This window comes from Pseudonocardia oroxyli, from assembly GCF_900102195.1.
In the GTDB taxonomy this organism is placed as follows: Bacteria; Actinomycetota; Actinomycetes; order Mycobacteriales; family Pseudonocardiaceae; genus Pseudonocardia; species Pseudonocardia oroxyli.
On record NZ_FNBE01000011.1, the window covers coordinates 1 to 57,671 of the forward strand.

Below are 57,671 nucleotides of genomic sequence, written 5' to 3' on the forward strand. Positions count from 1 at the left end.
TGTCAAGTCCCGGGTTTGGTAGAGGCTCGGTTCTCACGCTCCGGCGGTCTGCCGGGCGAGGTCGGTGTCGGCGTGTAGAGCCTCGTGCTCGACGGGCGGGATCAGGCCGAGCTCGCCGTGTAGGCGGCGGTGGTTGTACCAGTCGATGTACTCCGCGACGGCCAGTTCGAGGTCGTCGATCCCGCGCCACGGCCCTCTGTTCCGCACGAGTTCGGCCTTGAACAACGAGTTGAACGCCTCCGCCATCGCATTATCGTAGGAATCGCCGACTGATCCGACCGAGGCGACCGCCTCGACTTCCGCGAGCCGTTCTCCGTAGCGCACAGCGACATATTGCACGCCACGGTCCGAATGATGTATCAATTCGGAGAGATTCGCGCCGGCTCGCTGCCGGGTCCAGATCCCCATGTTCAACGCGTCCAGGGCGAGATCGGTGTAGAGGTTCTTAGACAACTGCCAGCCCACGATCCGGCGGGAGAACACGTCCATGACGAACGCGGCGTACACCCAGCCGGAGAACGTGCGGATATACGTTATGTCGGCCACCCACAGCCGGTTCGGCGCGTCCGCGGTGAAGTCGCGGTCGACGAGGTCAGGCCGCTGGTCCTGGCCCTTGGATCGGACCGTGGTGAGCGGCACCCGCAGCCGCGACACCCCGCGCAGCCCGTTGCGGCGCATCAGCCGTTCCACGGTGCAGCGGGCGATCTGGCGGCCGTTCACCCCTCCTTCGCGGCGCAGCGCCGCCCAGATCTTCCGGCTGCCGTAGACGCCGAAGTTGGCGCGGTGCACTCGTTCGATCTCTCTCATGGTTTCGGCATCGGTGAGCGCCCGCTTCGAGAGCGGCCGCTTCTTTGACGCATGAAAAGTACTCGGAGCGATCTTCACGCCTGCGTCCTCCAACACCGCGCAGATCGGCTCGACCCCGAAATCGTTCTTGTTCGCCTCGATGTAGTCGAGGACTACCTGCTGGGGCGGTCGAGCTCCGCCGCGAAGAAAGCCGACGCAGACTTGAGAATGGCGTTCGCCCGCCGAAGCTCCCGAACCTCACGCTCCAACTCGGCCAGCCGCGTCGCGTCGTCAGTCGTGGTGCCCGGCCTCGTGCCGTTGTCGATCTCGACCTGCTTCACCCAGCCACGCAACGTCTCCGGGTTGATCCCCATCTGCTCGCCGATGCGCTTGAAGACGTTCCCGCCCCCGCCGTCCGGAGCCGCCTTCGCGTCCAACACGAGCCGGATCGCTCGCTCCCGCAGCTCATCGGGGTACTTCCTCGGGGCGGCCATCGGTCGATCATCCTCCAGGCTTGATGGTCTCCATCAAACCCGGGACGGGACAGTTTATCCTCAGCTGATACTCGCGGACTCCGGTACGCTCGTTCGTCGCCACCTGCCGCACCCCCCATCAGCAGAACATGTATCGCCAGTCGCCGCCGAGGCTTCTTTGTTCATTTGCCTTGAATGTGAAGCCTGTCCCGACCAGGTGAAACCGCATGGGCACCTAGCGCCTGGCCGACGGCGTCGAGGTGGCGCGGGACGGCGGATCCTCGTCGTCGCACAGGCCAACTCCCCGGCAAGGCCAATCCCGGCATGAGCCGGGCCCGCTGAGGCGAGCGCGCGCAGCCCGTCGAGGGCCTCGCGCTCCCGGGCGGCCCACTCCCCCGCCGGGTAGAGCGCCTCCCCGGCCGCCACCGCGGCTCGGCACGAGCTCCCGCGGGCGCGCACCGCCGACAGCCACGGAGCGCTCTGACCTGCGGTTTCCCTAGGGATCGGACACGGCGCACTCGGCAGAACTCCTCCTATCACGGCTGGTGAGAGTGCCGAAGTCGAAACGGCGGTCATGCATGACGGCCAGCTCGCCGACGAGAACCATGCCGGTGGCAGCTGATCAGCGACGGCCTCGCTGATGTCGGGACAACGCGGTCAGGCTGCGCTCCTGCCGAGACTGCAGATGGACATGTTGATCGCGGAACGCGACGCACCGCCAACCGTCCCACTTCATCTCGTAGATGTGGCGGCCGTCGTCGGGCAGCTCGACACGACCCTTGGTGCGGGCCCATCAGGCGCTGGCATCGAGTTACCTAGCGGACGGACGTGCCCCAGCTCGCCACGCGGTCGGCCAGACCGAGGTCGCCCGACAGACGCAGTGCCCGGGCGTACTCCTCGGCGAAGATCACGTAGATCGGCCGGAGGTGGTGGACCAGCAGTTCACGGGCCGCTGCAGGGTCGGGCGGCTCTGTGCGCCAGGCCGCCGCGGCGGCGACCAGAGCCCCGTGCGGGTGGCGGGTCGGGTACCAGGTGGCCGCGTCGTCGTTGCGCCCGACTCGGCCGGTGTCCTTCGTGTACAGGAACCGCACCGGGAACAGGACGGCCTTGGTCACCGGGCGGGGGCCGCCATCCAGGAGCGCATCGGGATCACGCAGGCGCGCCAGGTACGCGTCGTCGAACTTGGCGAGAGCGAACTCGGCCGCCTGCCGGACAAGGTCGTCCGTGCGGGGCCGGGCAGCGCCCGCTCTGACGTCGTTGCCGGCGAGTAGCCTGCCGGACTCCAGCAGGTCGAGCCGGTCGACTTCGGGCAGCCGGTCGTGCTCGCCGGCCCCGTCGCGCACACCCGCCGCGTCGGCCCAGAACACCGACAGCTGTTCGGCCAGCTCGACCGGGACCTCCCGGCGGACTCGTTCCCGCACCGAGCAACCCGCGCCGCGGTCGTCGCGTCGACTCGATCCAGCACGAGCATCACGTCCACGTCGCTGACCAGCGGCGCGAACCCGCCATGGGCAAGGCTGCCGAGCGCGTACGCAGAGAGGACACGGCCGAACTCGTCGCCGGCCACAGCAACCGTCCGTTCGACGACCGCCTCCCCCTCCGAACTACTGTCCCCATGTTTCATGCCTCGCCCCTGTTCCCACGACGCCGTCGCCCACCAAACGCCGCCATGTCTCTTGCCGTCGGGGCTTCCCGCTCGTCGTGCTCGCGATCCGCCTGGCAGCGCCGTTCACCACCCGCAGCCCCCGGGCCGGGAACACTTTCCGGGCTGTGGCCGTGACCGCAGCGTGCCACGCGTCGCCCGGGTCGGTGCACTCCGCGCCGAGAATCAATGTGCGCAGACCGGACAGATCCCACGGCCCGGGCGGCATCCGACCGTGGTCCAAGTGATGCAGCGCGTGCCTCGGTGGCTTGAGCGGGGGTGGACCGTCCTTTGGGGAAGTGATGTTCCTCGACACCGACGGCCACGCTCGGCAGCGGCGGTGGCGCGTGGGAACGGCCGCGTGTGGCTGCTCCCGATGCGCTGGCCTCTGTCGGCAGCTCGCTCCCTCCGTCGCCCGAGCACGCGACGCCGGCCTCGGCCGGCCCACCGAATGATCGCCCCGCCGGGCAGACCGCTTCACGAGCCGCCGAAGATCAGCCGCTTCTCCATCGGTGCAGCCTGGTCGAGGTCGCTGACGACCTCGCCACCGAGAAGGATCACCTTGCGCTCGAGGTGCGCAGCGATCCGCTCGTCGGAGAAGAACACCGCAAGACGGCTGCGGACGGTCGGGGCGGCAGGGCTCTCCTCGGAGTCGCTCACGACAGCCACAACGGCCGAGGGTTGAGGACGGTGCGGGGATGCCGCTCACGTCCAGTCGTCCGGCTACCGCTGCAGGTGGGCCGCGGAGGGCTTGGGGGCCGAAATAGCGGACGCAGGTGTCGGTGCCGTGCGAGCCGGTGCCGCGGCGGCCGTGGTCGGGGCCGCCATTGCTGCTGAGGCTGCAGCGGCTGCGCTGTTCGCTGGTGGGTTTCCCAGCGCTCCGGCGACCGCCGCTTCTCGGGCGACCGCGGGGTCGAGAGACTTCACTGCGGCGTCCTCGTCTGCTGTCCCCCACCGGTCCGTCCCGAGGCCGAGGGGCTCCCTGGACACCTGCCACGGGAGCAGGTCCTGACGGGGCGCGGTGCGCATCTGCTCGGCCACGGCTTCGGCGAGCTCTCGGTTCGGGACCTCGGCACCGAGCTGACCGATCCCGGGAGCCTGCCCGAGCGCCGCCCAGGTCGTGCGGCCCAGCGGGGCGAGTGAGACCACGGTGGCAGTGCGGTTCTCACCTCTGGCGGCCAGCTTCTCGGCTTCCTCGTACGTGGCCTGGTCGAGGGGCCGAGGGACCGCCGCACTGACGGCGTCCGGATCGCCGACGAGCTTCGCGAATGCCGCGCGGCCGGCGTGGACGTCTCTAGCTGCCTCACGGCGTCCCTGACGATCGTGGGCGTCGACCGCGCCCTTGTGGCGGTGGAGGCGGTCGGCGATGAACGCCGCGACGTGGGCCATCTGGAACAAGTCCTGGCCGGGGATGGTGAGCAGCGGGTAGTCCGGTCCGGTCATGGCGCCTGCCTTCGGTCGCGGTGCTGTCGTAGTTCGCGCTGGCTAGTCCTCGGTCTGGCGGGAGTCGTGGCGGTTCGGGCGGTGGGTGCCGGTTGCGCCGGTGGCTGCAGGGCGTCGGTGGCCGCTCGGGCGGCGTCGGGGGTTCTGCCGTTGGCTCGTTCTGGCCGGAACACCAGCCTGGCCATCTTCCGGGCTTGGCGGAAGGTCTCCACGCAGCTGACGAGGGCGTGCTGATCGCGTACCTCGTAGATGATCCGGCCCAGCTGTACGCGCAGGAAGGGTTGCCCGCCGCGGTCGTTGACCGAGTTGACCTGACACGTCGGCTTCCCGGAGGCGTGGGTGATCACCGCAGGGTCGGGCATGCCGGCGATCGGTTTGACCGCGTCGCGGGCGGAGTACATCGGCAAGGTCTTCCCCAGCTTGGCCGCCTGCGCCCAGGGCTCGGCGAGATGCTCGGCGGTGCGCAGCTCGTGCAGGTAGAGCAGTGACTTCCCGACCCGGACGACGACGGCGGCGTTGTCGGTGTTCGGGTGACTGGCGTCAACCTGGACGTCCTGCGTCCCGGACATCCTGATCACGGCGATGACCGCCTGAGTGGGCCGCTCACCCATCGCACCCGTCACCTCCTCTCACCGACTGTGATCATCAGCGGGTGCGTGTCGGAGTTCGTGCAGCCTCGTGCTGCACGACCGACGCACGCCTGGCCTGCGGGATCGGCAACGCCGCGATCCGCTCCGCGAGATCAGCGGCCAGCACAGCGCGGTGCGCGAGCTCGGCTCGGGTGCGGGCGCGGCGCTGCTGCAACGCGGCCAGCTCGACGAACAGGTGCGCCATCGCCGCCGCGAACGCCGCCGCCCCGACCTCGTCACGCGAGGCGAACCCGCGATGGCGCATCAGGCTGCGCGCCAACACCCGCAACTGCCGCCCCACCGTCGACGACCCCGAGCCAGCGGGCGGCGCGAGCTGGTGGGCGATGTCCGCCGCCCGCTGCCAACGCTCCCGGTCCCCCGCGGGCGCCGCCACGGAGAGGGCGGTCAGCAGGTCCGCGGCACCGTGCTCGACCGCCCCGGCCTGCTGGTCGGTAACCACGAGCCGGGCTGCCCTGGTGAGCACCCGTGTCCCCGAGGGCCGAGGCCGGGCCCCGCCGGTGGTGGTGGCCCAGCGGCGTTGCAGGCGTGGCAGTGACAGATCGGGCGCGAGTTTGCTGCCGCTGTAGAACACCACCTCCCCCGCGGCGAGCAGGTCGGCGGGCTGACCGACGGAGTATCCGAGGACATCTCCCGAGGGGCCGTGGCGCAGCTTCACCTCCAGCCCCGCCGCCTCCAGCCCCGCCACGAACGACCCCATATCGTCAGCCCCGAGCGCGGCACGGCGCACCGCCGCACGCAGCGCCGCCCGCACCGGGACCCGACCTTCCCGTGCCGCCTTGGCCAGCTCCCCACGCGTCGGCGCCGACGCACCACCCCCAGCGGTCGTGCCGGTCGGGGTCAAACCGAGCCGGGCCTCGATCCGGCGGGCGGACTCGCGGAGCCGGGCGAAGTCGTTGCGCGGCCAGACCCGGGCCCCGTTGTCCTGCCGCACCAGGACGGCGGCGATGTGGATGTGGTCCTCGGCGTGGCGGACCGCGACCCATCGCGGCCCATACGCATCAGCCGGGTCGGCGATACCGGCGTCGCGCAGTAGCTCGCGCGCGATCTCCGCCCACTCCCCGTCCGGTAGTCGAGCGTCCGACGCGGCCAGCCGCACCGAGCAGTGCCACACGTAACCGCGACCGGCGTCCGGGGGTGGGCGTAGCGGCAGTCCTGCGGCCAGCACCGGCTGGTGCAGGGCGTCGACCAGTGGGCCCAGCTCGAGGTCCCACTCCCCCGGCCCCGTCGACGCCGGCTGCCACCCGGCGTCCAGACCGTCCCACGAGGCGATCACCCGCGGGTTGCGGTGCACCTCAGCGATACCCGGCCCCAACAAGTAGGCCAGAAGACCGGCCGGGCGCCAACCGTGTACCACCTTCGTGATCACGCCCGCCTCACCGCGGCCGGCGCAGACCGTCCATGAGCGCGGCTGCGGCCTTGTCGATGCGACGACACGCCGACACCGCCTCGGCAAGCGACACGAGCTCACCACCAGTGGTTCGGCCGGCCAGTTCGACGACCGCCGCCCGCGCGGTCAATAGCTCACGTAGCTCGCCCGTCGCCTCGGGGGTGTCGCCGCGGAGGGTTGCGGTGACGAGCTCGCCGATCCAGGTCGCCGCCGTCACCCCTGCCGCCGCAGCAGCTGCGCGGATGAGATCGCGCTCCGCGGCGGTGAACCGCACCCGCACGGCCACGATCCGACGGGCCGGATCAGGACTACGCCGGCGACGAGGGGCATCCACGCACCGAGACTGGCCACGAGCTGTGCCGAGTTCGTGCTCAGCCGTGCAGCACGACCACCGCGACCGCGAGGAGAGCCGTGGCCACGACAAGTACGACCACCACCACAGCGAGAGGGCGCTCCCACCAGCGTCGTGGACGACGAGGCAGCCAGTGCACGCCGCGGCGGTGTCGAGACCGTCGACGACGACCATGACGAGCCCGCGAACGACGATTCACGCCGGATGGGGGCGTGGGAGGGTGAGCCACAGCCGTCTCCTGTCACTCCGGGGCCGGTCAGGTCCCGGCCGGGTGTGGGCGCACCCCGCCGGGACCGTCACTGACACGAGATCCGATCGCGCCCGGCCTCCCACCCACCACAACAACCCGCTGGCAGCCGCCAGAAGACGCACTCGGCGATCTGTGGATAACCCTGCTCACCCGCGCAGCGCGCGGCGCAGCCGTGGTCGGGAACCCCCTGGTTCACGACAGCCATTCCGTCGACGGTCGTCCGAAGGACACCGTCGACGTATCTTGCTCCGCCCAGTTCAGGGGGTGCACGATCTCCGCCGCGAGGCCCCGACCGCGGGGCCTACGACTCGCCTCTGCGCAGAGTGGCCCGCCAATAGCAGTGATCGATTCGACCGCAGTCGTGGACGATCAGCTCGCGTTGCCCGCCGCCGCATCCGCGATGCACTCCGACCGCGTCATCCCCGTCTGAGCGGTGCACGCACGCAGGGCCGCATCACCCACCGCGTCCCACTCGGACTGGACCGCGGGCGCCTCTGCGGCGCGACGAGCCGCGGCAGCGGAGCGAGCCTCGGCCCGCTCGACCGCCTCGGCGGAGGCTGTCTTGGCGTCGTCGAGGACCTTCAACAGATGAACGGCCACGACCGGAGAAGCCGCCGCCGGAGCCTGCTGGATCACGGTGCCGATCACCATCGGCGACGCGCCGGCAGCGGTCGAGGGGATCGAGAAGCCAACGCCCACGACGCAGGCACCGGCCGCCATCGCAACCAGTGCTCGCGCGGTGGTGCGGCTCCCCCGACGGCTCATCACTTGCTCCCCTTGGCCCACCACGGCCCGCCGTTCGGCGGTCTCTCCTCTCGTCGCCAGCCGCGACCTACTCGTTCCACAAGGGGACGAGACATCCCCATTTCTGTGGAGGCCTGCGAAGCCGGCGACTGACACCGACAGGACTCGAGACCACGCGGAGCCATGACGACCCCTCTGCCTCGGAACACGACAGAGGCGCGAACCCCTGGCCCGGTCGCTTGGGACCAACTTGGGACCAGACGGGGTTCGCGCCTCTGCACGACCTGGGCGAACCTCACGCCCTACACGGTGAGCACAGCCCTTTGACGTGCAGAAACACCTCCGGGGCTCGCTGGGGGTCAAGGGGTCGCAGGTTCAAATCCTGTCGTCCCGACGGTCGGCAGAGGCCGGTGGTTTCTCGACGGAGCCACCGGCCTTCGTCGTTTCACCAGCGCGAACGTCTCGGCTCGGTGTCCTCGCCGAAGTAGTGTGGCCTCTCGCTCATGACGCCCTCCACCGGGCAGTGGTCGCAGTGTGGTCGCAACAGGACATGGCAGCGTCGTCACGCGAGTTGATCAATCGATCCTGGTGACTCGACGGGCTGCTCCGGCCGGGCGAGATGTGGTCGCACGGTGGTCGTGGTCTGTCGCCGGGAGTTCTCGGCGTCCGTCAATGCGGCGTCGATGGATGCGACGGCCTGCTGCGCGACGTGCCGCAGCAGGTGCCCGTAGATCTCGGTCGTCGTGGACAGCGTCGAGTGGCGCATGGTCTTCGACGCCATCGCGAGTGGCACCTGAGAGGCCAACATCGTGGTGGCCGCGAAGTGCCTCAGGTCGTGCACGCGCACACGAGGGACGCCCGCTGCACGGGCGAGCTGCTGGAGATGTCTCAGCACGTACTCCGGGCGGAGGGGCTGTCCGTCGGGTCGGCTGAACACGAGGTCGCCCGGCCTGCCGCGCGTTCGTTCGGCTTGTCTCGTCAGTGCTTCGGCGACTCGATCGGACAGGCCGATCCATGCGTAGCTCGACTTCGTCTTCGGCTTGGTGAACACGGGGACGGAATTGTTGATCATGGAGAGTGTGTAGCGGACGAAGAGCACACGGGCCTCGATGTCGACGTCGGCCCAATGGAGTCCGAGGGCTTCGCCGCGTCGCATCCCGGTCCCGAGCACGATCTCGTAAAGGTCGGTGAGAGGGTCGTCGACGGCGCGGCAGTACCGGAGGAACCTCGCAGCCTCCGCCGGGGACCAGCACACGTAGACGCGCTTGGGCGGGCGGGGGACGGTGGCGTAGCGGGCTGGGTTGTGCATCAGCCGGTGCTGCTTCACGGCGTCGTTGAGCGAGCTCGACAGGGTCGCGACGCATCTGTGGAGCGTGATCAGACCGCGGCCCGCGTCGAGTTGTCGTCGGATGAACTCGGCAACGTGGTGGTGCGAGAGTTCCTCGAGTCGAAGTGCACCGACTGCTGGGATGAGGTCGTTGTGGACGTAGTCGGTGTAGCGGACCATGGTGGTCGGCTTGAGGCCGAACGCTTTGAACTCGAGCCAGGCGGCGAGGTACTCGGCCACGGTCTGACGGTCGTCGGCGTGTACTCCGGCCTGTTCGCAGGCGAGAACCCGGTGTAGCGCCGCTCGGGCAGCCGCCTGGGTGGGGTATCCGCTGCGGCGCAGGGTCTTCCGCCGGTGGTCCGCTGTCGGGAGGTCGACGGCGAAGGCCCACCGGCCATGTCTCCGTGAGTGGAGGAGCGGACAGCGGGCGCCGAGTTGTCTGCCTCGGCTGTCACGACATCCGCAGCGACGGTAGACGCGACCTCGATTCGGGTTTCTGCCCATGATTGGGGCCCTTCTTCCGCTGGGGCTTGAGGGCTGTCCAGCATCGTGAAGGGGGTGTGCGACCACAACGCGACACCCGATCGCCTCCGCCCAGGTCAGGAAGTGGTCATGTACCGCCATGACACGTGCGCTCCGCCGCATCTGGTCGAGCGAGGACCTCTAGATCCACGGCGACGACGGCCATCAACCAGATGCAGTGCAGCCTCGCCTATACAACGTGGCCACATCGAGTACGAGGCCCGCGGCCCTCCGGAGTGCGTGCGCGGCAAGGAGCCGCCGGGGCGATGATGATGCGGGACAGTCTCGGTTACCTGCATGAGGCCGGATCCCGTGCAGCGGCGCGGCCAACGCTCAAGCTCCCTTCCACGACGCGGGCGACATGGTTGAGGAGATCGCGGATTTCCGGGTCGGAAGGCGGGAGTTCGTAGGCATGACGATGGGCACACCGGCTGAGGCCGTTCCACGCGGCCTGCGCAGGCTCCGAGATGGAGCGTGGACCCAGAGTCGCGAGGACGATGAGGCGAGTCCTCACCCTGGTGCCCGCGACCGAGACTCGCAGGCTGGCGCAGATCAGGATTATGGCGACCTCCAGCGCCTGCCGACCGAGGTGCGCGGCCGCACGGGTGCGCTGTGACTGGGGTACGTGCACCCGACCGTCGAGGACGTCGACTGCTCGGGCCAGCAACTCTCGCGCCTCTTCCGCTGCATCGCTCACGACCGTGACCGAAGATCGCCGACGAGCTTGCCGACGCACTCCACCGCGTACTTGGGGTCGGCGGTGAGGGCCCGGTGGTTGCCGCCACCGCACACCTCAACGGCAATCTTCCGATAACTGGGAGAGTCCAGCCACCGCTTCACCGACCGGCCTGAGTCACCGTGGAGTGCAAGCGCAATGCGGGAAGGCTGATTCCTTGCCGACTCCCACGCGGCCTCCACCTGCTGACGGGTGGATCCGGCATCGAACGCCCGGGCGAACCAGGCGTCTCGAGCCGCAGTCTCGACGGCAGATCGACATAGCCTCGGTACGACCCTGCGGAGCAAGTCGTCGGGCACAGCATCGTCCCTGACGAACGCCCGAGCATCCTGCAGATCGCGTTCCGCAGGGTCCGACAGCTCCTGGATCTCGACGACCGAGCCGATGCCCCGGGTCACCTCGACGACCCGGGCATCGGCCACGAGCCGCCTTACAGCCTCGGGCAGACGATCGTCATGTGAGAACACCACGACCTGTCGGGTTTGAGCGAGTTCGGCGAGCACACGGACTAGGCCGTCGATCTTCGAGGGGTCCATGGCCTGAACCGGGTCGTCGAGCACAACGAAGCGAAACGGGCTCTCGGGCCGTGTGGCTCGGGGCAGGAAGAGGGCTAACGCGAGCGCATGGAGTTCGCCCGTGCTCATGACACCAAGTGCACCGGCATCGCTACCGTCCACCTCCGCCTCGATAGACACCTGGCGGGTGTTGCCACGGGGCGCGGGCAATGTGATCGCTTTGAGGTCCACGTTGCTCTCTTGCCGGAGTGCAGCCCAGATCCTGCGTGCGTCATCAGCCAACGGAGCCAGCCGACGGTTGCGGATGATCTCAGCGTGGGCCTTGAGCCACTCGAAGGCCGCCTTCGCCGTGGCAGCCTTCGGTTCGTCAGCTTGAGCGGCTTCAGCGTTGTCCACCCAGGTACCGAGCCGGGTCGCATAGGGCGCCCATGCGTCCTGTCGCGCGGCCCACTCCGCGGCAGCTTCGGCATGAATTGCCGCTACCGACGACTGTAGTCGCCCGTATTCGCGCATGACGTGATCTGCCAGTTGGAGGTCGTCCGCAGGTGCCGCTGTCCAGGCCGACCAAGCCTCCGTCGCGGAACCCACGGAAGTGAGAACGACGTCATCAGGTTCGGTGGGGCACGAGACACCGCCAACCAGAGCGCGAATGGCATCACGTGCTCGCTGCAGGTCTCGGCGCGCGTCACCGAGGATTCGCTCGTCGTCGGCTCGGGCTGCGAGCGCCGCCTCAGCAGAGGAGCGCCATTCCTTATCCAGCTCGCCGATTCCACATACAGGGCACGGTTGATCCCCACCGTGCTGGTCATGCAGCTCGACGGCCTGTCGGAGAACAATGAATTGTTGAGTCGCCCGATCGGACAGATCTCCAGCGAGCTCGGCCAAAGCGCCCACAGCATCTCGCAAGGATTTGGCGGCCGCCTCGACGGCCTCGCGCTCAGGGACCACGATGTCGATCAGTGCCCGGAGCTGAGAGAGGGCGCGGGGTGGGGTGCCCGTAGCCCCGATAGCAAGTGCACGGAGCGCTACCAGATCGTGGGTGTGCTTGCGAAGCAGTCGTGCCGCCTCGGTGGCGCGCTCGTCGTCGCAGTCAGCGAGCGCGCGTTTTAAAGCTGTGGCCTCGGTCCTCGCGGCGTCCGGCCGCGCAGCGGTCTCGGCCCGGAGCCGATCGAGTCGTGTCTGTGCCGCGGCGATCTCCTCTAGACCGAGGATGCTTGTGAGTGCCTCGTAGAGCCGCTTCGGCGGAGCTGCGAGGAGTCCGCCGAGCTCTTCGTGGGACACAATCGGCCGGTAGAGGTGAATGGCGGCGGTCCAGCCGAGTCCGTCGAGACCGCCCTGACGACGCTCGCCGCCTCGCTGCACCCAGGACTGGAGGGCATCGAACCTTGTCGCGTCAGCGGGCCAGTCCACCCCGACGACGGTGGATCCCACAGCCTCCTCTGCCAGCCCGATCCGGATCCGACGCGGGCCGTCCACGTGCAGATTGTCCCAGTTCAGGACCCAGCCCTTCGGACGTTCCTCCCAGCGATAGCTCGTCCGCGTCAGACCGACCTCAAGCGCCTCAGCGAAGCTCGACTTTCCGGACCCGTTCCGGCCCGCGACCACGGTCAGACCTGGCGCCGGATGGAGTTCGAGGGTCCGTTCCGGGCCTACGCCTCGAAATCCGCTGACGGTGACAGACCGGAGATAGGCCCCGGTGGGCTTCGTTGCGGCAGGGGCTTCTGCGGGTCGGGCCTCAGGCGGGATGTACCGCTCGCCGACGGCATCCGCGAGTTCCTCATCCCCCTCCATCGCCGCGATGACCAGATACTTGGTCTCGTCCGGCGTGGCCGAGTCGTCGTCCGCCAGGGCGAGCACGTCATCGAGCAGGGGCATGTTGGTCACAGAGCAGCCTCCAGGCAGCCGGTCGGGGACATGGCGTGTCGCGCAGCGGCCACCTGCTGCCTCGTTAGCCCGGAAGCCGTCGCCACCACCGCAAGCTGTTGTTCCTCCTCTTCGGTGATCACGTGGTCGGCCAGCACGATCTCAAGGAGGTCGAGGTAGTCGTCGAGTCGTGGGTCTCCGCTCGCGCCGCCGGCGAGGGCCTGACGGTCGGGCGCAGGGGCAGTCCGCAGACGCAGACTCGGCCGAGTCGTCGGCGGGTCGACGGACGGGGGAAGCGTCGTGGGGCTCACACCGAGCTCGCTTGCTGTGCTCGTCCCGCCGGCGTCGGCGCGTTTGAGGTAGACCGCGAGCAGTCGGGCGGTGGCGTCGGCGTCGGCGAGGGCGGAGTGGGCTCCCTCGTGGCGCAGTCCCTCTGCCCGGCACAGGTCGGTGAGTCGGCGGCTGGTCGCGCTGGCGAGTTGGTAGGCGAGTCGGCGTGTGCACAGGATCGGCCAGTGCGGGGCCATTCGACCGGCTCGCCCGACTTCGGCGCGCAGGAAGCGGTGGTCGAAGTCAGCGTTGTGAGCGACGACGATCGCTCCGCTCAGGTGGGCAAGTACCTCGTCGGCGACGTCACTGAAGGTCGGGGCGTTGACGAGGTGCTCGGCGGTGAGACCGTGGACGCGGGTGGGGCCGGGCGTCCGCTGAGGGTCGACGAGTGTCGACCAGGAGTCGAGCAGCGAGCCGTCGGGGGCGAGCCGGATGATGGCGATCTCGACGATCCGGTCTCTGCCGTCCGCGTCGAACCCGGTCGTCTCTACGTCGACGACGGCGAACGGCGTCTTGCCGAGTACCGCCTGTTCTGTGGAAACGTGGCTGACGGGCGCGGCGATCCTGGTCGCCGCCGCATTCCCTTCGCCGAGGTCGCGCAGGGTCTGCCACGCACTCGGGACGTCGAGGAACCGCGCGGCATAGGAGTGGACGAGCAACTCACGCGTGAGGTAGCCGTCGTGTTTGTCGAGTTCGAGGCTCGGGCACTCTCCCGCCAGCTCCAGCGGATCGGCCGCGGGCTCCTTCGCCAGGCTGCGCATGAGATCCCGTAGCGGCTCGGCGGTGCCTTTGACTGTGAGGGCGATGCCGTCGTCGGCCACGTCCACCTCGCGTGCGGTCAGGACGGCGGCGAGGGTGTTCATGATCTTATCACCGCGCCAGGGGAAGACGAGCGTCTCGCCGCCGCGCTCAAGGAAGCCGTTGTCCGAGAGCCCGAGACGTGCGAACGCCGCCCGCCCCTGCGCGAGCAACTGCGCGGCCTCGTCGTCCAACCACGGAGGTACCTCGTCGGTGACGTAAAGCCGGCGCATCCGCCGACGCACCGGGTCGGCGACGAGGACTCCACTGGTGCCGTCGAAGTTCGGTGGGCGTGCACCGGACGACGGCTCGACCATGACGATCTTCGCGTCGAGCTCGAGTGCGACGATCCGCCAGCGGCGCCCGCCCAGCAGCAGGAGACCGTCGATGTGCAGGCCCGGGCCTGGGGTGATAGTTCCGAGTGTGCGTGGGCCGTGGAGCACCCGCAGCTCCTCCGCAGCGTGGAACGCCGTGTAGAAGCTGTAGTGGTTGACCATCCGGTCGCCGACTTCACCTGCGAGGAGCAGGCCGTCCGAGCCCTGTTGGAGAAGCGCCGCCGTTCCCATTGCGCGCAGCAGTTCGACGAACATCGACTCGTCGACCTCGCGGAACGGCCCCCGTTTGCACAGGACTGCGTAGAGCGAGCCCGCCGAGGCACCACCGCGCTGCGCGATCACCGACAGCACCTGCTGGACGAGCGTCGACAGATGCGGGTGCCGGGGGTCGGGGGTCTCCAGATATCGCTCGCCCATGAGCTGGATCATCGCGACGGTCTGGACCAGCCGTGGTCGTAGCTCGTCGAGCGTGCTGATCTGGTCCGACATCTCGTCCTCGCTGATGTGGACCATCAGCTTGGGGATGCGGTTGCGCCGACCGGACCGACCCATCCGTTGGCGCAGACTCGCCACGCCCGGCGGGGGCCCGATCTGGGCGACCGCCTCGACCGAGCCGATGTCGACTCCCATCTCCAGGGTGGAGGTGCAGACCGCCGTGGTCGGCTCGCCGCCCTTGAGGCGTTGCTCGACGAACTCTCGATCCTGCTTCGCGAGGTTCCCGTGGTGGGCGAAGAACTCGTTGGGCACGCGCCGCTCGGCCGCGAGACGCGAGAGTCGGTCGGTGTAGGTCTCGACGTTCTTGCGGCTGTTCGCGAACACGAGGTGGTCGTTGCCCCGCATGCCGTTGAAGAGGCGCTCGCTGATCGCGACGAGGTCGGACGGTTCCGTGTCCGAGTCGGTGGTGGACGGGTTGCGTCGTTGGTGACCGAAGACGCGCAGCCGGACGTTGCTCGGCTGCGGCGGGTTGATGTACTCGACCCGCTCCCCCTCCCCCGGGCGGAGGAAGTCTCGCGCAGCGGTCGGGTCCGCCAGCGTGGCCGACAGCGCGATGCGCGGTACTCGCCGACCGAGCGTCTCCTCGGCACGGTGCATCAGGGACTGCAACTGCATACCGCGTTCGGTGCCGAGGAAGGCGTGCATCTCGTCGACGACGATGTAGCGAAGACCGCCGAGGATGCGCGCGACGTCGTGACCGCCGGTCACGAAGAGGGCTTCGAGGGACTCGGGGGTGATGACAACGATGCCGGCGGGTGAGCGGCGGATCTTCGTCTTGGCTGACGCGGGTACATCGCCATGCCAGCGATGCACGGGTATGTCCAGGTCGCGGCAGAGGAGCCCGAGCCGGTCGTACTGGTCGTTGATCAGCGCTTTGAGCGGGCTGACGTAGAGCACCTCGATGCCCGCTGCGGGCGGTCCGCCGTCACGGGCTTCCGCGAGGCGGGAGCAGATGGGCAGGAACGCCGCCTCGGTCTTCCCACCCGCTGTGGGCGCGGAGATGATGACGTCGATGCGTTCAGACAGGACTGGTGCGACCGCGGCGGCCTGGGCCGGCCGGAGCGAGGGCCAGCCCTGAGCGTGCAGCCAGCGCTGAACCCCGTAGTGGAGCCGGTCAGAGGCTGAAGTCGGCGAGCTCATCGTCGTCCGTGTCGGGTGCGGCCAGGGCGGGATCGATGTCCTTCTCGATGACCACCGCGTCGATGAGCTGGGTCCACTCGGTGCCGGGGTTCTGCTCCAGCACGGCGAGGAGGTCGAGGAAGGAGCGGATCGTCGTGCGCGGAGTGCGGAAGTAGGCCTCGCCGATCCGCTCCGAGCAGTGCCGCATGAACGCCACGAGAGCGTCGTCCGGGAGCAAGTACTTGGCGGGGTCGCCGCCCGCCTGAACGTGTCGCAGGTTCTTGAGCAGCTGGAAGAAGTCTTCCTGGGCCAGACTGGCGAGTCGCAGCACCGGCCCGGAGAAGTCCTTGAGTCCGTCGACGGCGAAGGTGTTCTCGGCGAGGCGGCTCTGCAGCGCCTGGTAGGAGTAGAGGCCGCGGCGGGGGTCGAGAAGGAAGTCCGGGGTTCCGCCGAAGAGGAACCCGAGGTGCTCGGCGCTGCCCTGCATGCTGTCGTTGACGATGCGCAGGATCTGCTCGTAGTTAGAGTTGCGGGCCTGGGAGTTCGCCAGTTTGTAGAGGTTGACCATCTCGTCGAGGCAGACGAGGAGCCCGTTGAAGCCCGCGAGCTGCGCGAAGCGTGCCATGAGCTTGAGCTGGTCGTAGACCTGGGAGTCGTCGACGATCGTTCGGACACCGAGGGCTGTTCGGGCGTCGGTGCGGGTGGAGAACTCTCCGCGGAGCCATCGGACCGCCTCCGCTCGGAGCTGCTCGTTGCCGGACTCGTGTCCGCGCCAGTAGGCGGCGATGACGTCGGCGAAGTCGTAGCCGCCGACGAGTTCGCTGAGCTTGCTCAGCTTCGCGCGAATGACGGTCTCGGGGTCGCTGCCGTCGCGACGGGCCTCGGTCATGGCAGTGCCGACGAACTTCTCGACGACGTTGGTCATCGCGCCGCCGTCCTGCTGGCCGCGGGTGGCGATGTTCCGCATGAGCTCGGCGAAGAGGCTGCGGGCCTGCCCACCGGTCGCCTGGAGCCTGCGGTCGGGAGCGAGGTCGGCGTGCACGGTCAGCAGGTTGCGCTGCAGTGCGATGGACCGGACCAGCTGGAGGAAGAAGGTCTTGCCCGACCCGTAGTCGCCGATGACGAAGCGACAGCTGGAGCCGCCGTCGGCGATACGGGCGATATCGGTGATGAGGGAGCTAATCTCGTCCGGTCTGCCCACGGCGACGTGCTGGAGACCGGTCCTAGGAACGACCCCGGCCCGCAGAGACTGAAGGATCGCGTCACGGTCCTTCGGCCGGATGCGGGTCGCGGTGGGCGCGTCGGTCATCGCGGGATCTCCTGAACTGCGTAGTCGTTGAGGACGAGGTCGCCCTCGTCCTCAAGGAGGGGTTCGCCGCAGGTGTCGACGGCGTGGTCGTTGAGGACGTCGAGGGCCCCGTCCGGCAGGAGCCCGTGGCTTTCGGCGAGCTGGGCGAACTCGGCGCGGCCCCACGTCGAGCGTTCCAGCACGGCGAGGTAGAGCCGTCCGTGCGCCGCGTCGAGACCTGGGACCTGACCGGTCTCCTCCTGGGGTGGAGGCAGGACCTCCGTGGGCGGCGCGGGTGCGTCCGTGTCGGCGAAGACCTCGGCGAGAAGTGACGAGACGGCGGCGGTTCCCGCTGCCGACGCGGCCAGCAGGGCGGGATCGAGGTCGACGGTTCCGGGTGGGGCGGGCTCGACGGTCTCTTTGACGGTGACGCCTGCTCGAGAGTGCCGGCGACCGGTCCGCTCGACAGGAGCGGCCACGGTGGTCTGGGAGTGCAGTCGGGAGTAGACGTCGTCAGGGTCGAGCCCGAGGAGCTTGTAGATCTTCCCGAGGGTCTTGACCTCGTCGCCGGAGATCACGCCGTCCGCCGCGGCAACGGCCACGAGCACATCCGCCATGGACCTGCGACGCTCCTCGGGCATCTCCCGCAGCCGTTTGGTGAGCCCGGTCAGCTTGCTCCCGGTCGCGGTGAGCCAGTGCAGGTGAGCGATGAGCCGCTCGACCTCGCCCGGGGTGAGGGCCAGCGCGCTGCCCAGATGATCGAGCAGCACCTGCTGCTCGGAGGAGTCGACGTCGCCGTCGGCGGCACTGACGGCGACGGCCAGTTGCAGCAGGGTCGTCGCGGCGACGTACTCGGTTCCGGCGCTGCGCGGCGGGTCGTAGCTCGCGTCGAACAGCACGACCGGGCCTGCGGAGATCGCGGCGCCGCCGAGTCGGACGTCGGGCTCGATGCCGATGCCGTGTCGTTCCAGCAGCTGCGCGCAGGCCACGACCTCCTTCTTGGACATCTTCGTGTCCTGCGCGGTGGGCCAGAAGCCGATCAGTTCGTCCCCGTCGACCACCACGCTGGCGTCGTCGCCCAGCGACGCGCGAGCCCAGGCCAGGAACGTCTCGGCGGGGCCCGATGTCGCCAGTTCGACGGGGAGCAGCGCAGCAGCGGCGAGGCTGCCCGCCTGGTCCGGGTTGCGCCCGATGAAGCGGCTGTAGGCCTCGAGCTCCTGCGTCACGTCGTCGACCAGCGACTTCAGCGCGCGGGTCGCTCCTGGTTCCTCGAGGAGGTCGGGTACTCCGTGCAGGTCCACGTCGGCGCCCAGTAGCCCGGCGCTGGCGGGCGAATACTGCAGCCGCAGCGAAGGCTGCTCCGAGGTGGCGATCAGCCCCTCGCCGTGGCGCTCCTGGTAGCGAATTCGGAAGAGCTGGGTGAATTCCGCGGGACACCGGGTCTGCGGAGTGCGCGCGTAGATGCTCGGGTGGAACCAACTCCACGACATGGCCCAGTCCGGCGGCACGGGGCGGCCCCCCGCGGCGAATCGGGCGAGGCCGAGGCGGAGGGCGAGCGGCACCTCCCATTGGTCGCCGACCCCGTATTCGGGGGGACGTGCGGTCGGGCCGTTCTGCAGGAGAACGAGGACGTCCAGGAATCGCTCGCAGTACCGCCCGAACGCGTTCTCGTTCCCGTACAGCGCCGCGAGACGGCGAACCTCCGCGTCGATCGCCGGGAGTTCTTCTCGGGCGGGGGCGTCGCCTCCCATGGCATCGACGAGCACTCGGCGTTCGAGGCCGTAGAAGAACAGGAAGACATATCCGAGCGGGACACCGGGATGGCGTCGTCCGTCTGCGAGCCAGGTCAGATAGGCCGCTCGCGAGGCCGGCGTGATCGACTCGTAGCTGGGCCAGTAGAAGAGGTCCTCGCCGTCCCAGTCCGGACGCCGGCGGTCGACGGCGAGGGTGGGGTCGATCAGCGCAGGCTCGGTGATCCCACTCTGGGTCTGTAGCCGCTCACCGAGGTAGAGCATTCCTCCGGAGAGCCGAAACCCGACGATGTCAATGGTCCGGCCCGGTGGAATCCACGCGAATCTCGGGCCCGACGGTCGCGGCGCAGGACGCACGGGTGGGTCCAGTCGGAATCTGTCGAGAAACCCCAGGACGGACACCCCCCATGCCGGTCGGTGGCTCTCTGGACGCGAACGCTACCGATTCTGTGATCGACCGCCGAGTATGTACCACTATCGAGTGACTTCGATCAGGGGGCCCGGCCGATGCCGGTCAGCGGCCCGACCCCGGCACGTGATCATCAGTTGTGGGGATGACCGGTAACGCATGGATCGCTCTCGGGCGATGGCGAGTCAGGCGACCGAAAGGCTGGCGTGTGGTGGACACGACGGAACTCGATGCCCTCTCGGACGAGGAGCGGATCGTCGCGGCGGCGTGGCTCGTACGCGCTCTGGCGCAGACACGCTCGGATTCCAGGGGGACGCGAGCCGCTGCGATCGAGAGCCTTCTGCTCTCCGCCCTCGACTCCGTCGTTGACACGGCGGCGGACGAAACATGGGCGAGGGAGCTCGCCGCAGAGCTGCGTAGGACCGACCCCGAGCTTCGGGTCAGCGTCTTGGCCGATGCCGCGGTGTCCGTCGCCGCCCAGCTCGAAGGTAGCCGTCGGTCACTGGTGGTCCTCGTCCAGCTGACCTCCACACTGTTCACCGCTGGAGTGCGGTCACGGTTGACGGAGGCCATCGCGCGCGAGGCGACCACCGCCCTACCCGGGCTCAGGTCATCGGATGCCGACTATGTCATCCGGACGTTCGGCGACCTGCGACGTCGACTCGCCCGCAAGGAGATCAAGTGGGGTCGTGCTGCTGCGGTCTCCGCGGTGGGCGTCGGGATCGGCGTGGTGACCATGGGCGTCGCGGCGCCCGTGATCGGCGCGTTCGTCGGGGGGTCGCTTCTGGCAGGCGGGCTCACCGGAGCGGCCGCGACTTCGGCCGGTCTGGCCACACTCGGCGGCGGCTCGATCGCCGCAGGCGGGTTCGGTGTCGCGGGCGGTACAGCACTGCTGACGGGGCTCGGCGGCCTCTCCGGCCTCGGGCTGGGAGCGTTGGGGGCGCGCCTGGCCGGCTGGGGTATCGGCCTCGTGCTCGCCGACGCGCTGCGACTCGCCGTCCTGGCGCACGTCCTGCTTCGTGAGGACGAAGCCGACGACCAGTTGGCCCGCCGAGTCGTGATGACGCTGAGGGCGCGTCTGACGCAGCTGAGCGGCGCGATCGACGCGCTGAAGGCGAAGCTCGACGAGGCCACCGCCGAGAATCGGCGACTCACGAAGGAGAACGAGTGGCTCAAGGCCGCACTCGACGACGCTCGACGTGCGGAATCCACCCTGCGCTCCGCGCTGCAGGACGCTGAGGTCGAGGCGGCGGCGTGATCGACCGACAGGTCCTCGAGGAGCTCGCCACCCTCAGCGACGGGATCGATGCGGTGCAGGCCACCGTGTCCGAGCTCCTGGACGGCGCCCCCTCCGTCGCGGTCTCGCCTGTCCCCAGCGGCGACCTCGGGGCCCGCCTCCTGGCCGCGCTCGACGACGACCAACGAGCACGCTTCGAGCAGTGGCAGACTCGCGAGCGCCTCCACTGGGACGGCGCCGACATGGCGGTCGTCGGGCTCGCAGGCATCACCGGCGTCCTGGCGACCTGGTTCGACAGCCCGACGGATCGGGCGGTGCGTCTCGCCCTGCGCAGACTCGGCGCCACCCGGCTCATGCGAGCGTGGGAACGCGACGCCAAGCGCATGGCGATGGATCACATGGGCCCCGGGTTCGGCGGCTCGGCCCACCGCGTCCGGTCCTCGGGTCACGACATCGGACGGCCGCTGGCGGCGCTCTCTCAGATCCTCAACGGACAGTTCGTCGGGTACCGGTGGGACGACGGAGTACGGGAGCAGGTGACCGTCGACGGGTTCGCCGTCCCCGACGACCTCGTCGGCGCCCTGCAGCTCTGGACCAAGCACCTCGCGGCGGACCTGGTCACGACCATGAGCCTGCCGCTCCCCGGCTGGACGATGCTCAATCAGCTACCCGACCGTGACCTCCGCCGGTTCGTCCACGACGTCTACCGAGGAACGGCACCCGGGGAAGGACTCAATCTCCGCTCCGGTGTGATCAGCCCCTCGCTCTCGTCGGCCGTCGTCGAGATCATCGTGCACACCCACGTCCACGCCACAGCTCTCGACAGACGAGGAACCGCCGTTCTCACGGCCGACGAGCGCCGGCTGCGGGATGAGCTGTTGTTGGCGGCTCACGCTGTGACCGCAGCGGCCGCGGTCGGGAAGACCACCACGCGGGCCGCCGTGCTCCCGATCAAGTCGATGTCGATCCGACACCTGAACATGCCCGCGCTCGCACGCGTCGGGCTCCTCGGGGTCGGGCTGCTCATCGACCACCGCCGACGCAGACACACCGCGGCCCCGAGCTGGAGCGACCTCGCACACGCCGATTGAGGCGTGTCACCGTTCGAATGGCCACGGCAGCTGTCCCCGCTCCCCCGGCACGCTCCTGACGAGGACTCATCAGTCTTGACGACCGGCCGTAATAGGATGTTTCCGGCACCCGACACGTCAGTTGTGAGCCCCGAGCAGCAGCACTTCGTCACGCACGAGCCTTCGACCGACCGGTTTCCCACCATCCCGTCTCCGCGCTCACCGCAGCCCGCGACTGAGCCGTCCAAGCCTGCTCGCGGACGTGGCCCGCTGATCGCCGCGGTCGTGGTCCTGCTCGTCCTCGTCGGCGTCCTCGGTGGACTCCTCCTGGTGAACGGGGACGACAGCGGGCAGGGCACCGCGGTCCAGGCTGCGCCGCTGGTCACCGCCGCGCCGACGACGACCGCCTCGGCGTCTGCGGCGGCAAACCGGCGAGTCTGCATCGACTTCGACGCCCGAGGCGGCGCGCTCTATACGCTGTTCGTCGTGCCGATGATGGCCGGCGACGGCGGGCGAGCGAGCGTGAACGTCGATATCGCTCAGATGCGGCGAGCCACTGCAACGGTGGCGCAGCTTCGCTCAGCGGATCTGGGTGCGGCGAGTCCCTCGATCGCTGATGAAGGAGAGCGTCTCATCGCGGCCGCGGACGCGCTCGGCCTCTACCCCAACACGGACGGCACCGCGCTGCTGACCGCCTTCGTCGGACTGGCCGTCGAATGTCAGAAGGCCAACCACAAGCCGTCCTGGTTCGACGCCAATGAACTCGCCTCCACGTGAGCCCAGCGCCGGGCGAGGCGCTCACCCCGCCCGGCGCAGAGCACACCAGTAGCCCTAGGCGCGACGCGGCGACTCCTCGGCGAGGACTCGTCGACCCACCAGCTCCTGGGACCAACGTGGGACCAGCCGTGGTAAGCGCCGGTGCACGACCTGGACGAATCGAACGGCATGCATGGTGGTAGCAGCGCTCTGACGTGCAGAAACGCATTCGGGGCTCGACTGGGGGTCAAGGGGTAGCAGGTTCAAATCCTGTCGTCCCGACGGTCGGCAGAGGCCGGTGGTTTCTCGACGGAGCCACCGGCCTTCGTCGTTTCCACCTGTGGAAACGAGGGACCAAACCCACCAGACCAACCTGAACGCCAGGACATCACCTTCGACAGCTTCTCGGCCACCGCGTCGAGGACCCGGTCGAACTGAGCGTGCACCCGACGCGGCGTCGGGTCGGTCGTAGACCGAGTGCAACAACTCCCGCATCCACGGCCAGGACGACTTCGGGGTCGCCGCCATCAGGCTCGCGGCGTAGTGCGTGCGGCAGCGCCGCCAGGCCGCTCCGGGCAACGTCGCCCGATCGCCGACACCAGCCCCGCGTGAGCGTCGGAGGTGACCAGCCGTAGCCCGCTCAACCCACGGGCGGTGAGATCGCGGGAGACCCCAGCCAGTCGGCGCCGTCCTCGCCGAGGACACCTGCGGGGAGATGGTCTCCCGGTGCCCGTCCCCGTTCACTCCGGTGGCGAGCGGGGCCGCGGACGTTGACCGCCCGCCCTCACACTGAGCACCCGGGCGTCCGCGGCGACGAACGGGTGGGGCCCGGGGTCGAGCGGCCCAGGGACTCGACGACCTCCTCCATCCGACGAGTCGAGACCCCGAGCAGGCAGTAGGTCGTCACGACCGTGCTCAGTTCTCGTTCGGCGCTCCCACTGCCAGATGCTCCTCTGCACTGTCAAGTGCGTGGGATGCGGAGAAGTCGGCGAGGACGGCCGCGTGGACCTCACGGACGAGGAAGCGCTTCAGACACCGCATGATGTCCTTCTTGGACAGACCTTGCGCGGTGCGTCGTGCGACAGAGGTGCGGGTGGGTTCGTGGTAGCGCAGGCGGGTCACCAGCGCCATGTGCAGGGCCGCGTTCGCCGCCCGGTCACCACCGCGGTTGAGACGGTGGCGATCGCGACGTCCGCCTGCCGTCGCCGAGCACGACGGTCGGGCTGGTCGACCTCGACTACCTGCACCCGGTGCTCTGACAGGGCTGTGGCCAGCCCGGCGCCATAGGCGCCAGTTCCTTCCACTCCGACCAGAGCGACGTGCCCGAAGGACTTGAGCCAGCCGACCAGCTGGACGTAGCCGGCTCTGGTGGCCGGGAACTCCCGGTCGCCGAGGAACTCGGCCGAGTCCGTCGACCGTGGCGGCACGGTGGGTCCTGCCGTGGGTGTCGACGCCGCCGTAGATCTCTTCCGTCGTGCTGGCCACGCTCGTCCTGCCGTTCTCTCGTGCGAACCCGGTGCCACGGGCCCGGACGGGAGGCGGACACGACGGTGACGGGGCGCCGGGGTCAAGCTCCTATGAGGTCACGACGCCCGCCCGGGCCCGTGCGAGAGCAGGCAGCGGTCCCGTCGACGGATCTGGCTGACGACACCGCGGTCAGTCAGGGAACGAGTCAGACGCGAGCGGCCTGCTCTCGCTGATCATTCTCACTGTCGGCCACGTCGCCCCACCCACGGCGTCCGCGTCCGCGGACATCAGGGTGTCGATGAATGTCGTGGTCATCTGGAACAGCAGGTCGGGACTCGCCCGGGAAAGCTGCTCGTGCAGGAACTCGGAGGGGTCGATACTGGAAGGTGCGGTCATCGCGTGGAACTCCTGAAGCTCTGTGGAAGGTCTCCGGAAGATCACGCGGTGGCCGGCCCTACCCCTCTACGCCACGGCCCTGACCGTGAGAGAAGGCGAGCCGACATGAGCGACGAAGCCCCCTCGGTATCGCTCGGGCGAGGCGAGGAACTAATCGAGGAGGCGTCCCGCCTCCGGTTAGGGATCGCACGACTCCAGCGCAGAATTCGCATCGACAGCGGGGACTCCCCCCTGCAGCTTGCAGTCCTGTCCACCATCGAGCTCCATGGCGCATTGCGAGTGTCCGAGCTGGCGAAGATCGAAGCCGTCAGTGTCGCAACGATGTCACGCGTGGTAACTGCGCTCTGTGAGAAAGCTCTGGTCGAACGTACTGCCGACCCCTTGGACGGCCGAGGCAAGCTCGTCGCACTGTCCCACGTCGGTCGCGCTCGGCTACAGGAGACTCGATCGCTGCGGACAACGCTGGTCGCTCGCAGATTGAGCCGACTCGACGAAGAACACCGTGCTGCGATCCGTGCGGCGCTGCCCGCCATCGAATCGCTACTCAACGAGTGACGATCCGCCGCCGACCACCCACTCCGACAATTGAGCATCACCAATCTCCTTGTGATCCTCCGACCGGGGCGGACGCTCGACCGAACGTGGCTTGCCGAATTCCTCATAGCAACCAGCCGGCGGCCTGCGTCTCGAACGCGACGATCAGTCGTCATGCACGAACCGGTAGACGGAGCCCTCCACGGTCCACTCGCGACCGATGTCATCGACAGGGAGCGTGAGTGCACGGCGCATCAGCCGCCTGCTCGCCAGTCGCCGAACGTGCGCATCCAGGGTGGGCTCAGTGACCGGGACAGCACGGCCGGTCAGCATGAGGCTCGGCGGTCGGCCAGAAGAGGTGATCTCGCCGAACACGAGAGACAGGGTGCCCCGTCGAGGCGACATCGAGGTTGTGACGCCGATCAGATAGAGCTGCCCGTCCATCAGCACATGTCCGCGAACAGATCCGATGGTGCGACCCCTGCCTCTCGGGTCGACTAAGAGACAACTGTCGGCTGCATCGATTCGACGCCCGATCTGGCCTAGGCGACCGCTATGCCATGCTCCCCCGTGGAATGCGAACCAGCAGGCTGCCTCGGCCACCGTCGTTGGTTCGCCGACGCCGAACCGTCTGCGAGTTGCAAGAGGACTGCCACTCACCGACATATCGTCGAGGCCAATCTGATCGACCGGCAGAGACTTCCTTCCGATTGCCGACCCCGGTCGACTCTCGACCTCCCAGTGCCGCGACCGGCCACCTCGGGCCTGCAGCGCTCCGCGCTATGGGCCTCCCCCCGCGCCGGCCCGTCCACGACCGGCACCGCACTCACCGGTCGCAGCCCATAACAGCGCAGTGATGGGTACATCGGCGTGCTCCGTCCTCGGCGACACTCCACCAGCTCTCGAATATGATAAGCAATCTCGCTATCGCTGTCGAGGTCACCGTCCTGGCGACTCGGCGCCCCAGCGCCGTCCACGCCGCCTGCCACGCGGGCCCCTCACCGCCACAGCTCGGCCGGATCCAGCAGCTGATCACCCAGACCTTGGAGACCGTGCCCGCCGACGCCACGCACTGGTCGACCCGGTCGATGGCCACCCACCTGGGGCTGTCGCAGTCGACGGTGTCGCGGGTGTGGCGGGCGTTCGGGCTCGCCGCACAAGACCGAGACCCTGGACACTGTCCAAGGCTCCCGCCCACGCCGGCTACGACCACGTCCGCAACGGCACCTCGAGCCTCTGCGCCGCGCTCGACATCGCCACCGGCGAAGTCATCAGGGTCACCGCACCCACGCCACCGTGCCGTCGAGTTCGGCAAGTTCCTGCGCACACTGGACCAGCCGGTCCCAGCCGAACTCGACGTGCACCTGGCACTGGACAACGCTGGTTCGCCGAGCCGACCCAAGACGCTGCGGCGCTCCGCACACCGTTCCGCGACCGAGCTCAACGCCGACGTCCGCGCCTGGATCGACAACCCCAAGCCCTACGTCTGGACCACGACCACAGAGGAGATCCTCGGCCAACGTCGCCAACTGCTGTCGGAGAATCAAGGACTCAGGACACCGGTCTAGTCTTCGGTCAACCACACCTCGTCGATGCGGACCAAACCGTCGGCGATCGTCTTGACGCCCTGCACCTTCGACGTGTACATCATCGCGCTCGGCACCCGCCAGAGCGGCAGGAAGGGCATGTCGGCGACCAGTGCGCGCTGGACCGTCGCGTACGCGGCCTTTCGTTCGGCCTCGTCACCCGACGAACGGCCCTTGACCAGGGCCGCGTCCACCTCGGGGTTGGAGTAGCCCATGAAGTTTCGCGGACTCTTGCTGTTGAACCCGTCGTAGAGCACCGGCTCGGGGTCCGCCAGGAAGAATCCGGTGATCCCCATGTCGTAGTCCCCCGCCACGACGGCCGCCTGGGTCGTGGCCTGGGCGTTCACCGAGACTTCCAGCCCTTTCAGCTCACTCAGCAGAGTCTGGACGCCCTCGGCGGTCGACCGCGTGCGCGTCACGGTCAGGATGGAGAACTTGATAGGGCCACCGTTGGCCGCGACTGCCTCGTCGATCAACCGCTGCGCCTCGGCGCGGTTCGCCGGAGGATACTGTGTGGACGCGTCGTAAAAGGTGGTGCCGACCGGGGCCATGGTCGTGGCGAGATCAGCCTTGCCACCTTGCACGAGCTCGTTCAGGAGATTGAGGTCGACGCCCAGTTGGACCGCCTTGCGCACGCGAACGTCGTTGAACGGTGCGCGTTTCTCGTTGAACACGAAACCCTGGGCTCCGCCGACAGCGGTCCTGAGCACCTGGAACCCGGCAGCCTCAGCCGTGGAGGCCAGCTGAAAGTCCACCGAGTCGTGCATGATCTGTCCCTGTCCGGAGACCAGCGCGTTGTACTTCTGCTGTGAGTCCGGGATGGGGCGGATGACGATCTCATCGAGGTATGGGCGCGGAGCGTCGAAGTACTTCGGATTCTTGACCAGTGTCATGTGGTCGTCACGGAGCCATTCCTTGAGGACGAACGGTCCGGCCCCCAACGGGGCGTCCGGCGTGGCCTCGAGCGAGGTGGGGGACGCGATGAAATTGATGGGATAGGTGGCGAGCGACCGTGGCCACTGACCATTCGGGGCGGCAAGGACGATCTGGAGCGTTCGGTCGTCCACCACGTTCAGGGCCGACATCGCTCGAACCACGGGTAGCGCGAAGCTGGTGCTGCCTTGGGCACCATGCCGCTCCCAATTGGATTTGACTGCCGCGGCGTCGAACGGTGTCCCGTCAGTGAAGACGAGTCCCGGTCGCAGCTTCAAGGTCCAGGTCGTGTTGTCGGCGGTCTGCAACGACTCGGCCATGGACATCTGGAGGTTGCCGGCCGCATCCTGGAGAACGAGACCGCCGAAGATCGAGAAGCCGGCGAGCCCGTCACCTCGGGTCGCGGTCAGCGAGACCCCCATCTTGGTCGGGTTGATGCCCTGGGTCTCGGCCTGATTCAGGAGCGTCAGCGTCCCGCCGGACCTCGGCTCCGACGAACTGGCCGCTCCCCCGTTCGAACCTTGGGTCCCCGCCGCACAACCAGCTGCGAGCAGGGCCCCACTCAGCAGCAATGCGAGCTTGGTGCTCCACTTACCCAGCATGGGAATCCTTCTTCGTGTAAGAGTCGACGCCCTCGGTGCCGACCGTGTTGCGTCGGCGGATCGCTGTCGAGAGCCGGAATGGGCTCCGAACGACCGTCGCCTTGTCAAGAGCATCGATCGCTTGATACCACCATCGCACATGCGGAGCGCAGGAACGACAGACATGATCTCCGGGTCGCCCTATCGGGCACACCGCAGGATTCGCCGTGAACGAGAACGGCGTAATCGGATGGACAGGACTCCAGTGCGCCGCGACCAGTGCACGCAATACGCGCACCGGACAGGAACTCGCTAGCCCATACGCGCCATCACCGACCGAACAGCTTCGAGCCGGAATCGGTCGACGAAAGGACCGACAGATCCCGGGGGACGCCCATTCGGCAGCATCGACGGAATGAGAGCACGCTGACGCTTTGCGCTTCGGTGCAGCAGGTGCAGGATCCGTCTGTCCGTATCGGGCCCGGCCTCGCGCACCAGATCCTCCAAAGCCGCGTCGGCCTCGTGCACACTCGTGGGCTGGAACCCGACGAGTGACTCGACGTCGGCGAGATGGCTCGCGGCCAGGCTCGGGCCGTGCCGGAGGACCAGCTGTATGTGGTTCAGCAGGTCATCGGTCACCACACGGTCGTACGGACGGGTCGGGCCCACCCAGGCGTCGAGCGCTCGAACCAGCGAACCACTCAGCGGTTCAGGTGTGTCGTCGAGATCGGGCGGGGCGGGATCGAGTTCCTCTCCCAGTTCTTCGGCAATCGCGGAGAGGACGGAGAAAGCGCCCGCCACCTCCCACGTCAGCCAGTTGACGTAGTCCGCGCGCTCCTCCGTGCGTAGCCGGGTGATGGCCTGCCGACCCGCGAGCCCGCCGACCACCTGATGGAAGTTCACCACCGCCGGATCGATGGGATCGCCCGAGGCCTCCACGTAGCGGTCGAAGATCCACGCAAGATCACCGAGCGGCTCGAACGCGTTGCGGACACGCAGCCCGGCGAGGTCGGCCTGAGGGTCCGTGACGTGGGCGAGCTCGAGGTCGTAGAGCCCGGTGATCGAGCCGCCGCGCTGGAGGAACTGGCCGGTGTCCTTGATCGCAAGGCCCATCCGGTCCCGATGCGTCGGCTGGTGGCGAAGGGCCCAGCGCGACCCGAACGCCACCAACGGCTCAGGGCGCGCCTGTTGGGCGCGGAACTTCCGCGCGCGCCTGCGGAACAGCGCAAGCTGTGCCTCGACCGGACTCGCCGGGACCTCGACGCCGGCGGCGGCGACCTCCTCGAGCGGGATGCGGTGGACCTGCACCAGATAGCCGACGTACTCGTCCAGCAGCGCCTGCTGCGTCACCGGGTCCGACACCCCGGTCAGCTGTCCCGAGCCGGTCAGGAGGTCCATCACCATCGCCTTCGGGCCCGCGGTGAGCCCGTAGACGTGCGGAACGGGGACCCCGTGCTTCTCGAGCAGGGCGTGGATCGCCGCCTCGGTCTCGAGCGACAGGTCGTTCCCCTCGGAACGCTCGCCGCGCAGGTAGAGCCGCCTCGGTTCGCCGCCGTTGACACCTCCCCCCTCCACGGCGTCGACGACATCGACGACGTCGACGCGCCAGGCAGCCCGCCAGCGCCCCTCACGCTCGATGGACGTGACCCGCCCGCCGACCATGGACTCGACCTGCGGCACCAGACTCTGCTCCGGCTCGGTTGCCGGTGGTGCGTGCTGCTTCACGAACTCCTCTTTCCGCTCGGTGGGGATGCCGGCCGCCGCCGGTCTCAGATCATGGGGCCTCCGGTCCGACATCTCCGTTGAGAAGGCGTTCGGCCCAGTCGGCCAGCTGGACCGCCCGCTGCTCGACGAGTTCCGGCGGGATGTTCTGCACCGGATGGTCGAGCACGACGAACGGCAGGGGGACGTCGCTCTTCTGCAACGCGAAGATGCGGTCGACGGCCGCACGGAACGGCTCGGTGGTGACGACGAACGCGGAGACTCCAGCGCGCTGGAGGATTGCCGAGTCGAGCGCACGGCTCAACGAGCAGCTGCCTCAATCGTTGACACCATCGAGCACCAGTGCCCGCTCGCGGGACAGCTGACCGAACAGCTGGGGCTGCTTGTCGATCGGGTCCCTGCCGACGGGCCGCACGATGATCTCGTCGCGCACCGCGATCCCGCGCCGGCGGAGCTCGGCCTGGGTCGCCCTGATGATGTTGATCGAGTTCGGTTTGTCGTTGTCGACGAGGACGACCTCGCGCAGCTGCGGACGGACGTTGATGCTGTACCGGCCCGACCGTGCGCGCGGCATCGGGCTCACGAGTTCGGCGTACCCGTCGTCGGCAGCGCGGTCCATGGGATCCTCCATCGAGGTGTCGGCGATCATGTGTCGGCGATTCGTCTGCTGATGAACTCGTGCGAGCCCACCCAGCCCGGGACGACTGCGGAGAACCGGCCCCCGGCAGCCCCTCCTTCGACGACGTACAACAGGCCAGGGTTGTCCACGGGTGAGCGCATGGCGCCCCGGACGACCTTGCTCTCGGCTCGCGGGTTCTCGGGGATGCGCCCCAGCCGGGCGAGCTCGTCGGTCGGTCTGCGGGCGTGCTCGAAGAGGTACTCCCGGACCTGGTCGCGCGAGAACCGCCGGGAGACGGTCTCCGCATGGTCCGGGCCGAGCACGACCAGGTACAACCCGTGGTGCCAGTAGTAGCTGGTCGATCCCGCATGGGCCAGGCAGTCGGCGATCGTGTCGAGGATGCCTTCGGCTTCGAAGGAGTAGTGGTTGTTGACGCTGTTCGGGCCCTCCGCCGAGCAGACGGAGACGGCCGAGACCTCCGCAGGGAGCCCCGACTGGGCGTGGAAGGGCGGGAAGTGGGTGTCCGGACGCTCCGCGATCAGGAAACTGATCCGGCCCGGGTGGCCCATGGTCCCGTTGGCGCGCATGGCACCCCCCTGCGACCCGCAGAAATAGCGCAGCATCTGGGCGAACCGTCCGACCGTGGCATTCGGCCTGCTGTTGGCCCCGCCGACCGAGTTGCCGCCGTACGCGAAACCGACCTCGGTGACGACCGGCCCGCTCACGACGACAAGCACCGCGACACCACCGGTGGTCACCTCGACACCCGCCAGATTCAGACGCTCGTCGAAGACCGCCTCGGTCAGCGGCCGCAGGACCCGGCCGTACTCCGGACGACAGCCCGCCATGACGGCCATGGCCGCGACCTGTTCGGCGCAGACCTCGGTGTCCTGCCCAGCGATGGAGGTCAGTACCTCCTCACCGTCCCAGTGCAGCGCGTCGAGCATGCGGTCGACGAGAACCCGGTAGGGCGGCACGACCGGCAGCCCGTCGGACCACCCGACTTCGAAGCAGTGCTCGATCGCGTCGACCAAGGACCCGCCGCTCACCGGGCACCTCCCTCGCAGGCGCCGACGCCTGCCGGCAGCGGCGACACCGGATAGCCGTGTTCCCGGTCCACCGAATTGATCAACGGCCGGCCGGTCTCGAGGCGGTCCAGGTTCGTCGCCAGGGTGCGCACGATCTCCTCGTCCCGCCGTGGCGTCGTCCAGGAGGAATGACCGCCGAGGAACAGGTCGGGGCAGTCCCACAGCGGGCTGTCGGCGCCGGGGGGTTCCTCGTCCACGGTGTCGAGGGCCGCCCCGGCCAGCTCGCCCGCCCGCAGGGCGGTCACCAGCGCGTCCTCGTCGACGAGTCCACCGCGGGCGACATTGACGACGTGTCCGTGCCTCGGCATCGTCTCGAGTTCGGCCGCCCCGATGATGCCGCGGGTCGCCGGCGTCCTTGGAAGCGCGAGCACCAGGTCGTCGGTCTCCCGGAGGACGCCGAGAAGATCATCCGTCCCGTACACCCGGGGCGCCCCCTCGACAGGGCGCGGACGACGGACGACGACCGAGAGCTCCACGGAGAACGGGGCCAGCAGCGCACAGACCCGACTACCGACCGGCCCGTATCCGAGTACGGTCACTCGGCGCCCGGCCAGCACCCCCGGCGCGTGCATCGCCCAGCGGCGCCTGCGCTGGTTCTCCCCGGCCGCGGCGAACCGCTTGACCAGGAACAAGAGCTGTCCGACGACGTACTCGGCCATCGGCCCGCTCGTCGATCCGGCGGCGTTCGCGATCACGACGGAGGCCGGGAGGCCGGGCGCCGGGAGAAGATGGTCGACCCCGACCGAGCCCAGCTGGACGAGCCGCAGCCGCGACGCCGATCCCCACCGACCGCGCGGCGGGTTGATGGCGAACAGCACCTCGATCTCCGGCAGGGCGTCGGCGAACGCTCGCTCGTCCGGCAGGACACGGATGCGGCGGCCGCCGAGAAGGCCGGGGAACCGGTCGAGAGCCCGTGCGACACTGGGGTGGAACACGTGGACCAGCTCCACGCGGCGCCGCGCCCGCGTCAGATTCGTCACCCGGCCGTCTCCACCCCGTGCGGAGGGGGCGACAGCTCCCGGACCGGGTCGCTGACACCGTCCCACTCGGATGCGGCGTCCCGGACGGTATCGGTCAGCCGGCGGTAACGCTCGGTGAGCTCCGCGATCTCGACGAGGGTGCTCGTGGCCCCGCCGGTGTCGAGGTAGACACTTCGACTGATGCCTTGCTGCACGACCTGCCAGGGCTGTTCCGCCGCCCGGGCCAGGGAGGAGTCGAAGTCGTCCGTCCAGTAGGAGACGTGGTGGAAGCCCTCCCGGCCGGAGTCCAGGAACTCGCGGTACGAGCTGGGCGTGTCGTCGAGCTGGGCGAGGAGCTCGATCTGCAGGGGCCCGGAGTTCGCCATCGCCAGGCACAGGAGCGGCTCCGCCGACCGGCCGCGGAAGGTCGCGCCGTGTTGACGGAACGACCTGAGGACGAACCACGGACCCACACCGTGACCGAGCCACTCCTCGATCGCGGCGTCCATGTCGCGGACGACGTAGGCGATCTGACGGATGGCCCCCGGGAGAGCCCGCGCGCTCGCCATCGACCCTCCAGCGGTCCAAGTCGCACCATTCGGCCCGCACGGGCGTCGGCGTCGACGCGGTGGCGGACCCTCGGCCCGACCGTCACAGGCCGCGATTTTATGAGCATGTTCGTGGTGTCCGCAAGGACGAAACAGAGAAGTCCGGCATCTTCGAAAGATGCGGGCCGCGCGACGGAGATCGCGATGCGTCCCGCCGACTTCGCCATACCCTGCAGCTCAAGCCCCCTGCGGCGCCCTCACCACATCCGGCTCCATCACCTCCGATGCCGCAGCGGCGGTCGAACGCCGTCTTGTGCAGGGACCTGGATCTGATTAGATTTGCGGTAGGCCCAGGCCACCGGGGGACGAGGTGACGGCAGTGCGGCTGTCTCCTCTGGACATCGCCGGGGTCGGCGTGGACCTCCCCGAGCCGGTGGACGTCCGTGCGCTCGCCACCGCGCAGGGCGCACCGGTGGACGGCTACCGCGGCTGGATCTCGGCCTGTCACGGCGGGGCCGGCGATCACCCGAGCAGCATGGGCGTTCGCGCCCTCGAACGGGCGCTGGCGGACGCGCGCGTGTCGGCGGCCGAGCTCCGGCTCGTCCTCTTCTGTGGGGCGTCTCGCGACTACCCACCCTCGTGGTCGGTGTCCACCGAGATCATGCGGCTCGCTGGGGCGAGCGACCACTGCCTCGGCCTCGACACGTCGGCGGGCTGTCTCGCGACTCTCACCGGGCTCGACCTCGCGCACGGTTGGCTCGCCCTGCACGGCGGCGGACACGCTGCGGTCGTCGCCGCCGAACGGTGGTCGCACACGATCGACCACGGCGACCCGGCGTCGAGTGCGCTGTGGTCCTACGGGGACGGCGCCGCCGCCGCGGTGGTCGCCCTCGACGCAGGCGCTGCGGGCCGCCTGCGTTTCCTCGGCGCGGAGTTCCGCAGCCGCAGCGCGTACAACGGCTACGTTCGGATCGAGTACGGCGGCACGCGCGCGCCCGTGGCTCCCGCCGGGGTGGACCCGCACCGGCGCCGCGTCGTCGGCCGCTCGCGGGACGAGGTCATCGCCGCCTACCGCGAGGGTTACGCCGCCGCCTACGCCGCGCTGCGGGCGCGGTTCCCGGCCGAACCCACCCACCTGGTGTGCAACCAGATCAGCCCGGGAGTCGTCGGCACCATCTCCTCGGAGCTCGATCTCGAGGATCGGACGACCGTCACCGGCCACGAGACGGGCCACCTCGGCGGCCCCGACGTCCTCGTCGGGCTGCGCCGCTACCTCGACGAGGAGCACGACGACCAGGCCGTCGTGCTGGCCGCGAGCGCGTCGTACGCCTTCGGCACCGGTCTGCTGGTCGCCGATCGATCCCGGGAACCCCGGCCGCCGCACGGCCCACCGTCTGTGGAGCCCGCCGGCACGAGGAAGGGTGTCACGCCATGAGTTCCGCCGTAGTCGCCGCACTCGACGACATCCGGCCCGGGCTGGAGGCCGACGGGTTCGGTCTGTTCGTGGCGTCGGTCGAGGCCGGGCACGTCACGGTCTGTCTGCAGGCGCTGCCCGGCGCCTGCCACGACTGCCTCGTGCCCGACGACCTGCTCCAGCAGATCGTCGAGTCCGCGATCCGCGGCGCCGACCCGACGGTGGACCGCGTGACCCTGGTCAAACAGGGGTTCGACACCCCGAAGGCGCACTGAGGAGAACCCGATGACGATGACGTCGACCCCGTCCGGAACGGACGAGCAGCTCGCCCATCTGCTGGCCGAAGCCGAGATCAAGCGCCTGCTGTACGGCTACTGCCGGGCGGTCGACCGCGGTGACCTCGTGTCGCTGCGCGAGGTGTACCACCCGGACGCCGTCGACGAGCACAGCGGGGTGTACTCCGGTGACGTCGACGGCTTCATCACTCAGCTGGGCCGGAGCCTGGAGCTCGGTGCAGTCGTCTGCACCCGGCACTGCCTCTCGAACATCGTGATCGAGATCGAGGGCGACGTCGCCGTATCCGAGTCGTACTTCGACGCCTATCACCGCCGCAGGACCGGCGACGGCTACGTCGACGAGTTCGTCGCGGGCCGCTACCTCGACCGCCTCGAGCGTCGGGCCGGGACCTGGCGGATCGCCGCCCGGCAGCTCGTGTGGGACTCGATGCGCAGCGAGCAGGCGAGTCAGCCGCCGTGGGACGGCGAGCCCGGGCGGTACGAGGTCGGCCGGCGTTCGGCCGACGACATCAGCGTCGCGTGGTTCCGCCGGCGTGGCCCCGGGGACCGGTCGTGACGGCGAGCGGGGCACCGGCCGCCGACAGCGTCGGTGCCGCACCCACTGCGCCGTACGGAGGCTTCTTCCAGGAGTCCGTCACGGTCGTCACCGGCGCCGGGAACGGGATCGGCCGGGCCACGGCGCTGGCGCTGGCGCTGGCGGGCGCCCACGTCGTGGCATCCGATGTCGACCTTCCCGCCGCCGAGGAGACCACCCGGTCGATCGAGGACTCGGGGCACCAGGCCTGGGCCCGGCGGGTGGACGTGACCTCGACAGAGGACTACGCCGCAGTGCGGGACTTCTGCCTCGACACCTGGGGGCGGGTCGACCGGGTCATGAACAACGCGGGCCTGGCTTCGACCGGGCTACCCGAGGATCTCCCGCTCGCCGAGTGGCGGCGGATCATCGACGTGAACCTGCTGGGCATAGTGCGCAGCAACGAGATCTTCCTTCCCGTGCTGACGCGCCAGGGCCACGGCCAGCTCGTGAACACCGCCTCGACGTCCGGCATGTTCCCCTACGCCTACGACCGCCTCCCCTACGCCGCGACGAAGGCGGCCGTGATCGCGATGACGGAGGGGCTGGCACTTTACCTGCGCCCGCAGGGGATCGGGGTGCACTGCGTGTGCCCGGCAGGGGTGCGCACGTCGATGCCCAGCCGAATGCCCCACTTCGGGCCCGAGCGGAGGATGGGCGTACCCGCCCTGCCGGTCGTCGATCCGGACGACATGGCGGCCACCATCCTCGCCGGGCTCGCCGAGGACCGGTTCCTGATCTGCTCGGTGCCGGAGGCCTACGCCGAGTTCGCCCGCCGGGGAGCCGATCCCCAGGCCTACCTCGACGGCGCGGTGGAGCGGTTCGGCTACGGCCGCTGACCCGCGGCCGCGCCTCGCGGTCGAGACGAGGGTTGGGAGGAGACCCCCCTCGACCGACGCCGGACATCCACCTTCACATGTCCCGGAGAGACAGGAGAGCGCGGCTCACGTCGTCCGCTGCGGTGTCGTCGAGGTGGCGCGGTGCACCCGGGGTGAAGGTGACAGGCATCGACACGAACCCGTTGTTCAATCCCCGCTCGACGATGGGGACCGCCTCGCCCGGAACCACTGCGAAGTCCGGGATCCTCGTGAGGACCTCCACCATCATCGACGTCCAGAGCTCCTTGGCCAGATGCTCGCCGATACACCTGTGGAGCCCGTGCCCCAGCGCCATGTGTCGATTGGGAGAACGGTCGAGAATGACCTCGTCGGGGCGCTCGAAAACCTCTTCGTCATGGTTTGCGGAGTAGAGGTTGAGATAGATCCGATCACCCCGCGACATCTCCTGGCCGCCGATCTCGAGATCCGCCAGCACGGTGCGGGCATTCTGCGTGGTCGGCGTGATGAACCGAAGATACTCGTGGAACGATGAGTCGAGCAGGTCCGGATCGGCCGCGAGGCGAGCACGATGCTCCGGGTGCGCGTCGAGGTGCTGGAGAGTCCCGGAGAAGAGGCCGGTGACGGTCTCCACGCCACCCAGCAGAAGAATGAAGACGGTGTCGACGACGAAATCAGTCGAGGGCGGCCAGTCCGGGACCTCGAGGAGGGACACCGCACCGATCAGGTCGTCACGAGGCTCCTGCCCTGCCCGGCTCGCGATGACGTCCGCGATGTCGGCCTTGAGGCTCGACCATATTCGTCGCAGCCCGTCGGCCTTGCTGAGGTCGTGGCTCGCGGAATGGACCGGGTACGCGAACCTGGCGAGCCCTTCGAGCGGAAGGCCGAGTAGTTCGAGGGTCGCGATCCCGGCGAGCGGCCGGATCAGGTCGTCCAGGATCTCGGCCTCCCCCGACTCGATGCGGCGGTCGAGCAGGGCGCTCGCGAGAGCATCGATCCGGGGACGACGCGCAGCCATCGCCTTTCGGGTGAAGTGCTGGGCGAGGGACCGACGGAGGGGGGTGTAGATCGGCGGGTCCTGCTCGATCATGCCCAGATGGGTGCTGGTCGGAGGGAGGGTGACCCCGCCGAGAACCGTCCCGTCATCGAGCGTCTCGTGCCGGGCGGACAGCTCCCTCCCGTCCAGGCGGAAGCCCTCGAGCACGTCGGCGTGGCGGGCGAGGGTCCAGAACCCACCATGGCCGACCGATCGGCCGATCGGACAACGACGCAGCCGGCGGTTGGTATCCATTGCGGTCTCGGCGGTGTACATGTCCGAGAACGGATCGAAATCCGATATCGGCCCGCGGACGTCACTGTCCCATTCGTCGGCCATACTTTAGACTCTACGCGTGCTGAATCTTCGAGACAAGGTCGTCCTCATCTCCGGAGTGGGGCCTGGACTCGGGCGGTCCACGGCGGCAACGGTACTGGAGAACGGCGGCAAGGTCGTCCTCGGTGATCTGTTTTCCGACAATGCGAGGATCGCCGCGGCCGAGCTCGATCCTGAGTCGGTGAACAGCGCCCACGCAGCCTGTGACATCACCGATCGGAACCAGTGCGAACAGCTCGTCGCCCTCGCCCGGTCCCGGTTCGGGCGGCTCGACGCCATGGTGCACGTCGCCGCCCACTCCGCGTCGGTCGGCGGACTGCTCGACGGGGATCTCGACGATTGGGAAACGGTGGCCCGGACCAACGTGAAAGGGACTTTGCAGCTGACGAAGGCGGCCGTCCCGCTGATGCACGAGAGCGGCGGGGGGTCAGTGGTCTTCATCGGTTCGATCGCGGCTGTGCATTCCGTCGCCGGTATCCCGCAGTTGGTGTACGGGATGAGCAAGGCGGGGCTGGTGTCGGCGACGCACTACCTGGCGAGGGAACTCGGGCCCTTGGGCATTCGGATCAACACCCTGTCGCCCGGCTGGAAGTGGGGAGCCGCGCTCGAGGAGGCGATCGGGCGGAGGGCGAGCAGTGAGGGCGTGACCGTCGAGGAGTACATGGAGCCGGTGCGACAGGCGCACCCCCTCCGCCGCTACACCAACGACGAAGAGGTTGCCCACACCATCGCCTTCCTCGTGTCGGACCTGGCACCGAGCATCACCGGCCAAGTGGTCTACATCGACGGTGGGCTGACTGCGTGAGGGTCACCCACCGAGGATGACGTGACGTCGCCGCCGCTCGACGGAACGAGCAGGTGGCACGGTCGGTCACTGACCGCGTCGAGGCGATCAACGACCTCGGGCTCAGCCCGCGGACGCAGGCCGCACCCGACCGGCCGAGCTCAGGGCCTCGACGGCCATGCCGTAGGGGACGCCCTCGGCGAAGAGGCGCTTGAGGCGCTGGGTCAACGCCATCCGGGAGTAACGCAGGGTCAGCGGCGGCTGGGTCGCGAGCTCGGCGGCGATCTCGCGCGCCCGCGGCAGCAGCCGATCGGGCGCGACGACCTCGGCGACCACCCCGAACTCGGCCGCCTCCTGCGCGGTGAGGGTGCGGGAGGTGAGCAGGAAGTGCCGGCCGCGGTTCTCGCCGAGCGCGTTCAGCCAGGCGGTGTGGTTGCCGTCGCCGGGCACGACCCCGAGATCGAGGTGGTTGTCCCGGAAGCTCGCCCGGGTGTCGGCGACGACGATGTCGGACATGATCAGCAGTTCCGAGTGCACGTGCGCGGCACCGTTCACGGCCCCGACCACCGGCACGTCGATGTCCAGCAGCGCGGTCAGCAGTCGCGTGCCCTCGTAGATGGTGCGGTAGGCGCTCTCGGGGTCCGTCATCGGCGCGAAGGAACCCCAGTCGCCCCGCGGGCAGAAGTCGGCGCCGCTGCCGGTCAGGATCACGACTCGGTTGTCCGGGTCGCTCCCGATCTCCCAGAAGGCGTCCGGCAGCTCACGATGGCCCTGGCCACTGTGGATGTACGGGCCGCCGTCGGTGTGCAGGGCCACCTCCAGCACCCCGTCGGTCCGCTCCATCCGGATGTGCTGGTACGCCTTGCTGTACTCGCTGAACGACCGGATCATGCTCTTCCTCCGACGATGCCGAGCCGCTGCAGCTCGGCGATGGATTCCGAATCCTTGCCGAGCTCCTCGAGGATCTCGGTGGTGTGTTCCCCCGGTGCACAGGCGGGCCTGCTGATGGCCCCGGGGGTCCGGCTGAACCGCGGGGCCGGTGCCCCCTGGGGGACGCCGCCGGGTGAGACGAACGTCGACCGCGCCACGTTGTGCGGGTGCTCGAACGCCTCGCGCCAGGAGAGTACGGGTGCGACGCACGCGTCCTCGTGCTCCAACAGCGCGCACCAGTCCGCGCGCGACCTACTCGCGAACAGCTTCTCCCACGCACGCTTGCGGTCCGGCCAGCTCGTCTTGTCCAGCTGTGGGCGGACCTCCTCGGCGGGCAGGTCCTGCTCGAAGCCGGTCAGCTCGCACAGGCGCGCGTAGAACTTCGGTTCGATGGCCCCGACCGAGAGGTACCGCCCGTCGGCGCACTCGTACACGTCGTAGAACGGCGCCCCGGTGTCCAGCAGGTTCGCGCCCCGCTCCTCCGACTGCAGGCCCCGGGCCTGCATCGCGAGCTCCAGCGCGCTCATCGCCGCGAGGCCGTCGAGGATCGCGGCGTCCACCACCTGGCCGCGACCGCTCGTCCGCGCCTCGAGGACCGCACTCACGACTCCGAAGGCGAGCAGCATGCCCCCGCCGCCGTAGTCCCCCAACATGTTCAGTGGCGGGACCGGCCGCTCCCCCGGACGGCCGATCGCGTGCAGGACGCCGGACACGGCCATGAAGTTGATGTCGTGCGCGGCGTCCTGGGCCCAAGGGCCTTCCTGACCCCATCCGGTCGCACGGCCGTAGACCAGCTGCGGGCGGGCCGCGAGGCACTCGTCCGGGCCCAGTCCGAGCCGTTCCATCACCCCGGGCCGGTTGCCCTCGAGGAGGACGTCCGCGCTCCGGACGAGGTCGAGGAGCACCTCCCGCCCGCGCGGGTCCTTCAGGTCCAGGCCGATCGAGCGCCGTCCGCGCTTGGTGACGTCGAGGGCGGGGTCGTCACTCGCCCGGGCGTCCCGGGTGCGGTCGACGAGGACGACGTCTGCTCCCAGGTCCGCCAGCATCATGGCTGCGAAGGGAACGGGCCCGAGCGCGGCCATCTCCAGCACCCGCACCCCGGTCAGCGGCCCGGAACGCGTGGCGCTCACGTGTGCTGCCGCATGTCGAGCAGCTCTTCGACGACGTCCTTCTCACCCGCCGCGACGATCTCGTCGAAGCGCTCGGACACCAGCTCCGGGGTCAGCGCCTCCGCGGCGACCTCGATTCCGGGGGTGTGCGCCATGTAGACCCGCCGCACCTCACCGCCGCGCGCCTCGATCGTCTCGCCGTTGACGGGGCAGCTGTCGTGGGCCAGGACCGCGACTGGGTTCGCCACGGCCTCGGGCTTCCAGGCCGCCATCCGGTCCCGGGTGTGCTGCGAGCTGCTCTGCACCATCCGGGTCAGCGCTCCGGGGCACAACGCGTTCACCTTCATACCGTGGGTGCTGCCCTCGACTGCCAGGTCCCTGGTCAGGCCGTACAGGGCGCCCTTCGCCGCGGAGTAGGTCGCCCGCAGACCGTGGCCCTGAAACATCGCCGCGGAACAGGTGTTGACCACCCGGCCCCGGCCGCCCGCGACGAGATGCGGCCACGCCGCCTGGGTGACCGACCAGGACCCCAGCAGATGGACGGCGAGGACCTTCTCGAACACCGAGCGCGGGGTGTCGACGAACGGGGCGGTCGGGTTGGTGCCGGCGTTGTTGATGACGATGTCGACAGCGCCGAAATGGTCGACGGCGAGCTGCACGATCTCGTGGGCCGACCGGTCGTCGGAGACGTCGTGCCCGCTCGCGACCGCCTGCCCACCGGCCTGCGTGATCTCGCGCACCACCTCGTCCGCGGGGGCGAGCGAGGAGCCTGCCGAGCCGTCGGGCGGGCCCCCGAGGTCGTTCACCACGATCTTGGCCCCGCGTGAAGCGAGGAGCAGGGCGTAGGCGCGGCCCAGGCCGTGTCCGGCGCCGGTCACCACCGCCACCCGGTCATCGAAGCGCAGCTGCGTCACTGGGGTACTTCCTCTCGAGGAGTTCGGTGCTCGTTCGCGGCGTCACGAACGCGGACCGCCGGATCCCGCTGAACTGTGAGGTGCGGGAGGACTTCGGCTTCGAAGAGGCGCAGGCTCGACCAGCCCAGCTGCGGCGGCATCCCGCCCGCCAGGGGCCGGAAGCAAAGCGCACCACCCGGGCCGAGCTCCTCGGCCAGCGCGACGCACTCCTGAGGGGTGACGACCCGGTAGTGCGGGGAGGCCTGCAGCGCGTCGAGGTCCTCGGTGGAGACGTAGCCGGTGTACTCCTGCGCCCCTGCGGCGAACTGCGCATAGGAGTTCATCTCGTGCAGCAGGAACGGCGCCAGCTCGTGCCAGGCCCGCTCCGGGTCGGTGGCGACGTGCAGGAACCGGGGACCGGATCGGGGCATCGGGCCGGGATCGGGCAGACCGAGGACAGCGAGCTCCTCCCGGTAGTCGGCCCACGCCTCGGGTAGGTGCGGGGCGAACCCGTCCCCGGCCCGTGCGGCCCGCCGCGCCGCAGGCCTCGACCCACCGCCCACCACGAGCGGGGGCCGCGGGCGCTGGTGAGGCCGCGGCGTCACCCGGACCTGCCGGCCCTCGTACTCGAACGGCTCTCCGGACCAGGCGTGTTTGAGCACCGCGAGGCCCTCGTCGAGGGCCTTGCCCCGCCGCGACTTCGCCCGCCCGAACATCGTGAACTCGTCGGGCGCGTACCCGACCCCGGGCGTGACGACGAGCCGCCCGCGACTCAGGACGTCCACGACGGCCAGGTCCTCGGCCAGCCGCAGCGGATCATGCAGGGGGACGAGCAGCGCCCCGACGATGATGCCGATCCGCGACGTCCGCGCGGCGGCGGCCGCGGCCAGGACGATCGGTGAAGGGAGATAGCCGTCCGCTGCACCGTGGTGCTCGTGGAACATGACCGAGTCGAAGCCGGTCCGGTCCGCCCACTCGATCTGGTCGAGCGCCGCCTCGTAGAGGTCCGCGCGAGCCGACGGATCATCACCGTCCATGCGCAGGTCGTACCGGAGCTTCAGAACAGCCACCACGACTCCGTTCTTGCAGCGCCGACGCCCTCGTCCCGCCTAATGTGATCAGAAATCTAGTAGGACGCGCGACGGCGGTCAACCACCGTGGGCCGGTGGCTCGCGAGGCGAGTCCGCCCTGCGAGCCACCGCTCAGGCGGCGCGCTCCAGGATGTGGACGCCACAGGCGGAGCCGAGCCCGATCACGTGGGCCAACCCGACTCGGGCCCCGTCGATCTGTCGGTCCCCCGCCTCGCCGCGCAGGTGATGGCAGACCTCCCAGACGTTCGCGATCCCGGTCGCGGCGATCGGGTGCCCCTTCGACTGCAGGCCGCCGGAGACGTTCACCGGGAGCCTGCCGTCTCGCCAGGTCGCTCCGGACTCGAACAGATCGACCGCCCCGCCCGGCTCGCACAGCATGAGATTGTCGTAGTGCACGAGCTCCGCGGTGGCGAAGCAGTCGTGCAGCTCGACAAGGTCCAGGTCCTCGGGCGCCACCCCGGCCGCGGTGTAGGCCTGCTCGGCCGCGTTGCGGGTCAGGGTGTTGATGTCCGGGAGGACCTGGCACGCCTCAGTCCACGGGTCGCTGGTCAGGACCGAAGCGCTGATCTTCACCGCCCGCCTGCGCTGGTCGGGGTCCATGCGCTTGAGGCGCTCACCGGAGACGAGCACCGCCGCGGAGGCCCCGTCACAGTTCGCCGAACACATCGGACGGGTGTTCGGGTAGGCGACCATGACGTCGTTCATGATCTGGTCGAGGGTCAGCCGCTTGGTGTAGGCCGCCAGCGGGTTGAGCGTCGAGTGGGCGTGGTTCTTCTCGCTGATGCGGGCGAAGAGTTCGAAGCCACCCTTGCCATACCGGTGGGTGTACTCCATGCCGACCTGGGCGAACACACCCGGCATCGTCTCGGTGCCGATCCGGCCGTCGAGCGGGGCGACCTGACCCACCCGTCCGGACGGGGTGAACTCGGCGCCGTCGGCCTTCCCCGCGCCGCCGCTGCCGAGCAGCCCGGCGCCGGACAGCTTTTCGGCCCCCACCGCCAGCCCGATGTCGGTCTCCCCCGCCTTGATGGCCATGAGGACGGTCCGCAGCGCCGTCGCACCCGTCGCGCAGGCGTTCATCACGTTGTAGACGGGAACACCCGTCTGGCCGATCTGCTTCTGGAGGGCCTGGCCGAGGCGGCCGGGCCCGAGCAGCCCGTCGCCGCCCATGTAGTTGCCCGCTGCCAGCACCCCGATGTCGGACATACCGATGCCGGCATCGGCGATGGCCCCACGGGCCGCTTCGGCGGCGAGGTCGACGATGTCGCGGTCCGGGTACTTCCCGAACTTCGTCATCGTGATGCCGAGGATCCACACGTCGTCTGTCACGTCACACCTGCGCAGGTTCGAAGCCGAAGCCGACGGCCTCGGTACCGGAGGAGTCCGTCCCGACCACGTACGTGGCGAGGCGGACCTTCATGCCGAGCCGGACGTGGTCGGGGTCGGACGGGGTGTTGATGATGTTGCCCTTGACCGAGGTGCCGTCGCAGTCGACGACCGCGGCCACGAAGGGCACGGCGACGCCGGGGGCGGCGAAGGACACGATGGTGAACGACCGGACCTCGCCCTCCCCCACGACGGCGACGTCGCGGAACTCCGCCCCGAAGCAGCGGGCGCAGGCGTTGCGGTGATCGAAGTAGCGCGCCCGGCACTGCGTGCACTCGTGGGCGAGCAGATGGGGGGGCTCGTCGAGCACCAGGTAGTCGACGAGTGGGACCTGCTGTGCCATGCATTCTCTCCGTTCGTCCCCGCGAGCGACTCTGCACGAGGGCCGGCCGCACCCACCGGGTCCGCCGTTCGGAGGCCACTGGCGGGGCCGCGACCGGCCGGGCGTCCACAGCCTCTTGCTATCGAATGTTATCAGCTTTAGGCTGGCCGCCGCGCCTGTGACGCCTCTTACAGACACCGTGGTCGACATGGCACAGGACCGGACCCGCCGGGTCCCCAGCGGCGACCTACGCCACCTTCGTCGACCCTTCCCATCGTCGACTACCCGTCGGAGAACCCCATGGACCAGTTCCTCAGCCTGCTGCTCAGCGGGCTGGTGAGCGGGGCGTTGTACTCACTCATCGCTTCCGGGCTGACCCTCACCTACGCCGCAACGGGGATCTTCAACTTCTCCTACGGCGCGATCGCCTACGTCATCGGCTACCTCTTCTACCTCCTCGTCGCGGGCCTGGGGTGGAACCCCTTGCTGGCCGGGGCCTTCGTCCTGTTCGTGGTGGCTCCGCTGCTGGGGCTCGCCCTGGACGCGGCCGTCTTCCGCCCACTCGCCGGGACCCCGGACTCCGCGAAGATCATGGCGACGGTGGGTCTGCTCATCGCGCTGCCCGCGTTGGTCAGGTTCCTCTCCGACCTCGTCATCAGCATCTTCGGGCTCACCGAGCTACCCACGAGCACCGACGTCGCCCAGGTCGGCTTCCCACCGGGCATCGGGCCCGTCCCCGCGGAGAGCATCGCACTGTTCGACGGGCTCACCATCACCTCGGACCAGGCCATCGTCTTCGGTGCCGCGGCACTGGCAGCCGTACTGCTCTGGATCATGGTGCGCCGCACGAGGGTCGGGCTGGAGATGCGCGCGGTGGTGGACCGCGAGGAGCTCGCCACCATTCGCGGGGTGCACGTGGTGCGGACCTCGCGGATCTCCTGGATCGTCGGGTCCGTTCTCGCGGCTCTGGTCGGGGTCATCGCCGCCCCGGTCATCGGCACCCTGCAGTCGTCTCCGTTCCTCACCCTGATGTTCATCGCCGCCGCCGCGGCGGCGCTGGGCGGGCTCAAGTCCATCCCGATGGCGTTCGTCGGCGGTCTGCTGCTCGGCGTCGTGCAGAACCTGGCCGCGGCGTACTCCACCTTCGCCGAGGACATCACCGGGTTCGGCACGGCCGTTCCCTTCATCCTGCTCCTGTTGGGCGTCGTGATCCTCGGTCGCGACCGGCGCCGGCAGGCGGGCTCGGTCAACGACGATGTCCGGCCGCTCGACTACCTCGAGCACCTCCCGCCCTGGCGGCGTCGCCTGCCATGGGCCGTTGCCACGGTGGTGCTCCTCGTGTTCCTGTTCTTCCTGGCGAACGACTTCTGGCTGGGCATCTTCGCGTCCGGTCTCGCCATGTCGATCATCTTCCTGTCGTTCGTGGTGACCACGGGCATCGGCGGCATGGTCAACCTCGCCCAGGCCGCCTTCGTCAACACCGCCGGGCTGGTGACCGGGCTCCTGCTGACCAACTTCGGCTGGTCCTTCCTCCCGGCGATGCTGGTGGCCATCGCGGTGACGGTGGTCCTGGGCATCCTGGTGGCCCTGCCCGCACTCCGGCTGGGCGGGCTCTACCTCGCCCTCGCGACCCTGGCGCTGGGCTTCGTGGTCGACAACGTGTTGTTCGGCTGGCGGTGGTTCACCAACGGACCCAACGGCTGGCCGGTCCGCGCCCCCGTGATCTTCGGACTGGACCTCGCCAACCGCCGCACGATGGCGGTGTTCCTGCTGGTCGTCGTCGTGATCATCATCGCCGTGATCCGCAACCTGCAGCGGTCCGCGACCGGCAGGCGCATCACCGCCGTGCGGTCGTCGTCCACGGCGGCAGCGACGTCGAGCATCTCCCCCGTGACCGCCAAGCTCGCCGTCTTCGCGACGTCGGCGGTGATCGCCGCGATCGGCGGGGTCATGCTGGCGTCGCTGCAGGGTAACGTGACGGGCACCTCGAAGGTGACCGCGGACGGGCTGCTCTGGCTCGCGACGGTGGTGCTCTTCGGCGTGCGACGGCCCGGTGCGGCGGTCGTCGCGGGTGTGGTGTCGGCGATCTTCCCCGAGATCCTGCGGGGGGGCATCCACATCGGCTCGTTCGGCTGGGACGGCACGACGTCGGTCGAGATCCCGCTCATCCTCTTCGGCATGGGTGCGGTGACCCTGGCCCGCAGCCCCGACGGGATCTTGGCCGACATGGCGGAGAAGCGGTACAAGAAGCGGCTGGCCAAGCAGGAGCGCGCCGCGGCGTCCGCCGACGAGCAGGCGCTCGCCGGTGCAGTGGCTGCAGAGCAGGCGGAAATCGAGCACGATGTCGAGCTGCGGGCGCGGTCGCTCGTGGAGAGTGGTGCCGTCCAGCGGTCCGAGGCCGCTGACGACATCAGCCGCAGGCGCGCCGAGCAGGCCGCGCTCCGCCTCGACGGGGTGGTCGCGGGCTATGGTCCGGTCGAGGTGCTGCACGGCATCGACCTGGCCCTCGTCCCCGGGGAGATCGTGGGCCTGTTCGGGGCGAACGGCAGCGGCAAGTCGACACTGGTGTCCACCATCGCAGGTCTGGTCACCCCGACAGCGGGGTCGCTGACCTTCGCCTCCAGCGACCTCGCCGTCCTGCCCGCCCGGTCCCGGTTCCGCTCCGGCATCGCCGTGGCCCCCGAGGCCCGCGGCATCTTCAACGGCCTGACGGTGGAGGAGAACCTCGCCGTCGCGCTGCCGGACCGCGCCGACCGCGAGGCCGCCCTCGAGCGGTTCCCGACCCTTGCCAAGCGGCGCGGGATCGCCGCAGGCAGCCTGTCGGGCGGCGAGCAGCAGATGCTGACCCTCGTGCCCTTCGTCGCGAAGCCGCCCAAGGTGCTGGTGGCGGACGAGCCCACCCTCGGTCTCGCCCCGAAGATCATCGAGCAGCTGGTGGAGATCTTCGCCGAGCTGCGCCAGGCGGGAGTCGCGATCCTGCTCGTGGAGGAGAAGACCTCCGGTGTCCTCCCCATCGCCGACTGGGCAGCCGTCATGTCGCTCGGCCACATCCTGTGGCAGGGGCCTGCCGCCGACACCGATGCCGCCCGGTTGGCGTCGGTGTACCTCGGTGGCGCCGAGGAGGTCGGACCACACCCCGGAGGCCCGGGCGACACCACCGGCCGTCTCACCGCGGAGGTGCAGCCGTGACCGTCCGCCGAACCCCGCCCTTCCGTACCCCGTCCTGGAGGTTGAGCCGATGACCGACGTCGCCTACGCGCCACGGGCCACCGTGGCGCAGGCCCTGCTGGAGCTGCGATCGATCAGTGTCCGGTTCGGCGGCGTGCACGCTCTGAAGGACGTCTCCTTCGACCTGGCCCCCGGAGAGGTCGTCGGGGTCATCGGCCCCAACGGCGCCGGAAAGACGACCCTCTTCGACGTCATCTCAGGTGTCCGGCCCCCGACCGACGGGTCGATCTCGTTCGCCGGACGCGACGTGACCGGCGCGGGGGCGGTCAAGCGCTCCCGCATGGGCATGCGCCGGACCTTCCAGCGGTCCCAGCCCTTCGGCTGGCTCAGCGTGGAGGACAACATCCTGGTCGCGCTCGAGGCCCAGGGGCGGGGCCGGTTCCTCGCCGACCTCGTCGGGCTGAAGGGCCGCCAGGACGCCGTCCGCAGGGAGCACGTCGCACAGATCCTGGACCGCTTCGGCCTGACGGCGACGAAGGACGTGGCCGCGGGGCGGCTGCCGATCGGCACCATCCGGATGGTGGAGCTGGCACGGGCAGTCATCGGACAGCCGTCCCTGCTCCTGCTCGACGAGCCCACCTCCGGCCTCGACCACACCGAGGCCGAGATCCTGGCCCGCGCCATCGCCGACGTCCGCGAGCAGGACAACTGCACGGTGCTGTTGGTGGAGCACGACGTCCCCTTCGTCATGGCCACCTGTGACCGGGTCGTCGCGCTGAACCTCGGCTCGGTGCTCGCGAGTGGGACCCCGACGGAGGTACGAGCGAACCCCGCCGTCCGCGACGCCTACTTCGGCTGACGAGAGGACACACCGTGCCCACGCCCACGGAACCGGACCACCACGCGATCTCCGCCGTGGTCGTCCGGTACGCGAACACCATCGACCGGCGGGACTGGCGAGCCTTCCGCACGTGCTTCACCGACGACTGCCTCCTCGACTACGGAAGGCTCGGCAGCTGGCGCGGTGGCGACACCGTCACCGCGTACATGGAGGAGGTCCACCTCCCCTACGGGAGGACCCTGCACCGCATCACCAACGTCGAGAGCACCGTCGGCGGGGACACCGCCGAGGCCCGCTCCTACGTCGACGCCCTGCTCTACCGGCCCGACGGCAGCCTCGCCGTCCAGGTCCGAGGCACCTACGACGACCGCCTGCTCAGGACCGACGGGCGGTGGCGCATCGAGTCCCGCCGCTTCACCGCCGTCGAGCACATCGGGGGGACCCCCTCGCTCGACTCAGCTGCCCGGGACGACAGCACCGGAAGGACTCACTCATGACCGGACGCCTCGATGGCCGGACCGCCCTGATCACCGGAGCCGGAGGCGGACTCGGCGGAGCCATCGCGCGGTTGTTCGCCCGCGAGGGCGCGACCGTCGGGGTGAACGACATCGACGCCGAGGCCGCGGAGAAGGTCGCCGCCGAGTGTCGCGCCACCAGCCCGGACTCCCTCGCCGTGCCGTTCGACGTGTCCGACTCCGCCGCCGTGAACACCGCCTTCGCCGAGCTCGGGTCCCGATGGGGCCGGATCGACATCCTCGTCAACAACGCCGGGGTCAGCGCCACGGCGGACCCCGGGGTGTCTGCGGAGTCCATCCTGGACCCCATCCGGCGACCCATCACCGACATCACCGACGAGCACTGGCGGCGGATGATCGGAGTCCACCTCGACGGCACCTTCTTCTGTACCAGGGCCGCCGCCGCAACGATGGTCCCGCGCGGGAGCGGGTCCATCGTGTGCATCACCAGCATCGCCCAGCTGACCGGGCACGGAGCAGCCCACTACTCCGCCGCCAAGGGCGGCATCATGGCGATGGTCCGCTCGCTCGCCCGCAGCCTCGGCCCGCACGGCGTGCGGATCAACGCGGTCGCCCCGGGCAGCATCGACGCGGGCATGGCGACCCGCTACCCGCTGGAACGGCGACAGAAGGCCCTCGCGTCGATCCCGCTCGGCCGGCTCGGTGCGGCGGACGACATCGCCTATGCGGTGCTGCACTTCGCCTCGGACGAGAGCGCCTACTCGACGGGGCAGTGGCTGTCGCCCAACGGCGGCATCTTCATCTCCTGAGCCGGCCGTCCGGGCTCCGAGCCGCGGCCCGAACCGTGAACCCCGACAAATTCGACGATCCCCGCCGATCTCAACGTGAGGAACGACCGTGCGCGCAGCCAGAGTGACCCGGACCGACGGGCCGGAGTCCGTCCAGGTGCTCGACATCCCCGAACCCGTGGCCGGCCCCGACGAAGTGCTGCTGGAGGTGGCGGCCGCCGGGGTGAACTTCCCGGACCTGCTGATGAGTCGCAACCTCTACCAGTACAAGCCGGAGCTCCCGTTCACCCTGGGTGGAGAGATCGCCGGTACGGTCCGCCAGGCCCCCGAGGGCTCCGGCTTCTCCGTCGGGGACCGGGTGGCCGCCTATCCCGTGGTCGGCGGGTTCGCGCCGCTGGCGAAAGCGCCGGTCGCCCGAGTGCTCCCGCTCCCCGACGGGATCGGCTTCGTCGAGGCCGCGTGCTATCCCCTGAACTACCTGACCATGCTCTTCGGGCTCCGGGACCGGGGTGGGCTCCGCGAAGGCGAGACCGTCCTCGTCCAGGGCGCCGCGGGTGGGATCGGAACCGCGAGCATCCAGATCGCACGAGCCCTGGGCGCGCGGGTGATCTCGGTGGTCTCCAGCGAGGAGAAGGCGGATTTCGCCCGAAAGGTCGGGTCGCACGAGGCGGTCCTCGTCGACGGGTTCCGTGACGCGGTACTCGGTCTGACGGGCGGGCGTGGCGCCGACATCGTCGTGGACCCGGTCGGGGGCGATCGCTTCACGGACTCGCTGCGCTCCCTCGCCCCGGCCGGCAGGCTGCTGGTCCTGGGTTTCACCGGCGGCGAGATCCCCAGCGTCAAGGTGAACCGGTTGCTGCTCAAGAACGTCGACGTGCGCGGCGTCGCCTGGGGCGTGTGGTCCAACACCCACCCCGGAGTGATGCGCGAGATGTGGGACGACCTGATGGCGCTCGCGTCGACCGGGGCGATCGACCCGCCGGTCCAGCACACCTACGGGTTGGAGGACGCGGCCGAGGCGGTCGGGCTGCTCGCCCGCCGCGGAGTCCTCGGCAAGGCCGTCGTCGTCCCGTGAGCAGGCGGTGCCCGGGTCCGGTCAGCCGGCCCGGGCACCGCCTGCTCAGCCCCGCTCGGGAAGTCCGCCCGGCGCGGTCGCTCGTCGGTTGACGCTGACGTCCCTGCGGACCAGACGGCCGTAGAGCCAGGCGTCGCCGGAGTCGTTCGGGTCCACGGTCGTCCCGGGACTCACGATCTCGTCGATCCGGTCGAGCACCCCGTCGTCCAGCGTCACCTCCATCGCGGGCAGCAGACCCTCGAGCTGCTCGACACTGCGGACCCCGACGATCACGGACGACACCGCCGGATGATTCGCCGACCAGGCGACGGCGAGCTGCGCGAGCGGCACACCGATCTCGTCGGCGAGCGCGGCGAGGGCGTCGACGGCCGCGGTCTTGGGTGCGTTCGACGGCTTGGCCGCCTGGGTCGAGCTGATGGCGGCGACGCGGCGGCTGGTCGGGTCCTGCTGAGCGCTGCGAAGCCGCCCCGAGAGCCATCCGTGCGCGAGGGGCGCATAGGCGAGGACGCCCATCCGGTGCCGGCGGCAGGTGGGCAGCACGTCCGCCTCGATGCCGCGAACGATCATCGAGAAGGGCGCCTGCTCGCTGACGAACCGCTCGCGACAGCGCCGCTCCGCCGTCCACTGGGCCTCGACGATCGCCGAGCCGGTGTAGCCCGAGCCACCGATGTAACGGATCTTGCCCGCGTGGACGAGGTCGGAGAGCACGCCGAGGGTCTCGTCGATGTCGCACACCGGATCGGGCCGGTGCATCTGGTAGAGGTCGATGTAGTCGGTCCCGAGGCGACGCAGGCTCGCCTCGCAGGCACGCACGATCCAGCGGCGCGAGTTGCCGCGCATGTTGGGGTCGTCGCCCATCGACACATGAGCCTTCGTCGCGATCAGCACGTCGTCCCGCCGGCCCTTGAGCGCCCGGCCGATCAGTTCCTCGGACTCGCCACCCGCGTAGGCGTCGGCGGTGTCGATGACGTTGATCCCGGCGTCGAGCGCGGCGTGGATAGTCCGCACCCCTTCCTTCGCCCCATCGGGACTCGGCACGGTCGCCCCGTCGGGCGTCCGCATCGACGAACCGAAGAGCATTGCTCCGAGCGTCAGCGGGCTCACCCGGACTCCGGTACCACCCAGTACTCGATGTTCCACCAGATCACTTCCTCGTGTGTGATGGGTTCGCAGTCGGCGGGGCGCGGCCCGCTCGACGCGCGGGCCAGGACGCAGTCTCGCCTCTCAGCGGTGCGGGACCCGGCCCGCCCGCGCCGACTGGACGGCCTGCGCCCCGTAGATCGCCTCGACGAGCGGAGCGAGGTCCGGATGGCCTCGCAGCTCCAGACCGCCGTCGACGGAGATCGTCTGTCCGGTGACGAATCTCGACTCCGGGCCCGCGAGGAACCGCACGGCTTCGGCCACCTCGTCGGGCTCTCCGCCGCGACCGAGCGGGATGCGTTCGACGAAGGCCTGGAGGGTCGCACGGTGGTCGAACATGCCCTCAGTCGCAGCGGTGCGGGTCAGACCCGGTCAGACGATGTCGACCCGGATCTTCGCCGCGGCGAGCTCGAGCGCCGCAGTGCGGGCGAGCTGCTCCACAGCGTCCAGCCCTGGGCGACGCCGGCATCGTCGATCGATGAGTCGAGGTGGGCGGTCGCCGCGGAAGGCCGGCCCACCGCTGCTCGCACGCCGGCGTCATCGGTGACGCCGAGCGGGAGTCCGGGCTGCAGCCGGGGAGGACGTCGTACGGGGCCGCACTCGGGCCCCGTACGACGTCCCTGTCCTTCGGTTCGGGTCAGGGCCTGCTCTGCAGCGAGGCGAAGCACTTGAACGGGCCCCGGACCACGTACTTCTTGTTCTCCACCTGCATCGGGGCGCCGCAGTCGGCCTGCGTGAAGTGCCCCGCCGGGAACGGCAGGCTCGCCGGACCACCCGGCGTCGACGAGGTGTAGGTATAGCCCCCACCGTTGACCGCCTGATCGAACGTCTTCGTGTTCAGATCGGGGCCGGCCGCCGCCAGCTGCGACAGGAACATGTCCGCCATCGCGTAGCCGTACACGGTCGCCTGGCTCACCTCCACGTTGTCGGCCTGGAAGTCCTTGGCCATCTGCTCGTTGTACGGTGTCTTCATCTCGACCGGCGGTGTCTGCGACACCGACCAGGAGCCCTCGAGAGCCGCCGCCAACGCGGGCTGACGCTCGAGCAAGCCCGGCAGGTAGCCCGACGGGTTGAAGACCGGGCCGGTGTAGCCCCCGGCTTTGAGCGCTGCCATGACCTGGCCGACGGTGGCGAGTCCGACGTTGAGGACGACCGCGTTCGGCTTGGCCGCGAGCGCCGGGCGGGTGTACGGGCTGTAGTCGGTGACCCCGGTCAGCGGCATGATCGACTTGTTGTACACGGTCTGGCCGCCGTCGGCCTTGAGAACCTTCTCCGCGTCGTCGAACGACGACCGCGAGGAGTCGTTGTCGGTCCCGATGAACGCGACCTTCATGTCGGGGTAGTCGAGACCCGAGGCCGGCAGCTCGTAGTTGTTGGCCGAGTAGGCGAACCCGTAGGGCAGCGAGGTCACCCCGTTGCTCACGAGGCAGCCGTTGAAGCCGAACCCCCAGCGGGTACCGCAGTAACCCGGCAGGAACCCGTAACCGTAGAACGGCACCTCGTTCTGGTTCAGATAGTCCGTGACCTGCGGGGTCGCGAAGGTACTGAACTGCATCATCGCGAACACCTGGTCCTGTTCGACCAGACGCTTGCTGATCGCGAGGTTCGTGTCCGCGCTGCCGCCGTCGTCGTTGCAGCCGAGGAAGTCGATCATCCGGCCATTGACACCACCCGCCGCGTTCGCCCGGTCGATCCGCGCCTTGAACCCGGTGTCAGGGTTCGGGAAGTACGCGTTCAGGTTCACGCACCCGACCTTGACCGAGGTCGCGGTCACCCCACGAGTCAGCCCCGACCCCGGCGTGCCGGCGAGCGGGAGACCATTGACCTTCTGAGCGACCTCGGGAGCGACACCGACGGCATTGAGGGCGCCGGTGGTATCGGCCGACGCGTCGACGGTGCTGGTCGGCTTGCTGGTCGTTCCCGCGCCGGAGCCCGAGCCACATCCGGCCAGAACTGTTGTCGCAACCGCCACGACGGCGACCGCGACCGACACTACAGATCTCTTCACCCTGGCTCCTTGCCTGAGTTCCATTCGCCACGGCGGCGACCACCGCGGCCACGCCTCGGACACAAACGGGCTCCATCCCGGCGGCGAGCTCGTCGCCCCCGCGAGCGCCGCCCCGAGATTCCTGCTGGTCTAAGGTGTGGACACAGACGGCTGTCGGCCGCGGCGCGGCGGGGATCTCCCGGCCGGCGCGGCGACGGCCTCGCTCGTCATCGCGACCACGGATGCGCCGCGACAGCGTAAAGCTGATAAGAATCATTGGCAAGGGGGATCCGGCCGGCACGGGCCGGGGTCGGGAGATGCCTCCCGACCCCGGCTTCCTCGCTACTCGGTCGACGACCGGCTCACGGCCTGGTCTGCACCGAGGTGAAGCACTTGTACGGACCCTTGACCACGTACTTCTTGTTCACCACCTGCATCGGAGCGCCGCAGTCGGCCGGCACGAAGTGCCCCGCCGGGAACGGCAGGCTCGCCGGACCACCCGGCGTCGACGAGGTGTAGGTATAGCCCCCACCGTTGACCGCCTGGTCGAACGTCTTCGTGTTCAGGTCAGGGCCGGCCGCCGCCAGCTGCGACAGGAACATGTCCGCCTGGGCGTAGGCGAAGATGGTCGCCTGGCTCAGCTGCACGTTGGCGCCCTCGAAGTCCTTCACCATCTGGTCGTTGAACGGCGTCTTCATCTCGACCGGCGGGATCACGGACAACGAGTAGGAACCTTCCAACGCCGCGGCCAGCGCCGGCTGACGCTCGAGCAGCCCCGGCAGGTAGCCCGAGGTGTTGAAGACAGGACCGGTATAGCCGCCGCCCTTCAGCGCCGCCACGACCTGCCCGAAGGTCGCGAGCCCGACGTTGAGGTCGACCGCGTTCGGCTTCTCGGCCAGCGCCGGCCGGATGTACGGACTGTAGTCGGTGACGCCGGTCAGCGGCATGATCGACTTGTTGTACACGGTCTGGCCGCCGTCGGCCTTGAGAACCTTCTCCGCATCGTCGAACGACGACCGCGAGGAGTCGTTGTCGGTCCCGATGAACGCGACCTTGATGTCCTGGTATGGGATGCCCGAGGCCGGGAACATGGAGTTGTTGGCCGTGAGCGCCCAGCCGTACGGGATCGAGCTGATGCCGCTGCTGACGACGCATCCGTTGAAGCCGAACCCCCAGCGGGTACCGCAGAACCCGGGCAGGAAGCCCCAGCCGTAGAACGGCACCTCGTTCTGGTTGAGATAGTCCGTGACCTGCGGGGTCGCGAAGGTACTGAACTGCATCATCGCGAACACCTGGTCCTGTTCGACCAGACGCTTGCTGATGGCGAGGTTGGCGTCGGCACTGCCGCCGTCGTCGTTGCAGCCGAGGAAGTCGATCTTGCGGCCATTGACACCACCCGCCGCGTTCGCCCGGTCGATCCGCGCCTTGAACGCGGTATCGGGGTTCGGGAAGAACGCGTTCAGGTTCACGCACCCGACCTTGACCGAGGTCGCGGTCACCCCACGAGTCAGCCCCGACCCCGGCGTGCCGGCGAGCGGGAGACCATTGACCTTCTGAGCGACCTCGGGAGCGACACCGACGGCATTGAGCGCCCCGCCGGTATCACCCGACGCGTCGACGGTACTGGACGGATTGGCTGACGCTCCCGAACCGGAGCCCGAGCCACATCCGGCCAGAACTGTTGTCGCAACCGCCACGACGGCGACCGCGACCGCTACTACGGACCTCTTCACCCTGGCTCCTCGCCTCAGTTCCACTCGCCACGGCGGCGATCGTGGACGCTCGGCCCCGACCCGAACGGGCGGCGTGGAGTGCGACCGTCGTCGCCACCCACGCCGCCTTCAACGTGCTTTCGAGGTCCACGGGCACGGACATGCGTGCACCGCTTCCTCTCCGCGCCGGGAGGCTCCCGGCCTGCGACTGCGCGCACCGGAACCCTTGTGTAACCGCGATCACAGTGGCGCCGCGACAGCGTAAAGCTGATCACATTCCTTGACAAGAGGGATTCGCCGAGCCGAGCCGCTGCGCCACCCGACCTCCAGGATTCGGATTCGACCGGGTCACGGCCTGGACTGCACGGATGAGAAGCACGTGTACGCACCTCGGACCACATACCTGTTGTTGATCAGCTGCATCGCGGCCCCGCAGTCGGCCTGCGTGACGTGCCCCGCCGGGTACGGCAGGCTCGCCGGACCACCGGGCGTCGACGAGGTGTAGGTATAGCCCCCACCGTTGACCGCCTGATCGAACGTCTTCGTGTTCAGATCGGGGCCGGCCGCCGCCAGCTGCGACAGGAACATGTCCGCCATCGCGTAGCCCTGTACGGTCGCCCGGCTCAGCTTCACGTAGCCGGCCTGGGAAGTCGTTCAGCATCTGGACGTCGAACGGAGTGGCCTGCTCGACGGGCGGGGTCCAGGACACCGACTGGAGGCCCTCGAGGGCGGCGGCCGGGGAGGCTGCGTCCTGAGTGATCTGTTCACCCTGGCCCCTTCTGCCTGAGTCTGGGAGTACCGGGGCCGGACTGGAGCCCGCCAGACGAGTCTCGACCGTGCCGCGTGTTGCGTCGGAGTGCGACGACGAGCACCGCTCACGCGGACCCCCAACCGCCTCGAACCCTGCCTCTGCGTCGGCGAGCTGTAACGTCAGTCACAGTAGGCCGCGTCAGCGTAAAGCTGATAACATTGATGGGCAAGTGGCGCCCTGACGACGGCGTTCGCTTCTCCCGGTGGCCTGAATCGTCCCGTCCGTACGAGGCCGCCCTGGTCGACAACCCCGATGAAGGGTGAACCGCAATGGTGCGACGACTCGATGCCGTTTCCGCCGACGAGTGGCGTGCACGCCGGGCCGCCGCCGCCCCGCGACGGGTCGCGGGGCCACTGCTGGACCTCCTACGGACGAGCGCCACCCTGACCGTCTTCGACGCCGACCATCTGACCCACCAGCTGCAGACCGCCACTCGGGCCTTCCGGGCAGGCGCGGACGACGAGCTGGTCGTCGCCGCCCTCTTCCACGACGTAGCCGAGCTGACCGCAGGCCCGGCCCACGGAAAGGTTGCCGCCGAGCTGCTGCGACCCTACGTCGGAGACGACGCCTACCACATCGTCCGCACTCACTCGGACTTCCAGGGCCGCTATTACAACGAGCACATGGGGCTCGAGCGGACCACCTACCTGCGCTGGGCGGACGAGCCCTGGTACGGGATCGCGCTGTGCTTCAGCGACGACTGGGACCAGGCGGCCTTCGATCCGGACTACGACACCCGCCCGCTGTCGTTCTTCGAGCCGATGGTGCACCGGGTACTCGCCGAGCCGGTGCGCGCCCGCGCGTCCGCGTGATGCCGGTCGCGACCACCGGGCGGGTGCGGCCGCGCTGCGCCGTCGTCGGATCCGGCGGGATCGGGGCCTTCTTCGGCGCCCAGGTGCCCCCCGCCCGTGGCTGGGTCGCCTACTGCGCCAGACGCCCCTTCACGCGGCTGCGGGTCGAGTCGGAGATCGGGCCGTACGACGCCCGGGTGCACTGCCTCACCGACCCCGGCTCCGTCCCCACGGACTGGCAGGGCCTCGACTGGGTGTTCGTCGCTGTCAAGGCGCAGCACACGCGGTCTGCGGAGGCCTGGCTCACGCGGCTCTGCTCGCCGAACACGCGGGTGGTCAGCCTCCAGAACGGCATCGAGCAGCGGGAGACCATCACACCGCTGATCCGTGGCGCCCAGCTCCTCGAGACAGCCGTGTACTGCGGCGCCGAGCTACGAGCGCCCGGGCTCGTCCACCAACGCGGCCAGGCCCGGGTCGTCACCGAGGACGTCCCGTTGGCAGGAGAGCTCGCCGAACTGTTCGCCGGGACGGCTGTCGTCATCGAGCGGAGTCCGGACTTCCGCACCGAGGCCTGGCGCAAGCTGATGGTCAATGCGGCGGCCAACGGGCTCACCGCACTCACCCGAAAGCGCATGGGGGTGCTGCAGATCCCAGAGGTCGCGGAGCTCGCGCGGGCGGTGATGATGGAGATCCTGCCTCTCGCCCGGGTAGAGGGTGCACGCCTGTCCACAGAGGACGTCGATCGAGTCCTCACCACGCTCAGGTCGCCTGGATCGGCGGAGGCGATGACATCGATGTACCAGGACCGACTCGCCGACCGGCCCACCGAACACGACGCCATCTACGGCGCCGTCGCGCGCCGTGCTGAACGGCTGGGGGTCGAGGCTCCGCTGCACCGGGCGATCGCTGCCCTCCTCACCGGGGCGTGCTGATCCGGGGTCCGTTCCCGCGGCCCTTCTCACGACCGGACAGGCGGGCGAGGACCCGGATGTCGCGGTGGCTCATGCGCCACCGGCCGTCGCGGCAGGGCACGGCCCGGTCCAGGTACCGGCCGAAGGAGCCGATCCGGCCCTCCCCCATCAGGTCGAGCCGCGCGAAGCAGGAGTCCAGCCGCACCCCGGCACCGTCGGGCTCGATCACCGTGTTCGTCACGAGGTGCAGATG

Annotated in this window: 51 protein-coding genes, 4 pseudogenes and 1 other annotated feature (1 of these 56 running past the window's edge); of the genes and pseudogenes, 17 read left to right on the top strand and 38 right to left on the bottom strand. The window is 69.4% G+C overall.

Going from position 1 to position 57,671, the window contains the following annotated elements:
* Positions 1-33: 33 nt before the first annotated feature.
* From BLS43_RS16990 to BLS43_RS17050, 13 genes and pseudogenes are all read right to left on the bottom strand, one after another.
* Positions 34-1,280 (bottom strand): annotated as a pseudogene (locus tag BLS43_RS16990) (IS3 family transposase).
* Positions 871-999, bottom strand: a sequence feature (AL1L pseudoknot). It overlaps the preceding pseudogene by 129 nt.
* 794 nt (positions 1,281-2,074) lie before the next feature.
* Positions 2,075-2,680, bottom strand: coding sequence for a hypothetical protein (locus tag BLS43_RS16995; RefSeq protein WP_093085732.1), 606 nt, complete (start codon positions 2,678-2,680; stop codon positions 2,075-2,077).
* 698 nt (positions 2,681-3,378) lie between these two features.
* Positions 3,379-3,561: a hypothetical protein gene (locus tag BLS43_RS29435; RefSeq protein WP_143030082.1), complete on the bottom strand. Its 183-nt coding sequence runs from the start codon at positions 3,559-3,561 to the stop codon at positions 3,379-3,381.
* Positions 3,562-3,624: 63 nt separating this feature from the next.
* The gene (locus BLS43_RS17000) at positions 3,625-4,344 is read right to left on the bottom strand and encodes a hypothetical protein (protein WP_093085735.1); all 720 of its coding nucleotides are present in this window, start codon (positions 4,342-4,344) and stop codon (positions 3,625-3,627) included.
* Positions 4,341-4,955 carry a hypothetical protein gene (locus tag BLS43_RS17005; RefSeq protein ID WP_093085738.1) on the bottom strand — a complete coding sequence of 205 codons (615 nt, stop codon included), beginning with the start codon at positions 4,953-4,955 and terminating at the stop codon, positions 4,341-4,343. Before BLS43_RS17005 ends, BLS43_RS17000 begins: the two co-directional genes overlap by 4 nt.
* A gap of 34 nt (positions 4,956-4,989) precedes the next feature.
* A complete protein-coding gene (locus BLS43_RS17010; protein ID WP_093085741.1) occupies positions 4,990-6,360 on the bottom strand; it encodes a relaxase/mobilization nuclease domain-containing protein in 1,371 nt (456 codons plus the stop codon).
* A gap of 7 nt (positions 6,361-6,367) precedes the next feature.
* Positions 6,368-6,667, bottom strand: a complete 300-nt coding sequence (locus BLS43_RS17015; protein ID WP_093085744.1) for a hypothetical protein — start codon at positions 6,665-6,667, stop codon at positions 6,368-6,370.
* Positions 6,668-7,352: 685 nt separating this feature from the next.
* Positions 7,353-7,748, bottom strand: coding sequence for a hypothetical protein (locus BLS43_RS17020; protein WP_143030083.1), 396 nt, complete (start codon positions 7,746-7,748; stop codon positions 7,353-7,355).
* Between the two features lie 541 nt (positions 7,749-8,289).
* Complete coding sequence (locus BLS43_RS17025; protein WP_093085750.1) at positions 8,290-9,558, bottom strand: tyrosine-type recombinase/integrase; 1,269 nt, start codon at positions 9,556-9,558, stop codon at positions 8,290-8,292.
* Positions 9,559-10,269: 711 nt separating this feature from the next.
* The gene (locus BLS43_RS17035; protein ID WP_245707559.1) at positions 10,270-12,702 is read right to left on the bottom strand and encodes an AAA family ATPase; all 2,433 of its coding nucleotides are present in this window, start codon (positions 12,700-12,702) and stop codon (positions 10,270-10,272) included.
* A 5-nt stretch (positions 12,703-12,707) separates the two neighbouring features.
* Positions 12,708-15,788, bottom strand: a complete 3,081-nt coding sequence (locus tag BLS43_RS17040) for a DEAD/DEAH box helicase (RefSeq protein WP_093085759.1) — start codon at positions 15,786-15,788, stop codon at positions 12,708-12,710.
* Positions 15,763-17,076 carry an ATP-binding protein gene (locus tag BLS43_RS17045; RefSeq protein ID WP_093085762.1) on the bottom strand — a complete coding sequence of 438 codons (1,314 nt, stop codon included), beginning with the start codon at positions 17,074-17,076 and terminating at the stop codon, positions 15,763-15,765. Before BLS43_RS17045 ends, BLS43_RS17040 begins: the two co-directional genes overlap by 26 nt.
* Positions 17,073-19,208 (bottom strand): TerB N-terminal domain-containing protein, encoded by a 2,136-nt coding sequence (locus BLS43_RS17050; RefSeq protein WP_093085765.1) that lies wholly within the window; start codon positions 19,206-19,208, stop codon positions 17,073-17,075. The genes BLS43_RS17045 and BLS43_RS17050 overlap by 4 nt, the downstream gene beginning before the upstream one ends.
* A 218-nt stretch (positions 19,209-19,426) precedes the next feature.
* Between BLS43_RS17050 and BLS43_RS17055 the strand changes: the two genes are divergently transcribed.
* From BLS43_RS17055 to BLS43_RS17065, 3 genes are all read left to right on the top strand, one after another.
* Positions 19,427-20,473 carry a hypothetical protein gene (locus BLS43_RS17055; RefSeq protein ID WP_143030084.1) on the top strand — a complete coding sequence of 349 codons (1,047 nt, stop codon included), beginning with the start codon at positions 19,427-19,429 and terminating at the stop codon, positions 20,471-20,473.
* Complete coding sequence (locus BLS43_RS17060; RefSeq protein WP_093085771.1) at positions 20,470-21,543, top strand: hypothetical protein; 1,074 nt, start codon at positions 20,470-20,472, stop codon at positions 21,541-21,543. The genes BLS43_RS17055 and BLS43_RS17060 overlap by 4 nt, the downstream gene beginning before the upstream one ends.
* Positions 21,544-21,666: 123 nt before the next feature.
* Positions 21,667-22,299: a hypothetical protein gene (locus tag BLS43_RS17065; RefSeq protein WP_093085774.1), complete on the top strand. Its 633-nt coding sequence runs from the start codon at positions 21,667-21,669 to the stop codon at positions 22,297-22,299.
* Positions 22,300-22,667: 368 nt separating this feature from the next.
* On the opposite strand, the pseudogene BLS43_RS31175 reads toward BLS43_RS17065, so the two are convergent.
* From BLS43_RS31175 to BLS43_RS17080, 4 genes and pseudogenes are all read right to left on the bottom strand, one after another.
* Positions 22,668-23,209, bottom strand: a pseudogene (locus BLS43_RS31175) (transposase); the annotation flags it as partial.
* Entirely contained in the window at positions 23,194-23,409 is a 216-nt protein-coding gene (locus BLS43_RS30575; RefSeq protein ID WP_218129872.1) for a hypothetical protein, read from the bottom strand. The pseudogene BLS43_RS31175 and the gene BLS43_RS30575, both read right to left, overlap by 16 nt.
* Positions 23,397-23,705, bottom strand: a complete 309-nt coding sequence (locus BLS43_RS30580; protein WP_218129873.1) for an IS110 family transposase — start codon at positions 23,703-23,705, stop codon at positions 23,397-23,399. Before BLS43_RS30580 ends, BLS43_RS30575 begins: the two co-directional genes overlap by 13 nt.
* A gap of 289 nt (positions 23,706-23,994) precedes the next feature.
* Positions 23,995-24,141: pseudogene (locus BLS43_RS17080) on the bottom strand (IS256 family transposase); the annotation flags it as partial.
* 105 nt (positions 24,142-24,246) lie between these two features.
* On the opposite strand from BLS43_RS17080, the gene BLS43_RS17085 reads away from it, so the two are divergent.
* The gene (locus BLS43_RS17085) at positions 24,247-24,696 is read left to right on the top strand and encodes a MarR family winged helix-turn-helix transcriptional regulator (RefSeq protein WP_093085780.1); all 450 of its coding nucleotides are present in this window, start codon (positions 24,247-24,249) and stop codon (positions 24,694-24,696) included.
* 144 nt (positions 24,697-24,840) lie between these two features.
* On the opposite strand, the gene BLS43_RS17090 is transcribed toward BLS43_RS17085, so the two are convergent.
* Positions 24,841-25,119: a hypothetical protein gene (locus tag BLS43_RS17090; RefSeq protein ID WP_143030086.1), complete on the bottom strand. Its 279-nt coding sequence runs from the start codon at positions 25,117-25,119 to the stop codon at positions 24,841-24,843.
* A gap of 572 nt (positions 25,120-25,691) precedes the next feature.
* Between BLS43_RS17090 and BLS43_RS31180 the strand changes: the two are divergent.
* Positions 25,692-26,235 (top strand): annotated as a pseudogene (locus BLS43_RS31180) (transposase); the annotation flags it as partial.
* Between the two features lie 4 nt (positions 26,236-26,239).
* Here BLS43_RS31180 and BLS43_RS17100 read toward each other — a convergent pair.
* From BLS43_RS17100 to BLS43_RS17130, 7 genes are all read right to left on the bottom strand, one after another.
* The gene (locus tag BLS43_RS17100; RefSeq protein WP_176921381.1) at positions 26,240-27,796 is read right to left on the bottom strand and encodes an ABC transporter substrate-binding protein; all 1,557 of its coding nucleotides are present in this window, start codon (positions 27,794-27,796) and stop codon (positions 26,240-26,242) included.
* Positions 27,797-28,087: 291 nt separating this feature from the next.
* On the bottom strand, positions 28,088-29,500 hold the full coding sequence (locus BLS43_RS17105; protein WP_176921382.1) for a phosphotransferase: 1,413 nt from the start codon (positions 29,498-29,500) through the stop codon (positions 28,088-28,090).
* A 49-nt stretch (positions 29,501-29,549) separates the two neighbouring features.
* Entirely contained in the window at positions 29,550-29,801 is a 252-nt protein-coding gene (locus BLS43_RS17110) for a UGSC family (seleno)protein (protein WP_093085798.1), read from the bottom strand.
* A gap of 12 nt (positions 29,802-29,813) precedes the next feature.
* Positions 29,814-30,146 (bottom strand): hypothetical protein, encoded by a 333-nt coding sequence (locus tag BLS43_RS17115; RefSeq protein WP_093085801.1) that lies wholly within the window; start codon positions 30,144-30,146, stop codon positions 29,814-29,816.
* Complete coding sequence (locus tag BLS43_RS17120; RefSeq protein WP_093085804.1) at positions 30,143-31,165, bottom strand: hypothetical protein; 1,023 nt, start codon at positions 31,163-31,165, stop codon at positions 30,143-30,145. Before BLS43_RS17120 ends, BLS43_RS17115 begins: the two co-directional genes overlap by 4 nt.
* Positions 31,162-32,184, bottom strand: a complete 1,023-nt coding sequence (locus tag BLS43_RS17125) for a D-2-hydroxyacid dehydrogenase (protein ID WP_093085808.1) — start codon at positions 32,182-32,184, stop codon at positions 31,162-31,164. Before BLS43_RS17125 ends, BLS43_RS17120 begins: the two co-directional genes overlap by 4 nt.
* Positions 32,181-32,732, bottom strand: a complete 552-nt coding sequence (locus BLS43_RS17130; protein ID WP_093085811.1) for a VOC family protein — start codon at positions 32,730-32,732, stop codon at positions 32,181-32,183. The genes BLS43_RS17125 and BLS43_RS17130 overlap by 4 nt, the downstream gene beginning before the upstream one ends.
* 358 nt (positions 32,733-33,090) lie before the next feature.
* Between BLS43_RS17130 and BLS43_RS17135 the strand changes: the two genes are divergently transcribed.
* From BLS43_RS17135 to BLS43_RS17150, 4 genes are read left to right on the top strand one after another with little or no spacing between them, the layout of a single operon-like run.
* Positions 33,091-34,146: a hypothetical protein gene (locus BLS43_RS17135; RefSeq protein WP_143030088.1), complete on the top strand. Its 1,056-nt coding sequence runs from the start codon at positions 33,091-33,093 to the stop codon at positions 34,144-34,146.
* Positions 34,143-34,400: a NifU family protein gene (locus BLS43_RS17140; RefSeq protein ID WP_093085814.1), complete on the top strand. Its 258-nt coding sequence runs from the start codon at positions 34,143-34,145 to the stop codon at positions 34,398-34,400. The genes BLS43_RS17135 and BLS43_RS17140 overlap by 4 nt, the downstream gene beginning before the upstream one ends.
* A gap of 10 nt (positions 34,401-34,410) precedes the next feature.
* Positions 34,411-34,977: a nuclear transport factor 2 family protein gene (locus BLS43_RS17145; RefSeq protein ID WP_093085817.1), complete on the top strand. Its 567-nt coding sequence runs from the start codon at positions 34,411-34,413 to the stop codon at positions 34,975-34,977.
* Positions 34,974-35,834: an SDR family oxidoreductase gene (locus tag BLS43_RS17150; protein ID WP_093086270.1), complete on the top strand. Its 861-nt coding sequence runs from the start codon at positions 34,974-34,976 to the stop codon at positions 35,832-35,834. Before BLS43_RS17145 ends, BLS43_RS17150 begins: the two co-directional genes overlap by 4 nt.
* Positions 35,835-35,907: 73 nt before the next feature.
* On the opposite strand, the gene BLS43_RS17155 is transcribed toward BLS43_RS17150, so the two are convergent.
* Positions 35,908-37,206, bottom strand: coding sequence for a cytochrome P450 (locus BLS43_RS17155; RefSeq protein WP_093085821.1), 1,299 nt, complete (start codon positions 37,204-37,206; stop codon positions 35,908-35,910).
* 16 nt (positions 37,207-37,222) lie between these two features.
* Between BLS43_RS17155 and BLS43_RS17160 the strand changes: the two genes are divergently transcribed.
* Complete coding sequence (locus BLS43_RS17160) at positions 37,223-38,008, top strand: SDR family oxidoreductase (protein WP_093085825.1); 786 nt, start codon at positions 37,223-37,225, stop codon at positions 38,006-38,008.
* 102 nt (positions 38,009-38,110) lie between these two features.
* On the opposite strand, the gene BLS43_RS17165 is transcribed toward BLS43_RS17160, so the two are convergent.
* The 6 genes from BLS43_RS17165 to BLS43_RS17190 form a co-directional block, all read right to left on the bottom strand.
* Positions 38,111-38,878, bottom strand: a complete 768-nt coding sequence (locus BLS43_RS17165; protein WP_093085828.1) for an enoyl-CoA hydratase/isomerase family protein — start codon at positions 38,876-38,878, stop codon at positions 38,111-38,113.
* Positions 38,875-40,047: a CaiB/BaiF CoA transferase family protein gene (locus tag BLS43_RS17170; RefSeq protein WP_218129874.1), complete on the bottom strand. Its 1,173-nt coding sequence runs from the start codon at positions 40,045-40,047 to the stop codon at positions 38,875-38,877. Before BLS43_RS17170 ends, BLS43_RS17165 begins: the two co-directional genes overlap by 4 nt.
* Positions 40,044-40,940 (bottom strand): SDR family NAD(P)-dependent oxidoreductase, encoded by an 897-nt coding sequence (locus BLS43_RS17175; RefSeq protein WP_093085831.1) that lies wholly within the window; start codon positions 40,938-40,940, stop codon positions 40,044-40,046. Before BLS43_RS17175 ends, BLS43_RS17170 begins: the two co-directional genes overlap by 4 nt.
* Positions 40,937-41,989 carry an LLM class flavin-dependent oxidoreductase gene (locus BLS43_RS17180; RefSeq protein WP_218129875.1) on the bottom strand — a complete coding sequence of 351 codons (1,053 nt, stop codon included), beginning with the start codon at positions 41,987-41,989 and terminating at the stop codon, positions 40,937-40,939. The genes BLS43_RS17175 and BLS43_RS17180 overlap by 4 nt, the downstream gene beginning before the upstream one ends.
* Positions 41,990-42,121: 132 nt before the next feature.
* Positions 42,122-43,339, bottom strand: a complete 1,218-nt coding sequence (locus BLS43_RS17185) for a thiolase family protein (protein ID WP_093085833.1) — start codon at positions 43,337-43,339, stop codon at positions 42,122-42,124.
* Position 43,340: 1 nt separating this feature from the next.
* Positions 43,341-43,739, bottom strand: coding sequence for a Zn-ribbon domain-containing OB-fold protein (locus tag BLS43_RS17190; RefSeq protein ID WP_093085836.1), 399 nt, complete (start codon positions 43,737-43,739; stop codon positions 43,341-43,343).
* A gap of 279 nt (positions 43,740-44,018) precedes the next feature.
* Here BLS43_RS17190 and BLS43_RS17195 point away from each other — a divergent pair, with 279 nt between their 5' ends.
* From BLS43_RS17195 to BLS43_RS17215, 5 genes are all read left to right on the top strand, one after another.
* Positions 44,019-46,907, top strand: coding sequence for an ABC transporter permease subunit (locus BLS43_RS17195; RefSeq protein ID WP_093085839.1), 2,889 nt, complete (start codon positions 44,019-44,021; stop codon positions 46,905-46,907).
* Positions 46,908-46,956: 49 nt separating this feature from the next.
* Positions 46,957-47,745, top strand: coding sequence for an ABC transporter ATP-binding protein (locus BLS43_RS17200; protein WP_093085842.1), 789 nt, complete (start codon positions 46,957-46,959; stop codon positions 47,743-47,745).
* A 14-nt stretch (positions 47,746-47,759) separates the two neighbouring features.
* On the top strand, positions 47,760-48,224 hold the full coding sequence (locus BLS43_RS17205) for a nuclear transport factor 2 family protein (RefSeq protein WP_218129876.1): 465 nt from the start codon (positions 47,760-47,762) through the stop codon (positions 48,222-48,224).
* A complete protein-coding gene (locus tag BLS43_RS17210; protein WP_093085845.1) occupies positions 48,221-49,012 on the top strand; it encodes an SDR family NAD(P)-dependent oxidoreductase in 792 nt (263 codons plus the stop codon). The genes BLS43_RS17205 and BLS43_RS17210 overlap by 4 nt, the downstream gene beginning before the upstream one ends.
* 88 nt (positions 49,013-49,100) lie before the next feature.
* The gene (locus BLS43_RS17215; RefSeq protein WP_093085848.1) at positions 49,101-50,066 is read left to right on the top strand and encodes an NADPH:quinone oxidoreductase family protein; all 966 of its coding nucleotides are present in this window, start codon (positions 49,101-49,103) and stop codon (positions 50,064-50,066) included.
* Positions 50,067-50,111: 45 nt separating this feature from the next.
* Here the strand turns inward: BLS43_RS17215 and BLS43_RS17220 are convergent, their stop codons facing one another.
* From BLS43_RS17220 to BLS43_RS17240, 5 genes are all read right to left on the bottom strand, one after another.
* Positions 50,112-51,146: an aldo/keto reductase gene (locus BLS43_RS17220; RefSeq protein WP_245707547.1), complete on the bottom strand. Its 1,035-nt coding sequence runs from the start codon at positions 51,144-51,146 to the stop codon at positions 50,112-50,114.
* Positions 51,147-51,290: 144 nt separating this feature from the next.
* Complete coding sequence (locus tag BLS43_RS17225) at positions 51,291-51,572, bottom strand: SDR family oxidoreductase (RefSeq protein WP_281245846.1); 282 nt, start codon at positions 51,570-51,572, stop codon at positions 51,291-51,293.
* A 271-nt stretch (positions 51,573-51,843) separates the two neighbouring features.
* Positions 51,844-52,950 (bottom strand): ABC transporter substrate-binding protein, encoded by a 1,107-nt coding sequence (locus tag BLS43_RS17230; protein WP_176921383.1) that lies wholly within the window; start codon positions 52,948-52,950, stop codon positions 51,844-51,846.
* Positions 52,951-53,555: 605 nt separating this feature from the next.
* Positions 53,556-54,926: an ABC transporter substrate-binding protein gene (locus BLS43_RS17235; RefSeq protein ID WP_176921384.1), complete on the bottom strand. Its 1,371-nt coding sequence runs from the start codon at positions 54,924-54,926 to the stop codon at positions 53,556-53,558.
* A gap of 327 nt (positions 54,927-55,253) precedes the next feature.
* Positions 55,254-55,538 (bottom strand): hypothetical protein, encoded by a 285-nt coding sequence (locus BLS43_RS17240; RefSeq protein ID WP_093085863.1) that lies wholly within the window; start codon positions 55,536-55,538, stop codon positions 55,254-55,256.
* 447 nt (positions 55,539-55,985) lie between these two features.
* Here BLS43_RS17240 and BLS43_RS17245 point away from each other — a divergent pair, with 447 nt between their 5' ends.
* Positions 55,986-56,528: an HD domain-containing protein gene (locus BLS43_RS17245; RefSeq protein WP_093085865.1), complete on the top strand. Its 543-nt coding sequence runs from the start codon at positions 55,986-55,988 to the stop codon at positions 56,526-56,528.
* Complete coding sequence (locus BLS43_RS17250) at positions 56,528-57,439, top strand: 2-dehydropantoate 2-reductase (protein ID WP_093085868.1); 912 nt, start codon at positions 56,528-56,530, stop codon at positions 57,437-57,439. The genes BLS43_RS17245 and BLS43_RS17250 overlap by 1 nt, the downstream gene beginning before the upstream one ends.
* Here BLS43_RS17250 and BLS43_RS17255 read toward each other — a convergent pair.
* Positions 57,423-57,671, bottom strand: partial view of a nuclear transport factor 2 family protein gene (locus BLS43_RS17255; RefSeq protein ID WP_093085871.1) — the 3' portion only. The gene runs 195 nt beyond the window's last position; 249 of the gene's 444 nt are visible here — the last part of the coding sequence; its start codon lies beyond the right edge, outside the window — the gene reads right to left on this strand; its stop codon occupies positions 57,423-57,425. The genes BLS43_RS17250 and BLS43_RS17255 overlap by 17 nt on opposite strands.

Coding starts and splice junctions, on each gene's coding strand:
- BLS43_RS17000 (WP_093085735.1), bottom strand. CDS start 4,344: ATGACCGGACCGGACTACCCGCTGCTCACCATCCCCGGCCAGGACTTG.
- BLS43_RS17005 (WP_093085738.1), bottom strand. CDS start 4,955: ATGGGTGAGCGGCCCACTCAGGCGGTCATCGCCGTGATCAGGATGTCC.
- BLS43_RS17020 (WP_143030083.1), bottom strand. CDS start 7,748: ATGAGCCGTCGGGGGAGCCGCACCACCGCGCGAGCACTGGTTGCGATG.
- BLS43_RS17025 (WP_093085750.1), bottom strand. CDS start 9,558: ATGGGCAGAAACCCGAATCGAGGTCGCGTCTACCGTCGCTGCGGATGT.
- BLS43_RS17035 (WP_245707559.1), bottom strand. CDS start 12,702: ATGCCCCTGCTCGATGACGTGCTCGCCCTGGCGGACGACGACTCGGCC.
- BLS43_RS17040 (WP_093085759.1), bottom strand. CDS start 15,788: ATGAGCTCGCCGACTTCAGCCTCTGACCGGCTCCACTACGGGGTTCAG.
- BLS43_RS17045 (WP_093085762.1), bottom strand. CDS start 17,076: ATGACCGACGCGCCCACCGCGACCCGCATCCGGCCGAAGGACCGTGAC.
- BLS43_RS30575 (WP_218129872.1), bottom strand. CDS start 23,409: ATGGCGCTGGTGACCCGCCTGCGCTACCACGAACCCACCCGCACCTCT.
- BLS43_RS17085 (WP_093085780.1), top strand. CDS start 24,247: ATGAGCGACGAAGCCCCCTCGGTATCGCTCGGGCGAGGCGAGGAACTA.
- BLS43_RS17090 (WP_143030086.1), bottom strand. CDS start 25,119: ATGGACGGGCAGCTCTATCTGATCGGCGTCACAACCTCGATGTCGCCT.
- BLS43_RS17100 (WP_176921381.1), bottom strand. CDS start 27,796: ATGCTGGGTAAGTGGAGCACCAAGCTCGCATTGCTGCTGAGTGGGGCC.
- BLS43_RS17115 (WP_093085801.1), bottom strand. CDS start 30,146: ATGATCGCCGACACCTCGATGGAGGATCCCATGGACCGCGCTGCCGAC.
- BLS43_RS17130 (WP_093085811.1), bottom strand. CDS start 32,732: ATGGCGAGCGCGCGGGCTCTCCCGGGGGCCATCCGTCAGATCGCCTAC.
- BLS43_RS17140 (WP_093085814.1), top strand. CDS start 34,143: ATGAGTTCCGCCGTAGTCGCCGCACTCGACGACATCCGGCCCGGGCTG.
- BLS43_RS17145 (WP_093085817.1), top strand. CDS start 34,411: ATGACGATGACGTCGACCCCGTCCGGAACGGACGAGCAGCTCGCCCAT.
- BLS43_RS17155 (WP_093085821.1), bottom strand. CDS start 37,206: ATGGCCGACGAATGGGACAGTGACGTCCGCGGGCCGATATCGGATTTC.
- BLS43_RS17165 (WP_093085828.1), bottom strand. CDS start 38,878: ATGATCCGGTCGTTCAGCGAGTACAGCAAGGCGTACCAGCACATCCGG.
- BLS43_RS17190 (WP_093085836.1), bottom strand. CDS start 43,739: ATGGCACAGCAGGTCCCACTCGTCGACTACCTGGTGCTCGACGAGCCC.
- BLS43_RS17195 (WP_093085839.1), top strand. CDS start 44,019: ATGGACCAGTTCCTCAGCCTGCTGCTCAGCGGGCTGGTGAGCGGGGCG.
- BLS43_RS17200 (WP_093085842.1), top strand. CDS start 46,957: ATGACCGACGTCGCCTACGCGCCACGGGCCACCGTGGCGCAGGCCCTG.
- BLS43_RS17210 (WP_093085845.1), top strand. CDS start 48,221: ATGACCGGACGCCTCGATGGCCGGACCGCCCTGATCACCGGAGCCGGA.
- BLS43_RS17220 (WP_245707547.1), bottom strand. CDS start 51,146: ATGCTCTTCGGTTCGTCGATGCGGACGCCCGACGGGGCGACCGTGCCG.
- BLS43_RS17245 (WP_093085865.1), top strand. CDS start 55,986: ATGGTGCGACGACTCGATGCCGTTTCCGCCGACGAGTGGCGTGCACGC.
- BLS43_RS17250 (WP_093085868.1), top strand. CDS start 56,528: ATGCCGGTCGCGACCACCGGGCGGGTGCGGCCGCGCTGCGCCGTCGTC.